Annotated in this window: 54 protein-coding genes and 6 pseudogenes (1 of these 60 running past the window's edge); 29 read left to right on the forward strand and 31 right to left on the reverse strand. The window is 60.2% G+C overall.

The window, feature by feature from the left end; genetic code table 11:
- The first annotated feature begins 176 nt into the window (after positions 1–176).
- Complete coding sequence (locus NKH05_RS13290; RefSeq protein WP_353025522.1) at positions 177–1199, forward strand: IS110 family RNA-guided transposase; 1023 nt, start codon at positions 177–179, stop codon at positions 1197–1199.
- A 384-nt stretch (positions 1200–1583) separates the two neighbouring features.
- A pseudogene (locus tag NKH05_RS13295) lies at positions 1584–2018 on the forward strand (transposase); the annotation flags it as partial.
- 56 nt (positions 2019–2074) lie between these two features.
- Here the strand turns inward: NKH05_RS13295 and NKH05_RS13300 are convergent.
- From NKH05_RS13300 to NKH05_RS13310, 3 genes and pseudogenes are all read right to left on the reverse strand, one after another.
- Positions 2075–2236 (reverse strand): annotated as a pseudogene (locus NKH05_RS13300) (transposase); the annotation flags it as partial.
- A 603-nt stretch (positions 2237–2839) separates the two neighbouring features.
- Complete coding sequence (locus NKH05_RS13305) at positions 2840–3538, reverse strand: thermonuclease family protein (RefSeq protein ID WP_353025524.1); 699 nt, start codon at positions 3536–3538, stop codon at positions 2840–2842.
- A gap of 123 nt (positions 3539–3661) precedes the next feature.
- Positions 3662–3934 carry a hypothetical protein gene (locus tag NKH05_RS13310; protein WP_023680062.1) on the reverse strand — a complete coding sequence of 91 codons (273 nt, stop codon included), beginning with the start codon at positions 3932–3934 and terminating at the stop codon, positions 3662–3664.
- A gap of 558 nt (positions 3935–4492) precedes the next feature.
- Between NKH05_RS13310 and NKH05_RS13315 the strand changes: the two are divergent.
- Positions 4493–4762, forward strand: a pseudogene (locus NKH05_RS13315) (integrase core domain-containing protein); the annotation flags it as partial.
- Between the two features lie 123 nt (positions 4763–4885).
- Here the strand turns inward: NKH05_RS13315 and gmd are convergent.
- Positions 4886–5956: a GDP-mannose 4,6-dehydratase gene (gene gmd / locus NKH05_RS13320; RefSeq protein ID WP_023718702.1), complete on the reverse strand. Its 1071-nt coding sequence runs from the start codon at positions 5954–5956 to the stop codon at positions 4886–4888.
- A gap of 141 nt (positions 5957–6097) precedes the next feature.
- Positions 6098–6398, reverse strand: a pseudogene (locus NKH05_RS13325) (nodulation factor ABC transporter ATP-binding protein NodI); the annotation flags it as partial.
- A gap of 1642 nt (positions 6399–8040) precedes the next feature.
- On the opposite strand from NKH05_RS13325, the gene NKH05_RS13330 reads away from it, so the two are divergent.
- Together NKH05_RS13330 and NKH05_RS13335 are read left to right on the forward strand one after the other, a co-directional pair.
- Positions 8041–9030, forward strand: a complete 990-nt coding sequence (locus tag NKH05_RS13330) for a nodulation protein NodZ (RefSeq protein WP_353025526.1) — start codon at positions 8041–8043, stop codon at positions 9028–9030.
- Between the two features lie 242 nt (positions 9031–9272).
- On the forward strand, positions 9273–10688 hold the full coding sequence (locus NKH05_RS13335; protein WP_353025528.1) for a mannose-1-phosphate guanylyltransferase/mannose-6-phosphate isomerase: 1416 nt from the start codon (positions 9273–9275) through the stop codon (positions 10686–10688).
- A gap of 1134 nt (positions 10689–11822) precedes the next feature.
- On the opposite strand, the gene NKH05_RS13340 is transcribed toward NKH05_RS13335, so the two are convergent.
- On the reverse strand, positions 11823–12593 hold the full coding sequence (locus NKH05_RS13340) for a DUF3800 domain-containing protein (protein WP_353025530.1): 771 nt from the start codon (positions 12591–12593) through the stop codon (positions 11823–11825).
- A 1-nt stretch (position 12594) separates the two neighbouring features.
- Positions 12595–13350: a DUF4145 domain-containing protein gene (locus NKH05_RS13345; RefSeq protein WP_353025531.1), complete on the reverse strand. Its 756-nt coding sequence runs from the start codon at positions 13348–13350 to the stop codon at positions 12595–12597.
- Between the two features lie 139 nt (positions 13351–13489).
- Between NKH05_RS13345 and NKH05_RS13350 the strand changes: the two genes are divergently transcribed.
- Positions 13490–14029 (forward strand): hypothetical protein, encoded by a 540-nt coding sequence (locus NKH05_RS13350; protein WP_353025533.1) that lies wholly within the window; start codon positions 13490–13492, stop codon positions 14027–14029.
- A gap of 259 nt (positions 14030–14288) precedes the next feature.
- Here NKH05_RS13350 and NKH05_RS13355 read toward each other — a convergent pair whose 3' ends face one another.
- The 3 genes from NKH05_RS13355 to NKH05_RS13365 are packed head-to-tail and all read right to left on the reverse strand — an operon-like array spanning position 14289 to position 16222.
- Positions 14289–14777, reverse strand: a complete 489-nt coding sequence (locus tag NKH05_RS13355) for a hypothetical protein (protein WP_353025535.1) — start codon at positions 14775–14777, stop codon at positions 14289–14291.
- Positions 14778–14792: 15 nt separating this feature from the next.
- The gene (locus NKH05_RS13360; protein WP_353025537.1) at positions 14793–15923 is read right to left on the reverse strand and encodes a helix-turn-helix domain-containing protein; all 1131 of its coding nucleotides are present in this window, start codon (positions 15921–15923) and stop codon (positions 14793–14795) included.
- Positions 15920–16222: a hypothetical protein gene (locus NKH05_RS13365; protein WP_353025539.1), complete on the reverse strand. Its 303-nt coding sequence runs from the start codon at positions 16220–16222 to the stop codon at positions 15920–15922. The genes NKH05_RS13360 and NKH05_RS13365 overlap by 4 nt, the downstream gene beginning before the upstream one ends.
- Before the next feature lie 138 nt (positions 16223–16360).
- Between NKH05_RS13365 and NKH05_RS13370 the strand changes: the two genes are divergently transcribed.
- The 3 genes from NKH05_RS13370 to NKH05_RS13380 all read left to right on the forward strand — a co-directional run bounded on the left by NKH05_RS13370 (position 16361) and on the right by NKH05_RS13380 (position 19916).
- Positions 16361–16822, forward strand: a complete 462-nt coding sequence (locus tag NKH05_RS13370; RefSeq protein WP_353025541.1) for a DUF4917 family protein — start codon at positions 16361–16363, stop codon at positions 16820–16822.
- Between the two features lie 430 nt (positions 16823–17252).
- Positions 17253–17711, forward strand: a complete 459-nt coding sequence (locus NKH05_RS13375; protein ID WP_352467057.1) for a (2Fe-2S)-binding protein — start codon at positions 17253–17255, stop codon at positions 17709–17711.
- 3 nt (positions 17712–17714) lie between these two features.
- Positions 17715–19916, forward strand: a complete 2202-nt coding sequence (locus NKH05_RS13380; RefSeq protein WP_353025543.1) for a xanthine dehydrogenase family protein molybdopterin-binding subunit — start codon at positions 17715–17717, stop codon at positions 19914–19916.
- A gap of 739 nt (positions 19917–20655) precedes the next feature.
- On the opposite strand, the gene NKH05_RS13385 is transcribed toward NKH05_RS13380, so the two are convergent.
- The 3 genes from NKH05_RS13385 to NKH05_RS13395 form a co-directional block, all read right to left on the reverse strand.
- Complete coding sequence (locus tag NKH05_RS13385) at positions 20656–21813, reverse strand: tyrosine-type recombinase/integrase (protein WP_353025545.1); 1158 nt, start codon at positions 21811–21813, stop codon at positions 20656–20658.
- Positions 21813–22064 carry a helix-turn-helix domain-containing protein gene (locus NKH05_RS13390; RefSeq protein WP_023718689.1) on the reverse strand — a complete coding sequence of 84 codons (252 nt, stop codon included), beginning with the start codon at positions 22062–22064 and terminating at the stop codon, positions 21813–21815. The genes NKH05_RS13385 and NKH05_RS13390 overlap by 1 nt, the downstream gene beginning before the upstream one ends.
- A 66-nt stretch (positions 22065–22130) precedes the next feature.
- Positions 22131–22382, reverse strand: a complete 252-nt coding sequence (locus tag NKH05_RS13395; RefSeq protein WP_031193920.1) for a hypothetical protein — start codon at positions 22380–22382, stop codon at positions 22131–22133.
- A 541-nt stretch (positions 22383–22923) separates the two neighbouring features.
- Here NKH05_RS13395 and NKH05_RS13400 point away from each other — a divergent pair.
- Entirely contained in the window at positions 22924–23397 is a 474-nt protein-coding gene (locus NKH05_RS13400; RefSeq protein WP_352495920.1) for an SDR family NAD(P)-dependent oxidoreductase, read from the forward strand.
- Positions 23398–24165: 768 nt separating this feature from the next.
- Positions 24166–25367: pseudogene (locus tag NKH05_RS13415) on the forward strand (IS256 family transposase).
- Between the two features lie 87 nt (positions 25368–25454).
- Here NKH05_RS13415 and NKH05_RS13420 read toward each other — a convergent pair.
- From NKH05_RS13420 to NKH05_RS13430, 3 genes are all read right to left on the reverse strand, one after another.
- On the reverse strand, positions 25455–26426 hold the full coding sequence (locus NKH05_RS13420) for an oxygenase MpaB family protein (protein WP_353025548.1): 972 nt from the start codon (positions 26424–26426) through the stop codon (positions 25455–25457).
- Positions 26427–26520: 94 nt separating this feature from the next.
- Complete coding sequence (locus tag NKH05_RS33120; protein ID WP_023718681.1) at positions 26521–26766, reverse strand: hypothetical protein; 246 nt, start codon at positions 26764–26766, stop codon at positions 26521–26523.
- A 29-nt stretch (positions 26767–26795) separates the two neighbouring features.
- Positions 26796–27569, reverse strand: a complete 774-nt coding sequence (locus tag NKH05_RS13430; RefSeq protein WP_023718680.1) for a sulfite exporter TauE/SafE family protein — start codon at positions 27567–27569, stop codon at positions 26796–26798.
- A gap of 845 nt (positions 27570–28414) precedes the next feature.
- On the opposite strand from NKH05_RS13430, the gene NKH05_RS13435 reads away from it, so the two are divergent.
- The 4 genes from NKH05_RS13435 to NKH05_RS13450 all read left to right on the forward strand — a co-directional run bounded on the left by NKH05_RS13435 (position 28415) and on the right by NKH05_RS13450 (position 30877).
- Positions 28415–28864: a thiosulfate oxidation carrier protein SoxY gene (locus NKH05_RS13435; RefSeq protein ID WP_023718679.1), complete on the forward strand. Its 450-nt coding sequence runs from the start codon at positions 28415–28417 to the stop codon at positions 28862–28864.
- Between the two features lie 39 nt (positions 28865–28903).
- Positions 28904–29206 (forward strand): thiosulfate oxidation carrier complex protein SoxZ, encoded by a 303-nt coding sequence (soxZ, locus tag NKH05_RS13440; RefSeq protein ID WP_084642623.1) that lies wholly within the window; start codon positions 28904–28906, stop codon positions 29204–29206.
- Between the two features lie 90 nt (positions 29207–29296).
- Positions 29297–29602: a c-type cytochrome gene (locus NKH05_RS13445; RefSeq protein ID WP_023718677.1), complete on the forward strand. Its 306-nt coding sequence runs from the start codon at positions 29297–29299 to the stop codon at positions 29600–29602.
- 6 nt (positions 29603–29608) lie between these two features.
- Positions 29609–30877 (forward strand): NAD(P)/FAD-dependent oxidoreductase, encoded by a 1269-nt coding sequence (locus NKH05_RS13450; RefSeq protein WP_023718676.1) that lies wholly within the window; start codon positions 29609–29611, stop codon positions 30875–30877.
- An 8-nt stretch (positions 30878–30885) separates the two neighbouring features.
- Here NKH05_RS13450 and NKH05_RS13455 read toward each other — a convergent pair whose 3' ends face one another.
- The 9 genes from NKH05_RS13455 to NKH05_RS13495 all read right to left on the reverse strand — a co-directional run bounded on the left by NKH05_RS13455 (position 30886) and on the right by NKH05_RS13495 (position 40136).
- On the reverse strand, positions 30886–33012 hold the full coding sequence (locus NKH05_RS13455; protein WP_023718675.1) for a heavy metal translocating P-type ATPase: 2127 nt from the start codon (positions 33010–33012) through the stop codon (positions 30886–30888).
- Positions 33013–33068: 56 nt separating this feature from the next.
- Positions 33069–33797: an urease accessory protein UreH domain-containing protein gene (locus NKH05_RS13460; protein WP_031193909.1), complete on the reverse strand. Its 729-nt coding sequence runs from the start codon at positions 33795–33797 to the stop codon at positions 33069–33071.
- 30 nt (positions 33798–33827) lie between these two features.
- Positions 33828–33950 carry a hypothetical protein gene (locus tag NKH05_RS13465; protein WP_352450399.1) on the reverse strand — a complete coding sequence of 41 codons (123 nt, stop codon included), beginning with the start codon at positions 33948–33950 and terminating at the stop codon, positions 33828–33830.
- Between the two features lie 153 nt (positions 33951–34103).
- Entirely contained in the window at positions 34104–34328 is a 225-nt protein-coding gene (locus NKH05_RS13470) for a hypothetical protein (RefSeq protein WP_023718671.1), read from the reverse strand.
- 151 nt (positions 34329–34479) lie between these two features.
- The gene (locus NKH05_RS13475; RefSeq protein ID WP_023718670.1) at positions 34480–36144 is read right to left on the reverse strand and encodes a cbb3-type cytochrome c oxidase subunit II; all 1665 of its coding nucleotides are present in this window, start codon (positions 36142–36144) and stop codon (positions 34480–34482) included.
- A complete protein-coding gene (locus NKH05_RS13480) occupies positions 36141–37583 on the reverse strand; it encodes a cbb3-type cytochrome c oxidase subunit I (RefSeq protein ID WP_023718669.1) in 1443 nt (480 codons plus the stop codon). The genes NKH05_RS13475 and NKH05_RS13480 overlap by 4 nt, the downstream gene beginning before the upstream one ends.
- A gap of 145 nt (positions 37584–37728) precedes the next feature.
- Positions 37729–38190 (reverse strand): c-type cytochrome, encoded by a 462-nt coding sequence (locus NKH05_RS13485; protein WP_023718668.1) that lies wholly within the window; start codon positions 38188–38190, stop codon positions 37729–37731.
- 11 nt (positions 38191–38201) lie between these two features.
- Positions 38202–39347 (reverse strand): metallophosphoesterase family protein, encoded by a 1146-nt coding sequence (locus NKH05_RS13490; protein WP_023718667.1) that lies wholly within the window; start codon positions 39345–39347, stop codon positions 38202–38204.
- A 90-nt stretch (positions 39348–39437) separates the two neighbouring features.
- Positions 39438–40136, reverse strand: a complete 699-nt coding sequence (locus NKH05_RS13495) for a carboxypeptidase regulatory-like domain-containing protein (RefSeq protein ID WP_502897183.1) — start codon at positions 40134–40136, stop codon at positions 39438–39440.
- A gap of 196 nt (positions 40137–40332) precedes the next feature.
- On the opposite strand from NKH05_RS13495, the gene NKH05_RS13500 reads away from it, so the two are divergent.
- The 7 genes from NKH05_RS13500 to NKH05_RS13535 all read left to right on the forward strand — a co-directional run bounded on the left by NKH05_RS13500 (position 40333) and on the right by NKH05_RS13535 (position 47945).
- Entirely contained in the window at positions 40333–40938 is a 606-nt protein-coding gene (locus NKH05_RS13500; protein WP_023718665.1) for an SCO family protein, read from the forward strand.
- 80 nt (positions 40939–41018) lie between these two features.
- Positions 41019–41261, forward strand: a complete 243-nt coding sequence (locus NKH05_RS13505; protein ID WP_023718664.1) for a hypothetical protein — start codon at positions 41019–41021, stop codon at positions 41259–41261.
- A gap of 172 nt (positions 41262–41433) precedes the next feature.
- Entirely contained in the window at positions 41434–42690 is a 1257-nt protein-coding gene (gene hemA, locus NKH05_RS13510) for a 5-aminolevulinate synthase (protein WP_353025617.1), read from the forward strand.
- Between the two features lie 56 nt (positions 42691–42746).
- Positions 42747–44390: a chaperonin GroEL gene (gene groL, locus NKH05_RS13515; protein ID WP_023718662.1), complete on the forward strand. Its 1644-nt coding sequence runs from the start codon at positions 42747–42749 to the stop codon at positions 44388–44390.
- A 605-nt stretch (positions 44391–44995) separates the two neighbouring features.
- Positions 44996–45415, forward strand: coding sequence for an aquaporin (locus tag NKH05_RS13520; protein ID WP_352515656.1), 420 nt, complete (start codon positions 44996–44998; stop codon positions 45413–45415).
- A gap of 812 nt (positions 45416–46227) precedes the next feature.
- A complete protein-coding gene (locus NKH05_RS13530) occupies positions 46228–46746 on the forward strand; it encodes a recombinase family protein (protein WP_023718660.1) in 519 nt (172 codons plus the stop codon).
- Between the two features lie 8 nt (positions 46747–46754).
- Positions 46755–47945: a recombinase family protein gene (locus NKH05_RS13535; RefSeq protein ID WP_353025618.1), complete on the forward strand. Its 1191-nt coding sequence runs from the start codon at positions 46755–46757 to the stop codon at positions 47943–47945.
- Positions 47946–48549: 604 nt separating this feature from the next.
- Here NKH05_RS13535 and NKH05_RS13540 read toward each other — a convergent pair.
- From NKH05_RS13540 to ltnD, 6 genes are all read right to left on the reverse strand, one after another.
- On the reverse strand, positions 48550–48756 hold the full coding sequence (locus tag NKH05_RS13540) for an SDR family oxidoreductase (RefSeq protein ID WP_084642602.1): 207 nt from the start codon (positions 48754–48756) through the stop codon (positions 48550–48552).
- Positions 48681–48929, reverse strand: a complete 249-nt coding sequence (locus NKH05_RS13545; RefSeq protein WP_023718657.1) for an SDR family oxidoreductase — start codon at positions 48927–48929, stop codon at positions 48681–48683. Before NKH05_RS13545 ends, NKH05_RS13540 begins: the two co-directional genes overlap by 76 nt.
- Entirely contained in the window at positions 48919–49752 is an 834-nt protein-coding gene (locus NKH05_RS13550) for an SDR family NAD(P)-dependent oxidoreductase (protein ID WP_352910866.1), read from the reverse strand. The genes NKH05_RS13545 and NKH05_RS13550 overlap by 11 nt, the downstream gene beginning before the upstream one ends.
- Positions 49753–49836: 84 nt before the next feature.
- Complete coding sequence (otnK, locus tag NKH05_RS13555) at positions 49837–51105, reverse strand: 3-oxo-tetronate kinase (RefSeq protein ID WP_023718655.1); 1269 nt, start codon at positions 51103–51105, stop codon at positions 49837–49839.
- Entirely contained in the window at positions 51102–51884 is a 783-nt protein-coding gene (otnI, locus tag NKH05_RS13560) for a 2-oxo-tetronate isomerase (protein ID WP_352910864.1), read from the reverse strand. Before otnI ends, otnK begins: the two co-directional genes overlap by 4 nt.
- A 13-nt stretch (positions 51885–51897) precedes the next feature.
- Complete coding sequence (ltnD, locus tag NKH05_RS13565; protein ID WP_023718653.1) at positions 51898–52827, reverse strand: L-threonate dehydrogenase; 930 nt, start codon at positions 52825–52827, stop codon at positions 51898–51900.
- 154 nt (positions 52828–52981) lie between these two features.
- Here ltnD and otnC point away from each other — a divergent pair, with 154 nt between their 5' ends.
- The 7 genes and pseudogenes from otnC to NKH05_RS13600 form a co-directional block, all read left to right on the forward strand.
- Positions 52982–53647 (forward strand): 3-oxo-tetronate 4-phosphate decarboxylase, encoded by a 666-nt coding sequence (otnC, locus tag NKH05_RS13570; protein WP_023718652.1) that lies wholly within the window; start codon positions 52982–52984, stop codon positions 53645–53647.
- A 95-nt stretch (positions 53648–53742) separates the two neighbouring features.
- Positions 53743–54252 (forward strand): flavin reductase family protein, encoded by a 510-nt coding sequence (locus NKH05_RS13575; protein ID WP_023718651.1) that lies wholly within the window; start codon positions 53743–53745, stop codon positions 54250–54252.
- Between the two features lie 52 nt (positions 54253–54304).
- On the forward strand, positions 54305–55453 hold the full coding sequence (locus tag NKH05_RS13580) for an LLM class flavin-dependent oxidoreductase (protein ID WP_352494529.1): 1149 nt from the start codon (positions 54305–54307) through the stop codon (positions 55451–55453).
- A gap of 1 nt (position 55454) precedes the next feature.
- Positions 55455–56279 (forward strand): ABC transporter substrate-binding protein, encoded by an 825-nt coding sequence (locus NKH05_RS13585; protein WP_031193900.1) that lies wholly within the window; start codon positions 55455–55457, stop codon positions 56277–56279.
- A 56-nt stretch (positions 56280–56335) separates the two neighbouring features.
- Positions 56336–56998: an amino acid ABC transporter permease gene (locus NKH05_RS13590; RefSeq protein ID WP_352494528.1), complete on the forward strand. Its 663-nt coding sequence runs from the start codon at positions 56336–56338 to the stop codon at positions 56996–56998.
- A gap of 2 nt (positions 56999–57000) precedes the next feature.
- Positions 57001–57657 carry an amino acid ABC transporter permease gene (locus NKH05_RS13595; protein ID WP_023718647.1) on the forward strand — a complete coding sequence of 219 codons (657 nt, stop codon included), beginning with the start codon at positions 57001–57003 and terminating at the stop codon, positions 57655–57657.
- Positions 57654–57671: pseudogene (locus NKH05_RS13600) on the forward strand (amino acid ABC transporter ATP-binding protein) (it continues 740 nt past the right edge of the window). The gene NKH05_RS13595 and the pseudogene NKH05_RS13600 overlap by 4 nt, the downstream one beginning before the upstream one ends.

Here is a 57671-nt window from a genome sequence, read left to right on the forward strand (position 1 = left end):
GGCGTCCAGTCGTGAGCCCGTATTTCATCTTATCGGGGAACAGCCACCCTCCAAGGCTATGATCGGTTCCAGGGCGCGTCGCTCCCGCGATTACCCCATGTGGACGCCCCCTCGACGGCATCGATGTGCCAGAATGGTGGTGTTTGACAGCCACCGTAAGAGAGGGAGCGTCCACAATGGAAGTTAACACGATCGGGTTGGACCTAGCGAAGAATGTGTTTCAGGCGCATGGAGCCGATGCGGCGGGCGCCATTGTTTTCCGCAAGCAACTGCGACGCGACAAGGTGCTTGCGTTTCTCGCTGGGCAGCCGGCCTGCTTGGTCGCCATGGAGGCCTGTTCTGGGGCGCATCACTGGGCGCGCGAGATCGGCAAGCTCGGGCACACCGTTCGTCTGATCCCGCCATCCTATGTGAAGCCTTTCGTGAAGCGGCAGAAGAACGACGCCGCCGATGCCGAGGCGATCTGCGAGGCCGCGCAGCGGCCGACCATGCGCTTTGTCGCCGTGAAGAGTGAGGAGGAGCAGGCGAGTGCGGCCGTATTCCGGGCTCGTGATCTGCTGGTGCGGCAGCGCACTCAGACGATCAACGCCTTGCGCGGCCATCTCGCAGAATATGGACTGGTCGTTGCCCAGGGCCCTTCTCACACCGCCAAGCTGATGGAAAAGGTAGAGGATCCTGAGGGCGATCTGCGAGAAGCAGCCCGCCTGGCCCTCACCATGCTGGTCGATACGCTGAGATCGCTGGAGGAAAGGATCAAGCAGCTCGATGCCGAGATTGCACGGCGTGCCCGAGAGGATGAAGACGTGCGGCGGTTGGCAACAATCCCCGGCGTTGGTCCGATAACGGCAACGGCTCTGGTTGCACTGGCGCCTTGCGCCGCAATCTTCCGAAAGGGGCGCGACTTCGCCGCTTGGCTGGGCCTGACGCCGCTGCAACGCTCAACCGGCGGTAAACAGAAGCTCGGTGCAACATCGAAGATGGGCGAGCGTACTTTGCGGCGCCTGCTTATCATCGGAGCGAGCGCTGTCGTGCGGCATGCTCGTCGGCGAGGCATTCGGGAAGGATCGTGGCTTGGGCGCATGCTCGCCCGCAAGCCGCCAATGCTTGTGGTCGTCGCTCTTGCCAACAAGATGGCCCGCATCGTCTGGGCGCTCATGGCAAGAGGTGGGACCTACAGGGCTCCGGCCGTGGCAGCATAGCAGCTCGGTCTGAGGTCGTCGCAGGTGTAGGAAGGTCACACGGAGAGGTATGGCGCGACAGTCGATGAGAGACGGATCGGAAAAACCAGTTCAGCACAGAGCGCTTCGAGCGCGCGGTAGTGATATGGATCCGATCGGCGAACTCCCATACGGGCCGGCGGCAAATGGAAGGCCGCATCAGAGGCCGGACAGATGTCAGCACCCGACTACGCGCCGCTATACTGCCTTTTCGAAGATTCTTCTTGCGCTCACGGGGGCGTCCACAGATGTGCTGAAGGTTCTGCAAAAAGTTTTGGAGAGAGGACGGCGCTTGCTCTGAGGGGCGAGCGGCCATGGCACGGTGGTGACGTTGCGATCACCGATTCCCGTGGAAGGGGAAGTGCCATGACCAATCGAGACGTTAGACTGAGCAGAGGCGAGTTGAAAGCGTTGCTGTTGTCGGATGAGGACGGCTTTCGCCAGGCATTGCAGAGTGTCGTGCAGGAGGTTCTTGAAGCCGAGATGACGGAGGCGATCGGGGCCGAGAAAGGCGAGCGGACGGCGGAGCGGACGAGTTACCGGTCCGGCTATTACGAGCGCAAGCTGGTGACGCGGGTCGGGGTGCTGGAGCTTCGCGTTTCGCAGGATCGGGCTGGCCGGTTCTCGACGGAGTTGTTTGAGCGCTACCAGCGTTCGGAGAAGGCATTGGTGTCGGCGCTGGTCGAGATGTACGTGCAGGGCGTCTCGACCCGCAAGGTGAAGGCGGTGACGGAGGAATTGTGCGGCCACTCTTTCTCGGCCTCGACGGTGAGCGAGGCGACGATGCGGCTGGATGAGGCGACCGCTAACCCCAAGGTTCGTGGAATTTTGCGAGCCACTTTCTTTGACAAGTGGCTCACGCCCAGAACCTGGCGCCGGCCCTCCCAATCCACGCCGATCGCCACCAGCACCGCCTGGCTGGCGATCACGCCCGCCTCGCGAGCCCGTCCATAGCGCGCGTCCAAGATGAGATACGGATAGCTTTCCTCGAGCCGCCGTCTGAAGAACGCCTTGAGCGCAATGCGCCTGCCCTCTCCATCCCCATAAAGACAGTTTCGAAAGTGATGCCTGCAAGAATCAGGAGGAAGACCAAGATTATGGGCTTCCAGAGCCAAGACGCGCTGAAAAGCAGTGTAGCTATCGGTATCTTGGTGAGCTCCGCGATTGCCACCATGAGAAAGGGTGCACTGGCGAGCGTCAAGTCCATTGCAGTGACAGACTCGCTTGCAGAAAACGCTTGTACACCTAATGCTACACCTGTCGTAAGACCAATCGCTGCGGCCGCAATCTCTAGGGCCCAGGCACCACGGTAGGTCCACTGGCCATAGCTTGCCAGCTTTTGACTCATCACAGTCTGCATTTTACTCGCCCCCCGACAGGGCAACATCACGCCTTGATCGCCTGTCAGCATACACTGAAAAATAACTATGTTAACGATTTTGAAAGTCTTAGTTAAGGCGTCTTCTCTCTATTGCCGCAACAACTTTTTCTGCCCTTCAGATATAGAATACCTCGTCAAAAAATGGGTCTAGCAGACCGCGCCGCCCATGCATGGTCTTCGTTGGATCGGTGTAAGCGGAAAGCCGAACAGGCCGTAGCGCGCTTACTCCGTTACATTTTAGCTAGCAGAGTGTTTCGCATGCGATCCCATCCTTGTCGCGATCGAGTTTTCCGCCCCATGAGCAGTTTTGCAGGTACCAGTTGGCTTCGTCGCAGGAACCGATCTGCTTGCACGTTCTCCGCGGCTCGCAAGAATAGCCGCTCTGCGCGACCAGCTTACGGCTGATGATGCCCAGCGGGCGACTCGACGGCGCCGCGGCGTCGGCGTGCGCAGCGCGCCATTCCCAGGGTGCCTGAAACGTCCCGGCCCACAGGCCGATCTTTGAGGCTTGGGCTTGCGCCTGCTGCCCCGCATAGGCGCCCTGGCTGTAGTTAGGCCAATCCAGCGCCTGGCCGTGCTTGACCATCCAGGCGGCCACGCCCGCGCCGTCGGCGCGCCGACAATCGCCGACAAAGCGGTGGTAGCGGTCCCACGTCACGAATGTGCATTCGAGCGGCCTCGACGCGGCCAGGAAAGTGTCCAGCGCTTCGGCCGATCGCCGGCCGCAAGGATACTCGGCGCCATTCGCATCGCGGCACAGCTGCCGGCTCTCTGGCGCGTCGATGCCGTTGAAGCGGACGCGCTGGCCGTGGATTTCGATCGTATCGCCGTCAATGACGGAAGCGACACCGGTAAGCGAGGCGGGCGCCGCCCTTCGTGGGCTGGCCTTTGATGCATCGTCGCTACGTTGCGCGCCCGACGGCGCCAGGAAGGCGGCCACCGCCGCCGCTGCCGTAAGACCGAGCATTGCCGGCACGCTCGCAAGTTGGCGCCGCCACAGCTTGGCACCGGTGGGTCTCTGCCACCGATTGGATCGATATTTGCGGTATGGCCTGCTCATCCGCTACGCCGACCAGCCCGGCCATGCGCTGTCGACCATGGGCAGGCCGGCGCAATAGTAATCGTCAAGGAACCGCCCGGTGGACCGGTCGCGGCAGCGCCAGATAACGCTGTAGTTCTGGCCATAGAATTGGTCCCACGCGACGCCATAGGTTTGTGGTGGCGGTGGCCGGTAATATGTTCCGCCTCCATAGCCGTTGTTGGCAGCGACACCCACAGCTGCGCCGCCGACAGCCGCGATCGCTATGCCTGTCGCGACAGCATTGTCGGTTTGCACAAGCCTGGTGCACCTCTCTGCTGTTGCGCCCCTGCGCACTAGAAGGGCCGCTACCCTGCTACGATACTGTTCGTCCGTGCTGCTGGCGAGAACGTGACATAGCGCAACGGTATTCATTGCCGTGAGATCGCTGTCCGACACGACAGCGCTCGTAGAGCAGCCGCTGACGCACAGGGCTGCACTTGCGATGAGTGCTCCAATTTTCATGTGAATCCCCCAAACAAATATTGGGGCGAGTCCGACCTAGAAGTCCAGAGTTTTGTTTTTCACTTTGCTACGATTCACAGCATGCTGCGGCTAGCTGGCATCCACTGCAACCAACCCTTCCGCCGGTCGTTGACTGATGCTGGGTTGATCTCAGCCACTCCAGAACTTGCCCGCTGGCTCAAACCGGCGGGCTTTTTTTCCGCGACGCCGGAAGGCTCTATCTCGCCGTATGTTGTGGTACATCGGCACGCCGTCATCGGGCCGTGCCGTTGACCGAGGTGGTCCCTCCGCCATGGTCGGCCGGCGCAGCCTTGACCGTCCGCGCGGGCCATCCCAATCAAGCCCGCTGGCTCCGGCCCCCTTCGGGATGAACTCCTCAACGAGACGCGGTTCACGTCCCTGGCCCAGGCCCGCGCGAGGCTCAATGTATGGCGCGCCGATTACAACGGCGCGCGTCCGCACTCGCACATCGGATGGCAGACACCCAACGAATGTGCATCGACCTTCAACCCGCGACGGTCGCTCGCGCTGCGCAACGTGAAACGCTCCGCGCCAGCACCCGTCGCGTCCACCGGCCATCAGGGCAAATCCACCCCCGGAAACGAACTCACGACTGGATAAAATTGGGGGAAACGTCAGGGCGGCCATAACTTTGCAGTCTTCAGACGCGAGGCGGCCTACAACAGCGCTGCCCACCATGCTTGTGGCCCGCGACCCACACGGCTTTTCCCTTCAGATCGTACATTATGCTTCCTTCATGATTACCGATGTCTGCATGACCTTGAGGTCTTCCCGCACCATTTCCGCGGCGAGCTCGCGCACGGATGTCTCATGCACCCAGCCGAGCTTCTCCTTCGCCTTGGTGGCATCGCCCAGGAGAAGATCGACTTCCGTGGGGCGGAAGTAGCGTGGGTCTACCTGGACTAGGCATCTGCCGGTCTCGACATCATAGCCCTTTTCGTCGACTCCCTCACCACGCCATTCGAGCTCGACGCCAACATCTTCGAAAACCCATTCGACGAATTGGCGGACAGGGGTCGTCTTGCCCGTCGCCAGCACGTAATCATCCGGTTGATCCTGCTGCATCATCATCCACATACCACGCACGTACTCACGCGCATGGCCCCAATCGCGTTGAGCATCCAGATTGCCGAGATAAAGCTTGTCCTGCTTGCCGAGGTAGATAGCAGCGGCGGCGCGGGTGATCTTGCGCGTCACAAAAGTTTCGCCGCGCAGTGGGCTTTCATGATTGAAGAGAATGCCGTTGGAAGCATGGATACCATAGGCCTCGCGATAGTTGACCACGATCCAGTAGGCGTAGAGCTTGGCGGCGGCGTAAGGGCTGCGCGGATAAAAGGGCGTTGTTTCGTTCTGCGGTACGGATTGCACGAGGCCGTAGAGCTCTGAAGTCGAGGCCTGATAGAAGCGGGTCTTGTCCTTCAGACCGAGGAGGCGGATCGCCTCAAGAAGTCGCAATGTTCCGATACCGTCGGCGTTTGCTGTGTATTCCGGCGTTTCGAACGACACCTGGACATGGCTCTGAGCGGCCAAGTTGTAAATCTCGTCTGGCTGGGATTCCTGAACTACTCGGATGAGATTAGTCGCATCAGTGAGGTCACCGTAATGCAAAATTAGGCGCGGATCGGGATCGTGCGGGTCTTGGTAGATGTCTTCGATGCGACCCGTGTTGAAGGAAGAGGAACGTCGCTTAATCCCATGAACGACGTAGCCTTTTTCCAGCAGAAGACGGGTAAGATAGGCACCATCCTGTCCCGTTATGCCCGTAACCAGAGCAACTTTCCTGTTCTCGCCCATTTTCTTCCTGCTCTATTATAGTTGAAGTTTCGACTCCGGCTCGCCACACCGCCAGCAAACTGCGGCCCGCCCCATACCCTATGGTAGGATTTCGACAGATGCGGCGCGGAGCTCGTCATTGACAGTGTCAGCCAGCGAGCACACCTGCTCCTGCTTGGAGGCATAGCAAAACAGAGTCTCGCCGCTAACCTGCCTAAGTCGCACATGCGGCCTGAGTGCCGAACTCAGCTCACGGGGTGAGCGACATAGATTTCAGTCACGTCGCACCCGATTTGCTCATCAATCAGCGAGTGAGGACGCACGTCCGTTCTCAAGCACGCAGGTCGGTTGCATAGCCGCTCCGCTTCTTCCACGAAGTGGGTGGCCAGTAGAATCGTCTTGCCCTGCGCCACAGGGCACGTAGCCATTCCCAGATAAAATGGCGGGCATGTGGGTCCAAGCCGACAACTCCACCTTACCGCTCTCTTGCGCTAACCAAGTAATCTTAATCATTGCCGGCTTCAGCGTCTTCTAATGGAAATTGTTTTGATCAGTGAAATCGATTGTTTGGATGAGGTGCATCCATAAAATGGATTGTTTGACAGGGCAGCGCGGCACATCGGCGGCACAAAGTCGTGGGCGCGAGGTTTCGCTCCGCGCGAAGACAAAGTTCGTGGCAGTCGGGGGGCTTTGGGCGAACCGCACATTTGAGACGGCGGCGAAAAGCCGGGTAGGGCATTTCGTATTGACCTCCAAGGAATTTCGGGCGCGCTAGCCCGAAAACGGTAGCTGGGCTTCAACGATGGGGGGACGAGGCGACCATCAAACTGTGTTTCATACTGTAGGCGATCGCAGTGCGGCGAATTTGAACGGCCGCCTTTGCCAGCCCTCGCCATCGCATCCGGCTACAGGTGCCGAAGATCTTCTCGATCCGAGTACAAATTCTGTGGATCGGTTGGTTCCAGGCGTCGAGCTTTCGGCCTCGTCGCGCCCCCACAGCGGTTGCGACGATGCGCGGCCTTCCACCCTTGGCGCGCACCGCGTCGCCGAGATGATTGCCTCGGTAGGCGCTGTCGGCAAACACTTCGCCGGGATTGTCGGGCAGAGCATCAGGAACGGCGTTGCCGTCCTCGGTGTGGGCGCCGTGACGGCGATCTCCTCGACAAGGGCCGTATCGGCGTAGGCACCGACATGGGCTTTGAAGCATTGAAACGCTGGTCGGCCCTTGTGCTTGACCCAATCGCCCTCTTCATCGTCTTCGCTGGCCGAGGCGATGATCGCCGCATCGACAGGCGTGCCGGTCTTCACCTGGATCGCTGAGCTGGCGGGTGATCTCGGCGAACAACAGGGTCATGAACCTCAACGGCCTTGAAAACGGACGAAAGCGGGTTCGCACAGGTGTCGGCTCCGACACCGAGAACCCGCAGAACCGTCGGAACGATCCTCCACATGGCTGCAGACGCCAAAATTCCTCTCTCGGCCGTCGTCGCACAGCATCGCGTGCCAGTCGCTCAGTCCGGCCGGATCGAAAGCTATCCGGTCGACACGAGTTGCGCCATGTTGGCGCACTTGAAAGCGTCAGAGGGCGCCGTCGCATCTTTCGCTGGGACCGGAAGCGTGATGGCCATAAATGACGCGGATGGCCTGCGCCTCACATTCGACGGCTGGCGGGTTCTGCACATCCGTCCTTCAGGAAACGCCCCGCAAATGGCATGTTACGTTGAGGCAGTTAAGAATTGGACTTGAAAAAGGGAGTTTGTGGACTGCCTCGACCGGCTGTTTCGCTTAGCAAAGCGCGGCCCCACGTCAGTAGAGGCTCATGGTCAAGGAACGCCTTAGTATCCATCACATGGATGGGCCACATTCACGCAATCAATTTTACACATGTCGCCTGGCGCATTAGAGAACGCTGAATTTAAACCGGAAGCGAGTGTACCCGGCGTTAAGATTTGCGAGCGTCACAGAGATAAGGATAGGCAGTGCTGAGGGAGCTCTTCTGCCCCACGCGCAGCCTCTACCAAATCGCCCGGCGTAACGGTCGACTAGTATCGATTAAGAGATCCCAAGCCAGATGCAACCTCGTCTCTGAAACGAGATTTCCGAAAATGCAGGTCAGTGGATTGGTAAAGCGCAGGTTCGTCGTCTCTCAGAGGCGTACGGGGTTCGGTGATTGTCTGTGGTCGCTGGCGGCCGCTTGGCGCTACGCTCAGCGGTCGGGACGAACGCTAGCCGTCGACTGGCGCGGGTCCTGCTATCTCGACCAACCCTTCACAAACGCCTTTCCGGTGTTCTTCGAACCGATCAATGACATCGCTGGCGTACCGGCTATTTGCGACGACCGGATAAACGACTTTTCCTTCCCGGGTCCATTCTTCCCGGAGTGGTGGAATAGGCCAGCGATCGACTGCCTTTACCGCCCAGATGAGCAGATTTTCCAAGAGCGCGACGAGTTGGGCGAGCTCTTTCAGGCCGAACAGGATGTCGAAGCGAACACAGTAGTGTGTGACGCTTGCTTGATGTGGCGCTGCGATGAGGATGCCGAGCGGCAGGTCTTCCAGAGTGTCAAGCCTCGGTCTGAAATTCAAACACGCATAGATGCCATTTACCAAGAATGTTTTGAGGGGCACAGCATCATCGGGGTTCATGTTCGACATGGTAACGGTGAAGACATCATGGAGCATGCGCCCTACTGGGCCGATCCGGAGTTCGCCGTTCGACAAGTGTGCACTGCGGTTGATAAGGCTAAAGCGTTGCCGCACCCCAAGCCTGTGCGGCTGTTCTTGTGCACGGACAGCGCGCAAATCCTGGATCACCTGTCGGCCAGGTTTCCCGATCTTCTCACCGTCCCCAAGCATTTCCGATCCGATCAAGACGGCCCCTTACACACTGCAGCACTTGGAATGGACGGCGCAATTTCCGCCCTCGTTGAGATGTATCTTCTCGGGCGCTGCGATACCGTAATTCGGTTTCCTCCGACGAGCGCCTTTACACGATATGCACGCCTTTTCGTACCACGCGTAATTGAGTTCGATCTGAAGGAGCCAAGTCGTTTGATTTTGATAGAAGACAGCCAAAGAATTTCTGGTCTCAGTTAAGACCCGCCACCTGCACAATTCGGCGGATGCAACCAACAGGCATAGTTGAATGTCCATTTCTCATCGAGGCCATGGAAGCGTCGTACGATACCGATAGCGTCGTCATCTGAGGCCGTTCGGCAACGCGCCAGAACTTCGCTGTTACTCGGAGCCCCCAGACGAAGCCAGAGCGACGGCGATCGTGACGCTAACGCTCGAAAGGGCGCGGGCAATCACTCCAGAGACGAAATCGAGGTTGTTATATGAAAGTGGTTCCCGTCATCATCAGCGGCGGAGCCGGATCGCGGCTATGGCCCGCCTCAAGGCAATCGCACCCTAAACCTTTCCTCAAAGTGGCAGACGGGCATTCACTGATGCAGCACACTGTGTTGCGCGTCGGTTCGATAAACGGCGTAGTGGAACTCGTCGCCGTGACATCTGGGGAACACCTCTTCCTTACTAAGGACGAGTTCGACGAACTAGATTCCGTGGTCCTGCCACGCACCTTTCTGCTCGAGCCTGAAGGTCGGGATACGGCCGCAGCCGTTGCGGCAGCCGCCATCCATGCCAAGGCAACGCAAGGCCCTGACGCGATTCTATGCGTCTTCCCAGCCGATCACATGGTTGGCAACCTGCCTGCATTTTTAGACGTCATGTGCCGGGCCATCGAACATGCGAAGCTCGGGCGGATCGCCACATTGGGCATCACCCCAACCAGACCGGACACGGCATTCGGCTATATCGAAGCGGATGGTGAGAAAGTCGTCCGTTTCGTTGAAAAACCGGATCTGGACACAGCCAAAGCCTATGTCGCGTCCAAGCGCTTCTTCTGGAACGCCGGCATTTTCTGCTTTAGCGCACAAACCATGCTCGACGAGATGGCATCGCATTGCCCCGCGGTGATCCAGGCCGTCTCCGACAGCTACGAGAACGGCCGCTTCAGTCAAGGCGAAGGCTTTGCCAAAATCGAACTCGCGCCTGAGCATTTCGGCTCCGCCCCGCGAATCTCCCTCGACCACGCTGTCATGGAGAAGACGAACAAACTTGCCGTGGTTGCCTGCGACATGGATTGGAATGACATCGGATCCTGGAACGCAATGGCCGATTTGATCGCCCCCGACGAAAGCGGGAACAGGATACGCGGCGATGTGCATATGGTCGACACGACCGGCAGCTATGTGAGCTCCGACAAGCGCGTCATCGGCACGGTCGGTGTCAGCGATCTGGTAATCGTCGATTCCCCGGACGCTTTGCTTGTCGCATCCCGCGACCGCGTTCAGGACGTCAAGAAGCTGTTCGAGGGCCTCAAGGCTTCAGGACATGAAGCTCACCTGGTCCACAGCACGGTACACCGGCCGTGGGGTACCTACACGGTTCTTGAGGAAGGCGAGCGCTTCAAGATCAAACGCATCGAGGTGAAGCCCGGTCGGCGGCTGAGCCTGCAGATGCACTATCATCGTTCGGAGCACTGGGTCGTGGTCAGCGGCTCCGCGAAAATCGTCAATGGCGAGCAGGAGTTGTTCCTGGCGACAAACGAATCAGCCTACATCCCCTGCGGCCATAAGCATCGGCTGGAGAACCCAGGCAGAATTGACCTGGTGATCATTGAAGTGCAGAGCGGCGATTATCTCGGCGAGGATGATATCGTTCGCTTCGACGACGTATATGGTCGAACGTAGATTTCACCCGCGCATGACGAGAACGGTCAACGTGTCGCTGACTAATTACCACTAGGAAGGCCGTCTGCCCACTCAGGACCGGATGCTTGTGGAATCGGGAATTGACCAAGGCAGCGGCGAATGACCGCAATCGGCATCAGGGGTGGGACAAATCAACCGGAAAAGACCGGAGAGCATAGTAACGCAACACAGTACCACTGTCGAATAAGCCTTTGATATTTCTGACTTTCCAAGCAAGCTCAGGGCCCACCAAAATATATCAATGGCATATGGCCGACTTCGCTCTGAAGTGGGCCAAATCGACCTCGCTATCCCCGCAGCACTCAGTTTGATTGTTTTCGCATAAAAACGAGCAAGGACAGGGGGAGGGCGATCTTGTGCTGGCTTCTATGTCCAATCTTGCTCCTGTTCGTCGTCAGGTTGTGTGCAGCCACATAGCGCGGCTATCGCGAGGCTGGAAGGCCTTCGATCGATAGGTGCGGCGAACGGCGGCAACGAGGTGCGAATACGATGGCTGAGCGTATGATCGAGAATACCGCAGCTGCGGTCTAGCGCGAAATGCAGCGTCTGTGACTCATCGGTCATTGCAGCGGCGATGAACCGGAAATCATGACCCTAAGCCGCCCTTCATCAGCCCATTTCGCTGCCCGATAGGCGACGTTCACCGCAACCAGCGTTCCTGACCCTAGGCAGACATTCGCAGCCTGATTTTGCTCCCGGATAGCGGACGTTCGCCGGAACCGGTATTCATGACCCGCAGCAGACCTATGTTCCGCGTGTCGCCAATGCTCGCTTTGCGCCTCAATTCCAGCCGTTAGCTCGTCGCTCTCTGACTCCTGTAAGCTGACAGTCTGCTGGCCCGATAAGGAGGTCGGTGCCGAGGTAACATCAAGGACTACGGCAGGCGCTTCGGATGCCGCTTCGGCTACGAAGAAAAGGAGGACTTCATGGTCTCAGCCTCCGAATCGGAGTCGGGTTCGTCACGGTCTGCATCAGTGGCTCGATGGCGAAAGGCCGCGAGCGGATACCGGCAACGAGATTCAGACGATCTTCCCCGCTCCGGACAACGAGCCGCTGCCGCAAAAGAATCAGAGAAAGCTGCAGCGGCGTCCAATGGCTAACGGCCGCCATTTCCTAGCGTGGCCAATACGGCTCGCTAATCGCGGCCAGCTCCGGCAGAGAATCCCGCATCTGGTCGGCGCTGACGAAACCGCCATAGGGCGGAACACGCTTGAGCCTTTGAACCACAGCGCCCGTAAGCACGGACGCCTCCCCGCCCTCTACGACATGCCGAACTGACCAGGCTAGTAGGTCGGCCGCTTGAAGCGGAAGCTGGCGCTTGTCCGAGCCGAACGAAGGCTGCTGAACGAGAAGTTGCACCTGCTCAGGTGCGAGCGCCTGTTTCAGCACTTCCCACCAACTCACCGCATCCTCTCCGAGCAAGCCTTGGTCGTCGAAAATGAACTCGACGGTTGTTCCGCTGATATCCAGGGAGCGCTTACCCAATTCGCGGATGAAGTTGACCGTTAGAACGACTACCTGGTTGTAGAGCAGAAAGTAGGGGCTATCGAGTTCGCGCCACGGCGACGCCCCTTTGATATGAGCGTCGAAGTCCTGCTTGTAGACCATCGCCGATATACGCGCGACCGCGTGCTTTTCGGCAACTTCCGCCAGCTCGAAAACTTTCTGATCGCGCAGCGCAGCCGGCCAACGTTCGAACTGCCCGCGTAGCGATATGGCCTCGCTCATCTTGAAGTAGTCGATGGCAGGCTCTTTCGCGAGCGCCTGTTGCCACTCAGCGCTGAACCGCGCCCAGCTTACATCGGGCGCGAGAAAGCCACCGAGGACGTATAGGCCGTCTCCGCCGTGGCTTCCGCTGTCGTCAAAATAGCCTTGCAGCAACATTCTAGGCCTTGATGCGCTTAGGCTTACCCCGTCTGGCAACCAGGTCCCGGCCTCGCCTTGCGAGGTCTTTCTTGTAGTGACTGCCGTAAAGGTCCTGCAGCGCTAACTGCATCAGCTCAAACGCAGTCAGGACGTCATCCCTGGCAACCTCTCCGGAATGACTCCCATGGTTCCCGACCCAACGCAGGGCATCCAGAACCTCTTTGTGTCCGGCGTTGGTTTGCGAGTATAGCTCGATACGTTTGGCGAACGTCAGAGGAACCCGCTTGCCCGTTCGGTTGTACTGCTTAACCCCTTGATCGTTTAGCGCCCGCTCGGCCGCTACACGCAGTTTGTTGGCTGTGGCCCCCAAGTCGGCCCAGAACAGGCTGAAACTCTGCTGAAGCGCTTCTCTGACCGCTTCTGGGGTATTGTCGGGCACTTCGCAAAGGGAAGGACCCGGATACATGAAGGTCGGCCGGAGTCGCCTTTCTGCAAAAGTACCGTTCGGTTTGTGAACTTCCTCAGCCTGGTAGGTCCCAACCGCCGACACGATTTCACCGCAGGTTCGCACGCCGCACTTCAGCACAAGGGTGAACCGACCCCGGTCCTCGTCGGGCGAGTAACCCCCACCTTCCGGGGCAGCGTAAAGAGGTCTTATCGCGGTCAAGCCGTTTTCGATCATGTTAAGATTGCCGCGACCACACGTTGGGCAGTGAAAGGGAGGGATTTCGTCTTCGAGAAAACTCACGCGCCAAAGATTTCTTATTTCTGCCACCCGAACCTCCTAAAGCCGACGGCATTCATACCGCGACCGTCAGATCTGTGACAACTGCCCTCTCACTCGAAGAGACATGTCCGCGTGACTGCCCGCATTTCGCCTCCCACGCTCGCCTCGCGATGCGACGAAACTCCTCATGGCAGGCGAAGCAGAGCGGGATGACGGTGGTGTGCGGCGCCTTCAACTCCATATCGAGTCCCACGTGCTTACCCTGCGACTGTCTGAGGGCGCCGAGAATGATGTGCAGGTGGTATTCGGGATCGTATCCAAAGCACTGCAGAATATCGAAGACCTGCCCGTAATCCCCCGTGAAATCGAGGACATTCTGACGATCTCGACGGCCGAACGGCACCGCTGGCTGAAAGATGGTCGCTTGCAGAGCGCCGGGACGAAAACGGTGAAACTCCGCGGGCGGGCAAGGAACATCACCTTTCACGTGTTCGACCCGCAGCACGTGGAGGATGTGCGTGATCGCGACCTGGTTACGGTCTGGCGCGAACAGGACGCAGCGACAGCTGCAGACAATAGGCGGCGAGCCGCGGGAAAGGCCGCTATGAAACGTGCTCAAAGAAGCGGTCGCGGAACTGCAGCTTCAGTTGGCCATGGCCCCGATGAGAACTCGCACTCCAGTTTGCGCGGCTGGGAAGATTTTGAGAATGACGGACTCCTGCACTGATAGGCCGGGCGCACAATCAGGTTAGGACGTTTGCCTGCGCCGTGCGAGATGCGCAAGGAGGGTTCAAACGCATCGCGTTCAGGACCCTCCTCGCAGGCACACCGCCCTTGCGCGCCATCTCGACACCCCAATGCATGTGGTCGAGCTCGCGGATCGAATGAGCGTCCGGATTGATGCTGAAGATGCAGCCCTCGTTCGTTCGGGTTCGCGGCCTAGCCATCTCGGGACGGCTGATTGTGGGATTCGCCGGTCAGGCGGCTTACGCAGCCTCTTCGTCTCCAGTATCCTGCAGCACAGCGGCTTCCATCTCAGCAACGTCATCCGTGAAGTCGATGATCATCTGAATGGGCTCTTCGTCCGGATGCTCGTCATTGAAGTGGTCGACGTCCTGCTTGATTTGGAAACAGTCGTCCGCGATCGATTTACGACGCTGACCGAAAGACTTTTCTAAGAAGGAGCGTGGCGCCGTGTCGATATCAGCCCACAGGCTCAGCTGCTGGCCTTCGATCCAGGTACGGATCGAATGTTTGGCGCGATACTTGCGCCCTTTCTCATCGACACGCTTCTCCTGGCGCAGGCTGTCCGCCAAAGCGTCGCGACAGATTTTCACGATGTCGCGCGGGGCGGGCCTGTAAAGCCCGCGCTCGATCGCCCAGGCCGCGACCTCATCCAGCGAAACGGGGTCCGTACTTACTTCCTCGGTATAGCGTCCGAAGATCGCCTGCATCTGTTCGCTGAAGGTCGCCACGTGTAGATCCTATCCCTAAAGCTGTGCTTCGGCCACATTGCCCCAGCCATCGGCGATGGCCTCCTTGAGCAGATGCCTGCGGACCGAAACCTGATACTTGCGCAGATAATCGAAGCGTTTCATTCGCTTCTGGAGCTGGCCAACCACGATCGCGGGGTGGACGGCCATTAGCGCCGCGAAGCCGACAACGTCGCGCTCCGAGAAATAGGGATGCTTGCGGGCATAGAAGGATGACATCTTCGCTGACGGGACGCAGAAGTCGGCGGCCGCAGTGTTGGCAACAGTCTCTTCGTCCGCCGCTCCGTTTGCATCATTGGCGCTCTCGCCCGTCAGGTGATCGAGCATTCCGATCGATTGTTTGCCATGACCCTGCAGCACATGCTCGATCTCATGCCGTAGAACGAACCAGAAGTTGTCGAGCCTATCGTACAGCGTAGACATACCGATCACGGGGGACGCATCGTCAAGCCAGGTACAGACCCCATCAATCTTGGCGTTGGGCAGAACCTCGACGACGACAAAGCGTACTCCGCAGCCCGCCAAAAGGCTTGGCACCGAGGCGACCGCCTCGGGATCGACCATCAAGCTGCGCAATTTGGGCAGAAGTGCACGGAGCTCTTCGGTCGAAAAAGTTTCGACCTCCATCTGTCTGGCAAGCTGGCGTACTCGAAACACCCACGCGAGTTGATGCGGCGGCGCAGCATCATAATGCGTGCGCTTCGCAGCGAATGCGATGTCACCCAGCCTATCGTCATTGGCTGCTTCGAAGAAGCGAGACATTTGGAGCTGGAGCAGGGATGCTTCGCCGTCCTGAATCCAACCGCGCCGGATCATGTCGCGTACGGGGAAATGAGCCTGCAGCCCGGCCCGAGTCTTCACCGCCGGATCCGGCTCCTTGGAATTCTGCAGGTCATAACGTCCCTGAAGGCTCAAGAAGAACTCCGGCGACGTATTGAACGTGTCGCCGAGCAGGCGCGCCATATCGGGGGTGATGCCACGCTTGCCGGACAAGAGCGGATTGAGCTGCTGCTCGGTCTGGCCAAGAATGAAGGCGAGATCGCGCTGCGACCATCCACGCGCTTCCAGTTCCATCTTGATGAACGTGCCCGGTGGCTCGATGGCCACCTGATTGCTGTTCCCCGTCATGCCACCCCGCGCAGATGCTCTGCCATTGCTGTCACGACCACCGTCATGATGCTGTTCTTTTCTATGATTTTGACCACTATCGACCATTGCGGCGAGAGCACCACGAAGTGCTCCGCCGATCCAGCGCGTGGCTTCAATCCAAGACTCTTCCAGTTGTGCAGCGTGCGCGCGTCGGGCGCTGCTCGCATGATGCTAAGGCGTTGACGCGCGGTCTGGATGACGGCGACGGGCAAGCGGGTGTCCGCTGCGGCTTCCGTCTCAATCAGCGCCAGGCGCGGGTCTGCGAAGTCGATGTCCATTGGCCTATTACTTAGCCAATAATTCCGCCTTGTCAACGCGACTTAACGCAAGTAGTTAAGTTACACTCAGCTGGCTACCTGTTTATTGGCGCACGTAGATGGCGGCGCAATGGCGATGAAAACAGGCAGAACCCGCTGATGACATTCGAAGCCGCGATCGCCGACTCCGCGACATGGGCTAGGCGCCATTTGCTTCTGGGCAATGGCTTCAGCATCGCCTGCGCGGATGACGGCTTCGGAAATGATGAGGATGATCCCAACGCGGAATACGTGGTGCGGCAGGGTGAGGTCGGCGCGCATGACGCCCGCTCCACTTCCTCCATGCGCCTTGCACTTTTCGACCCAGGGTCTGAACTCAAGAAATACACTTGGGTGCGAAAGGGCGTCCCTCTTGTGGAGCAGGCGCGCGAGGCGATCAATGGCAACGCCTATCCGCTGTTCGTGGCGGAAGGGACCAGCGCCCAGAAGAAGGCGAAGATCCGTCACAATGCCTACCTGTACCAAGGCTTCAAGCAGTTCACCGCGAATGTGAAGACCGCCAGTCATTGCTTCTTCATTTTCGGCCATTCGCTCGCTACGAATGACGACCACATTCCTTAACCGCGTAGCGCGTGGCAAGTTTCGCAAGCTCTGTGTTGGCATCTATGGTGAACCAGCATCCGCGGATAACCAGCGGATCATGAACCACGCGAACGAGCTAGCGGTGCAGCGCAACGAAAAATCGCCGCTTGATGTCGTCTTTTATGATGCTGCTACAGTTCATCTCTGGGGTTTAGGCTTAGAAGCGGAATGACTGCCAACCAGGTCATCGAGCCGGAAACTGACCGGCCGGTCGGCCCAAAAATGACATTCAGTTGCCTCTAGCCTTTCGACACGAGCCACTTCACGATCTCGCGATTGCGAGCTAGCGGCTTGTTGCTCGAGCTGCGCGATCCTAGTCTGTGGTCGCTATGCCTCAGCAAGAAGAGTCCGGTTTCTAGCCGGGCGGAGGCGCAACGAGATAGCCAGCTCAGGACAAGGAGAGCAAGCCATGGTCGCTTTTACCCTCAATGGCGAGGCGCGAACACTCGACGTCGATCCAGAGATGCCGCTGCTCTGGGCGATCCGTGACGGCATCGGACTCACAGGAACGAAATTCGGTTGCGGCCTTGCCCAGTGCGGCGCTTGCACGGTTCACGTTAACGGCATGCCGACGCGCTCGTGCCAGACCGCAGTCGGCGACATCGAAGGAGCCTCGATCACCACCATTGAGGGCGTGTCGGGCAAGATCGGCGAAACGGTCCAGGCCGTGTGGGCCGAGTTCGACGTACCTCAATGCGGCTATTGCCAGTCTGGCCAGATCATGTCGGCCGTGGCCCTCCTGACAGAGACGCCGAAGCCGACGGACGATGATATTGATTCGGCGATGAGCGGCAATCTCTGCCGCTGCGCCACCTATCATCGCATCCGCGCGGCCATCCACGAGACCGCCAACCGGCTGGAGACTTGAGGCATGTTGCAGTTTCTCCCGAAGCATAATGCCGTGGGGCCCACGCGCCGCCAGTTCCTCCTCGGCACGGCCGTCACCACCGCGGGCCTCGCCGTGGGCTACCGGCTAATGATGGCCGCGCCCGCCAACGCACAAACGACGCCTGCAGCGGTCCAGGCGAACCCCTTCCAGACCTATGTCGAGATCACACCGGAGAACCGAATCGTCATCCACTCGTCGCAGTTCGAGATGGGACAAGGCTCCTATTTCGGCATCGCCACCCTGGTTATGGAAGAGCTCGACGGCGCCTGGGCGCAGGTCCACGTGGTCGGCGGATATGGCAATACCGCGCTCTACGGCAATCTCGCCTGGGGCGGGGCCGCGCAGGGAACCGGTGGCTCCACGTCGATGAGCTCGTCGTGGGAGCGCTATCGCAAGGCCGGTGCTGCCGCACGGGCCATGCTGGTGGCGGCCGCGGCGCAGCGGTGGGACGTGCCAGCCGGCGAGATCACAGTCGCTTCCGGGGTCGTGTCGCACGCCTCAGGGATGCAGGCGCGCTTCGGTGACCTGGCTGAAGCCGCAGCGGGAATGCCGGTTCCCGACGACGTGCCGCTAAAGCCGCGCGACAAGTGGGCCCAGATCGGATCGGACAGCCTCAAGCGCTACGATTCCGCCGGCAAGACCAATGGCGCGCAGACCTACACGATCGACCTCAAGATGGATGGACTCAATACGGCCGTTATGATCCATCCGCCGAAGTTCGGCGCTGAGATCGAGAGCTTCTACGCCTCCAAGGCCAAGGCACTCGACGGCATTGTCGATGTCGTCCAGACGCCGCGCGGCATTGCCGTGGTCGGCAGGGACATGTGGACGGCGCTCAAGGGCCGCGATCTCGTGGAGGTGACCTGGAACGAAGAGAAGGCCGAAAGGCGCGGCACGGCCGAGATCATGGCCGAATACACTAAGGCAGCAGACGATCCCGGCGCGGCCACCGCGCGGGACGACGGTAACACTCCCGCAGCGTTGGCCAGTGCTGAGAAAGTCATCCAAGGGCACTACGAATTCCCCTATCTTGTCCATGCTTCGATCGAGCCACTCAACGCGGCCGCCCGAATCAACGAAGACGGCACCATCGACGTCTGGGGCGGACACCAGATGCCCGACCTTTATCAGGCGGCTGCCGCTCAAGTAGGCGGCACCACGCCGGACAAGGTGAGGCTGCACGTGATGAAGACCGGCGGCAGCTTCGGCCGCCGAGCGGTCTCGGACGCAGATCTCATTATCGAAGCTGTTTCCACAGCGCGTGCACTGGGACCCGGCAAGCCAGTGAAGGTGCAGTGGACCCGCGAGAACGACATGCGGGGTGGGCGGTACCGGCCGGCCTATGTGCACGCAGTCGAGGCGGGGCTCGACAAGGAAGGCAATGTCGTCGCTCTCCATGACCACATCGTGGGCCAATCGATCGCGGGCGGTTCGCCCTTTGCGGCGATGATCGAGAACGGCATCGATCCGACCTCCGTAGAGGGCGCCACCAACCTGCCCTATGCGATCCCGAACCTGAAGGTCGAGCTGACCACCACGGACGTGAACATCCCAGTGCTGTGGTGGCGTTCGGTAGGCTCCACCCACACCGCTTACGCAATGGAAACCCTGATCGATGAGCTCGCCGCCGCTGCGAACCGTGATCCGGTCGACTTCCGCTTGTCGATGCTCGGTCACCATCCACGGCATGCCGGCGTGCTGAAATTGGCTGCTGAGAAGGCAGGCTGGGACAAGCCTCTGCCGGAAGGCCGTTTCCGCGGCGTGGCCCTGCATGAAAGCCTCTCGACTTATGTCGCCGAGGTGGTCGAGATCACCTTCAACGATGGAAATGATTTCAAAGTCGACCGCGTCGTCTGCGCGGTAGATTGCGGCACCGCGATAAATCCTGACCAGATCCGCGCTCAGATGGAGGGCGGTATCGGCTTCGGGCTAGGCGCGATCCTCCAGGAGGAGCTGACCCTAACGGGCGGTGTCGTAGACCAAGAGAACTACGACACCTATATGCCGCTCAGGATCGAGCAGATGCCGCGCGTAGAGGTGCACATTGTGCCGTCCGACGAGCCGCCCACGGGCGTTGGCGAGCCGGGTGTGCCGCCGATCGGCCCGGCCGTCGCCAACGCGCTACGGGCGGCGACGGGCAAGACGATCCGCAAGCTGCCGATCATAAAGAACTTGTCAGCATAGCCGGGAATGACACCATGAAAACGGCCGCGATGAAGATCGCGGTCGTAGGTCGTTTTTGAACGCCTCCTGACATGCGATCACCTCCATTCGATCAATTCCGGCGGCTGCCCGGTCCAATATCCGGTTTAGAGACGGTAACCCATGTTCTGAACGACCGCAGACGGTCGTTGGTGCTGGTAGCACTGAAGAACCGCTTTCGAGACGCAAATGCCGCACGCAAATGTCTCGAAAGGGTCACGCTAGAGACTTTTGTACCACCTAGTTGCATGTCTGCTATCGCTTTCTGGGCGCGAGAAGCGGCCGGTCCTCTGAGGGCCCCATAACAGGACATTGATGTCTTCGCGCTGAGCGTCAGCAGTTGGCTCTACCGCGACCTTTCTCAGGAAGGCTGCACACCGACGCGATCTTCCTTTCGCCTTGCGCAAACCTCCCTTCCGAGTGAGGCGTTCAGTGCGTCGGCTTGGTGGACTGAGGCACTTCTGAGTGGGACAACAACATTGAAAAACATTGGAAAAGATTTGAATGCTCTGAAGTCCCACTGATCTCTTACCAATTGATTTTTATGGCTTTCTGAATACCCTCCGGGCCCACCATAACCATTGATTTTATTGAGGAAAATACGCCTCGGCCCAAAACGTTTTGGGCCTATTATGGGCCCAAAAAAGGGCGGCCGATGTGCCACCCTCCGCTTGGTCGGGTTGATTCACTCATTTGATGACGCGCAGAGGTATCCGTTGCTTCATGGCGTCGCGTTTGGCTTCCCGCTCGTTGATGGGCGGGCGATATCGACAGCCATCCGTTTCTTATTGGCCTCTCGCACATAGTGGTCTGTTACCGTCATTGAAGAATGCCCCATCGCCTCCATGATAGCGCGGGCTTGGATGTTGCATTCGGCGAGATACGTGCCGAAGGTACGGCGCAGCCCGTGCAGGGTGTAGCCCTCCGGGATGCCGGCCTGCTTGTTCCAATGTGCCATCATGCCAGTGAGGCTCTTTTTGGAGAACGGACGCCCATAGGCGTGCTTCAATACCGTCCCACCCTTAGAGCGATCTAATGGCACTAAAGCTTGCGCCAGCTTGTCCACAACAGGGATGAACATCTCGCGCCCGCCATGACGGTTGCGATTTTTCTGCTGTCGGAAGTCGAAGGCTTCGATTGTTTCCAAGGAGCCATCGAACAATTCGATCTCCTCGAGGACCAAATCGTCCCATTCCAGTGAGGCGATATCGCCGCGTCGGTTCCCGAGCCAGAAACCGAGCGCATAGCAGGTGCGCGGCGCTGATCCGATTGGATGGTGCGCCTCGAACTTTTCACGAATGGCGATCGGCCAGGCGGGATTGGCAGTCGATTTTGGAATGCGGACACGGATCGACAGCGAGGGATCGTCCTGCGGCTTGATCCATTTCTCAACTTCGATCGCCACCCATAGGAGCTTCTTGATTGCCACCAGCAGGTGCTTGGCAACCGTCCGGTTGGTGGCAAAGACACTTTCGATAATCGCACGCAAATGGTCGGCATCGAGATGTTCCACCGGCGTGTTGCGCCAAGTCAGCGGATAGGCAGGATCGACCTGCATCCGAAGGAAGCGTTCAATAAGCCGGGCATTCTTCTGCTGCGTCGCTTCGTCGAAGTCCAGCCATTCCATCGTCGCTTCAAGTCGGCGCGCAGCATGACCAAATGTCTTTGGCAACGCCAGACCGGGCAAGTCAATGATGACGGCCTTTTGACCTTGGCCTTGCGTTGCCTGTTCATAGGCGGCTTCGAACTCAGGATCGCCTGGTCTGCCAGGAAGCCGAATTTCGGGCATTCCTTTGCCGCGATAGCGATAGACGAGCTTTCCGTTCTTGATGCGCGACGAAACGCCGGGGTAGCGGACATCTTTGAATGATCTGGCCATTAGATCTCACTTTGAGTTTTCCGCTGCCGTTGCTTCACAGGCGAGGAATCCTCCAGCATTGCCTGAAGCGAAAGGGTCTTGCTTTCTATAGCAACGCGCAGAAGTACCGGGTAAGGGAAGCCACGACCTTGCTCTATACCTTCAAGAGTGCGTTTCGGTATTCCCAAGACGTTGGCTGCACTCTCGGCGGTGAATCCTCCCTTCGCCCGCCAGGCTTTCACTTCTCGCGCGAGCTTTTCATTGTCGTTCACATCATCTCATCCGCTCAGGCGGTGACTGTACTACGCCTGCAGCGTATACGCAATGTGCGTAGTTGCTTATCTCCTTGTCGGCTCTCGTTTGCTCCGCTCCAATAGTTGTTGCAGACCATTGTCTTTGTCTGGCAGGGCGGAGAAAGCGATATCGAGCGCCACACGATCCCAGATCGCGCGACTGTTGACGTGCTTAGGCCTCGGCATGCGGCCGTCAGCAACCATATCGTCGAATAGTGTCGATCCGACACCGACATAGCGCGCTGCTTCCTCACGAGAGAGGCCGCGGGGTGGGTACGAAAGCGTGTCACTCTTCATAGACGCGGCCTCGACAACGTCGGCATCGAAACAGCACAACGATATCAAATCCAGACGGTTGACTGTTTCGACAAGCCTCAGTCCCGATAAACGGGGCCATATTGCAGTCGGCACAACAAATCCACATCCCGCACCATCCGGTAATGAAGAGATCGTGTTGCCCTAGATAAGAGATGTTGCGTGGTGCGGAAGCTGCCTCGCCGGCTCGTTCGGGAAAGGCGAGTAGCGACCTGCAAATCGGACAGGGTAAGATGCGGCAGAATGTTCCGGTGCAGATGTCGGGGGTTCAAGTCGCTAGACCGCTACATCGCGACACCCACTATCGAGGATGCCTTCTTCTACTATTGGCGTCACGCCACTTAGCCGCAAGTCCCGATTCTTGAGGACCAGGAGTTTTGGCCTAAGCCTGGTGCCTTTGAAGCGCTCACCCACGCAGAAAGCATATTGGAAAGTAGAGGTAAGTAATAAAGCTGATAATTTCACAAAAGTGATGCCAGGATTATATATTGTTTGCACTGATTGATAATGCAATGCTGGCATTCTGTCGAACCACAAAATGGCAGATACCTCGATCGAGGAATGGCGAAGGGTCAACATAGTCAACGTAGAAGCCGCATTCCTTCTCGCCCAGATATTTCTTCCAGGGATGCGCTCGAAACGGTGGGGTCGGGTGATCAATATCTCCTCCTATGCCGCCAAAAGCGGAGGCTTGACCGCAGGGACGGCGTATTCAGTTTCGAAGAGCGCGATGATCGGGCTGACCTTTTCAATTGCCCGCGAGACCGCTGGCCAGGGCGTGACCTCGAATGCAATTGCGCCCGCCTACGTAATGTCGCCGATGGTTTCCGAACAGCTCAACGACGAACAGCGCGCGGCCCAGCTTGCTCAAATCCCGGTCGGGAGATTTTGCGAACCTCAAGAAGTCGCCCACACCGTTTCATTCCTCGCGTCTCCTCTAGTCGGTTTCATCACGGGCGAGGTTATCGATATGAACGGTGGTCTCCATTTCGATTGAGCTGCATACAATGGAAAATCGTCTTTCTCACGCCAATTTGGCGCTCGCATCAGCCGGTGTCCAAATTCCTCGGTACGATCGACGGAGTGTGACGCCCGGAATCGTGCATCTCGGTATCGGCAACTGGCACAGGGCCCATCAGGCAATCTATACGGATGATTGCCTGGCCGCGGGACAACTCGATTGGGGCATGATTGCAGCCTGCTCCGGAGTTCGGACACGCGGGACGCGCTTGCTCCCCAAGATGGTTTGTACACAGTTGTCAGTCGTCAAGATGAACAGACGAGCCTTCGGATAGTCGGTTCTATCGGCCATATTCTTGTCGCACCGGCGGGCCCCGCTCAGCTGCTGGAGGCGCTTTTGGACCCGCGGATCAGGATCGTGACTTTGACAGTCACCGAGAAGGGCTACACGGTCATCTCGGGCGGCTCCGGCCACGAGCCGGCCCATGCCGGTTTTGACGGTACGACGGCTTCACTGTTGCCGGCAGCCGCCCGGTAGTTTGTTCGCGTCTGCTTGGCGGGCCTGCGTCACGCCCCGCCGTCCAGTGGGCTATCGAGTTCGTGCCTTCAAGACGCGTTAACTAGAAGCTGAACGTCTGCACGACGCGGGTCGCGTCCCCACAGGTGGTGTAGCTCGGCGGTAGCGAAGCCGCTCGCGGGCGCGCCCTCGATAGCGCTGTAGCGAGCGAGCGGCTTTGCGGTGGTCATCGACAGTTCGCCGGTAAGGTCGGGTTGCTGACACCAACCTGATTCGAAGGAACCATCGATGACCGACGACATGATGAACCTGCGCGCGCTCGTGGAGAAGACTCCGGATTCCGATCTCTTGCGCGAGATGATCGGCTTTGCCGCCGAGCGGCTGATGGAGCTGGAGGTTGGCGCCGCCACCGGCGCCGCCTATGGCGAGAAGAGCCCGTTGCGCACGGCCCAGCGCAACGGCTATCGCGAGCGCGACTGGGACACGCGCGCCGGCACCGTCGAGCTGCGCATCCCCAAGCTCAGGAAGGGCTCCTACTTCCCCGGTTTCCTCGAACCGCGCCGCATGGCCGAGAAGGCGCTGACCGCCGTCATCCAGGAGGCCTACGTCCAGGGGATCTCGACCCGCTCGGTCGACGACCTGGTCAAGGCCATGGGCATGAGCGGCATCTCCAAAAAGCCAGGTCAGCCGGCTGTGCGAAGAGATCGACGGCAAGGTCAAAGCGTTCCTTGAAAGTCCCATCGAGGGCGACTGGCCATATCTGTGGATCGACGCCACCTACCTGAAGGTGCGCCGCGGCGGCCGCATCGTCTCGGTCGTCGTCATCATCGCTGTCGGCGTCAACGCGGACGGCCAGCGCGAGGTGCTGGGCATGGAGGTCGGCACGTCTGAGGCCGAGCCGATCTGGACGGAGTTCCTGCGCAAGCTGACCCGCCGTGGCCTGCGCGGCGTCAAGCTCGTCGTCTCCGATGCCCATGAAGGTATCAAGGCGGCCGTCACCAAGGTGCTGTGCGCGACATGGCAGAGGTGCCGCGTCCACTTCATGAGGAACGTGCTGGCCCATGCCGGCAAGAGCGGGCGCCGCGTCGTCTCCGCTTTCATCGCCACCGCCTTCGCCCAGGAAACGCCCGGGGCCGCAAGCACGCAATGGCGCGCCGTCGCCGACCAGATCCGGCCGAAGGTGCCGAAGCTGGCGACAATCATGGACGACGCCGAGCCCGACGTGCTTGCCTACATGACTTTCCCCAAGGAGCACCGCGCCAAGCTGCACTCGACCAACCCGATCGAGCGCCTCAACGGCGAGATCAAGCGGCGCACCGAGGTCGTCGGCATCTTCCCAAATGATGACGCCATCGTCCGCCTGGTTGGCGCGATCCTGCTCGAACAGAACGACGAATGGGCCGTGCAGCGCGCCAGATACATGACGCTGGAAACCATCAGCCAAATGAGCGATGATCCTTCTGATCAGCCTGCCAGCCGTGGCAGGCTGATCAGCCCGGCCCCATGCCGGAGAGCGCGGCGACCAAGCCGTCAGCTACACCACTCCCTGGGACACGATCACGACGCGTGCCTGACATTTAGTCAAGGAACGAACACTGTCCGGTTCTGTGTAGGTTTTCGGATGCCGTTCGGCGATAGAGATAGCTCTCGGAAAGGCCGAGGCGGCGGCACGACTGGACGGCTGGTGATGAATGAAGCACGGTGCTGTCGCAGATTGCACCCGTCGTCTTCACAACAGCACGCTCCCACGGCTTCAAGGTCCAGCGGTCGCCGAGTTCCAACCGCTTGCGGACCCATTGGGGTACGATCTCGACGGCCGCCTTCAGAAGCGGCCGCTGAAGGGGTCGAGCAACTCCCGGCAAGGCGGGAACTTCTTCCATGATCTCCAGGAACTCCGACACGATCGGCGACGCGACGAGTCTTTGCCTCATCACGTCGAACAGCGCGTAAAGCTCGGCCTGAGACGTGGGCGCGCCGACCGCACCATAGAGAAGCGCCACGGGGCGAGCCTCAGCAAACATCGCGTCCCGTTCGAAAAAATGCAGACGATGCACATAGACGTGATAGGCCTCCATGAAACCAAACTCGGCCGTCGCTTGCACCCAGTCCAGCAGCTCCGGGTCGGTGGCGTGGTATGGCTCGCCTTCGCTGGTTCGACCCGAAACGCGCCCATGCATCCTGACCACATCTTCAATCATGGCCTTAGCCTTGGATCGGGGGCCGTAGACCGTGACCAAAGCAGCGAGGCCCGTACGCTGCAATCGTCGGAGCGCGAGGGAGCGGAAGCTGCTGTGCTGCCAAATGGCGTCGCGAACCCGCGGCTCTGCCAATTCGAGCAGCACCGCCGTTACCCCGCCGATGAACAGCGCAACAGGGTTCTTAAAAATGCGCCAGGACACCGAGTTGGGTGGTAACAGCGCCGGCTCGCCTTCCGGAGTCGAGAAGTCCATCTGAGATCCGAGCCGCTGGCGCATGAACGACTGGGCAAGAGTGTCCACACGACGCTCAAGCGGGCGAGGCAGAGAAATGATGCCCGAGTTGCGAAACATGGTACGCCTCGAACTACTGAGAATAGCAAGCGTTAGACCTGTGGCTAGCGGATGCAATATGCACGAACGTCTTTGGTCTTCCCGTCGTTCCAAATCATCCTCGCGCGAAGCCGATGAACCCTGCTTGATCTGCCCTGTTGCCAATGATGATGGAGCAAGGCTCGGGCGTGGTCATCCATGTCACCTCGATCCAGCGCGAGCTTCCGCCGCAGTCGGGCCTCGTCTGCCGATAGGAGAAGGCAAGATCTTGTGGCTTGACGACACCGGCATCGAGCATGAATCCGGCGATCGCGCCGCCCAGCCAGCCCGCTCCGATGCCGATCCTGGTCGAAGTGCTCATTTCCTTGCCTCCGTTCGACTGTCTCACGGTCAGAGCAATCCAGTTAGTTCGAGTGTCTGGTAGCCGGCCAAAAGCGTGATCAGAAATCCCACAAGCCGCAGGAGCGTCCTCTCCCGCAATGTCTTGACCATCCTTCCCGCCAGCGGCGCCGCTAAAACGCCTCCAACGATCAGTCCGGCAACAGATGTTAGGTCGCGGAATTCGCCGGCTTGCTCCCAATGGCCGGTTACAATCGTGGCGAGGAAGCTCAGCGACACTGAAAGTGCAATCAGGAACTCGCTCGCATTGACCGTGCCGATAACGAATCGCGGTTGTCCACCCGCGCCGAGTAGACCGGTGGTGGCAACAGGACCCCAGCCCCCACCGCCTGCGGCGTCCAGGAATCCGGCGGTTGCGCCCAACGGCGCCACGATTTTCAGCTTCACGGGGTTGGTGGGGATACGATGAAACGACCGATATAGTAACCAGCTCCCAATAACCGCGAGATATGCTGTAACGAATGGCTTGACCTGATCTCCGTCAAACGAAGTGAGTACGAAAGCGCCGAGCATACCGCCGCCGACACCAAAGGGGATCAGTCGCCAAAACAGTTTCCAATCGATGTTGCGATGATAAAGATGAGCCGATCCGGAAGCGGCGGTGGTGAACAATTCCGCAGCATGAACTGAAGCTGATGCTTGTGCCGGTGGCACCCCGAAGGTGAGGAGCACCGTCGAAGAGATCACGCCATAGGCCATCCCTAGAGCACCATCGACCGCCTGGGCCAGAAACCCGACGGCTGCGAACAGTAGGAACTCTTCCATGAGTGGCTCCGCGCATGAGTAGCGTCGCGCATAACGAAGCCTCACATGTGCAGTGGCACACCGAGGCTTTATAGCTCGACCAAGCTGCAGTCGTGATGCTCTTGGCACGCAGGAAACGGACCCATGCGTCGGCTTGTTCCGCGAAACTCAGCCCTTAGCGCGGGCCTAATAGCATAATGGCCGCAAGGCCCATGAATGACGCCAATCCCGCCCGGTTTGGTGGCAATGGCGATGACCTGGCTTCAGGGGCATTCCCGTTCTTGCGACAGGGGATAATAAGCAACCGAGAGTTCGGCATTTCTTGAATTGAAGGTCACTAGCAAGACGCTGACCTGACCTTCAACGTGCAATGTCGGCTTCTGGTGCACGTTGTCCTCCGAAATGTTGTGCGCCTGATCTCTAGTCGGACTAGCCGAGACTGAGACGAGCCAGCGCGTGGGTCCAAATCGCTCGGCGACGCCGCGACATCGTGCGGTGCGACCCATTAGTCCGGAACCGGAATTTATGACCTTAACCGGTCCTTCTTCAGCCTTATCATGAATGTCGCACATGCTTGTAAATCCGACATTGCGCTGGCGCTGTTCAGAGCGCTCCAGTTAGTTTGAGCGTCTGATAGCCGGGCAAGAGCGTGCTTAGAAATCCGACAAACGCAGGAGCGTCCTTTTCCTGCAATGTCTTGACCGTTTTGAGGGCGGCTAAGAGATCTTGGGCACTTCTAAGAGATTTGCTCGCAGCGGTTGGCGGTGCTAAACTTCAAAGCTGCCGCACTGATGTGTCCGATTGCGCCGCCTCCTGCCGCTGTTGATGTGTGTCTTCGGAGTGACGCAAAAAAGGCGGAGACCGGGATGATGAGCTTGACGCGCCGGGATGTGTTGATCGCCGGGAGTGCAGGGTTTGCCGGAGTCGCGCTCTTATCGCCGCAGAGCGCGCGTGCGAACGATGAAGCGCTGGATCTCGTCGAACAGTTCACCGGACGGACAGCCACGGTGTCGGATCGCCTTCACCTGATAATGCCGACATACTTCCCGACCGGCTATACCGTGCCCATGAGTCTTTACATCGACAGCCCCATGACTGAGGCCGACCATGTGAGGCAAATGCGCGTGTTCGCGCCGCGGAACCCGCTTATCGAAGTCGCCAGTTTCCATTTCGTCCCCCAACGCAGCCTGCCCCGCGTGTCGACCCGCATCCGCCTTGCCAAACCGCAGCATGTCATCGCTGTCGCCGAAATGAATGACGGCAATTTGCTGATGACCACGACGTGGGTCCGTGTCGCCACAGATGGCTGTGCCTGAGAACGGAGAGAGACAGTGACTACCGCAACACCACGCGTGATCGTGCCGAGCGCTGCGGCGAAGGGAGAGTTTTTTCAGGTCAAGACCATCATCAGCCATGAGATGGAAACAGGGCTGCGCCATGATGATCAAGGCAATGTAATCCCGCGCAAGATCATCAACAGGTTTGTCTGCCGCTACAACCAATCCGTGGTGTTCAGCGTCGATCTCCACGAGGCGATTTCGGCTAACCCGTTCTTCGAATTTTCCCTGCGCGCGACGGAGAGCGGCCGGCTCGATTTCGTATGGGAGGAGGACGGCGGTGCCGTCTACACGTTGTCGCACCGGCTCACGGTCGGTTGAGGTGGCGACGCAATCGAGCTGCGCGAGTTATGGCGTGACAAGTTGAGTGGGAGCGTGACCGGAAAACTCCGAAACAGACGGGTATTCAGCATGCGTCCCGTCGCGAGATCTGCGATTGCCACGGGCCTCGTGCTTCTCGTCAGCCAATCCGGCGCGGCGGCGGGGGCCGATCAAGGCGCTCAACTCGCCGCGACCTGTGCGTCCTGCCATCGCCTCGATGGCGGCGGCACAGGCATTCCCAGCATCATCCGGCTTGGTGAGGAGAGGCTCACCAACGCCCTGCTTGCCTACCGGGCGAGCGAGAGTCCAAATCACATCATGCACGCTATCGCGCTGTCGCTCAGCGACGAGGAGATCGCGAGCGTCGCGCGCTATGTCGCAGCGCAGGGAAAGTAGCGCGCCATGAAATTCTGGACGCGTCGCGAGTTCGGCCGCCTGACTGGAGCAGCGTTGCTAACGGCGCTCAACCAGCCGAAGGCGCGGGGCCAGGCCAAGGCGCGTGTCGTCGTGATCGGCGGCGGCATCGGCGGCGCAACGGTCGCCAGATATCTCGCCGTCAGCGCCACGGCTATCGAGGTGACCCTGGTCGAACCGCGACAGAGCTACACGACCTGCTTTTTCAGCAATCTCTATCTCGCCGGGCTCCGCCCGTTCAAATCGCTCAGTCATGGTTATGAAGCGCTGGCAAAACAATATGGCATCACCGTCATTCATGAGTCCGCTGAAGCGATTCACCCGGCGGCGAAAACCGTTGCGCTGAACAACGGTTCGAAGCTCAGCTACGACCGTCTCGTTGTTGCGCCAGGCATCGCATTCAGGGATCGGGCGCTTAGGGGCTATGACGAAGCTGCGATGGAGATCATGCCGCACGCCTGGAATGCAGGGCCGCAAACCAGCCTGTTGCGCCAGCAATTGGAAAGCATGGAGGACGGCGGCCTATTCGTCATCGTCGTCCCGCCGAATCCATTTCGCTGTCCGCCCGCCCCCTATGAGCGCGCTTCGCTCATCGCCTCCTATTTCCAGCGCAGCAAACCCAAGGCCAAAATTCTGATCCTCGATTCGAAAGACAGCTTCAACGCGCAGGACCTGTTCCAGGACGCTTGGAACCGCCACTATCCGGGAATGATCGAATGGCTACCGGCCCAGTTCACTGGCGGGGTCACGGCGATCGACGCGAAGACCCGGTCGGTGATCACCGAGGGAGCAACATTCAAGGCCGCGGTGGCCAATGTCATCCCGGCGCAAATGGCCGGGCGCTTGGTGCAGCAGGCAGGGCTCGCCAATCAGTCGGGCTGGTGTCCGGTCGATCCGGTCACCTTCGAATCGGCGCTGCAGCCCGGCGTCCATCTGGTCGGCGACGCGATCATCGGCGGGGATATGCCGAAATCCGCCTTCTGCGCCAACAGCCAGGCCAAAGCCTGCGCCTTTGCCATCGCGGCCGATCTCACCGGATCAGCGCGTTTCCCGGCGCATTTGTTCAACACCTGCTACACCTATCTCGCCCCCGACGATGCGTTCAGCAACGCCATCAGCTTCAAGCCCGTCGACGGAAAGCTCAAGAGCGTCATCAGCTTCGTCAGCAAGGTCGAGGAAAGCTCCGAGGTCCGCCGGCAGGCAGCGCGCGCGGCGGAAGGCTGGTACGACGCCTTCACGCACGACGTGTTTGGCTGAAACGAAACTCAACTCCGCTCGACGGCCGGGCCGGCCATTGCGGAAATGCCGGCACCATTCTGGGCGCGCTCCGCCTCGGCGCCGGATCGTTGCTCCGGGATCAGCGTTGCAACAGGATCGGGCAGCCGCTCCAGCCGCAGCGAATTCACCACCACGAGGATGCTCGAGCCGGCCATGACCGCCGCCGCAAGGATTGGCTGCAGAAGTCCGAATGCTGCGAACGTCAGGGCGACGAGATTGTAACCGAACGCCCACATAAGGTTGGTCAAGATGGTCCTGCGCACCGCGCGGGCCACGTCGACGATCCAGGGCAGCATCCACAATCCGTCCGCAGGCAGCACGAGCGCCGCAGTCTCGCGGGCGAGATCGGTGGCGGAGCCGACGGCAATACCGACATCTGCGGCGGCCAGAACTGGCCCGTCATTCAGTCCATCGCCGACCATTGCCACCGCATCGTGGTCATGGCGGAGCCGATCCAGGGCCAGCCGTTTGGCCTCCGGCGAAAGGCCCGCTTGGACGTCCTTGATCCCGACCAGGGCCGCGATCCGCTCCGCCGCTTGCGCCAAGTCGCCGGTCAACAGCGTGGCGTCGAGCCCGCGCTCACGCAGGGCCGCGATCGCGGCCTGCGCCTCGGGAAGCGGCGAATCATCGAGCGACAGCACGGCGTGAACCCGCTCGCCCCAACCGACATAGACCACCGAATGACCGCTCGCCTCCAGCGACCGCGCACGCTCGGCCAGCGACGGGGGAAGCGGCCAGCCCAGATCATTCATCAATCTGCCGTTCCCTGCCGCCACGGGCCGGCCTTCGGCGCTGCCGCGGATGCCACGGCCGGGAACCATCCGGACCTCGCGGGTGACGAGCGGCGTGATGCCCCGCTGAGCGGCGGCTGCCGCGATGGCCCGCGCCAGACCATGCTCGGAATGGCGCTCCAGACCGGCGGCGCGCGCCAGTACTTCGTCGATGCCGACCTCCTCGCGGTCGACGCCGACGAGACGCGCTTTGCCCGCCGTCAGAGTGCCGGTCTTGTCGAAGGCGAGCAACCGTACACGCGCCAGGGTCTCGAGCACGCCGGGGTCGCGGACGAGGCAGCCGTGCCGCGCCAGCCGGCCGATGCCGAGCGATATCGCCATCGGAGCAGCGAGGCCGACTGCACAAGGACAGGCAACCACCAGCACCGAGAGGCCAATCAGCAACGCCCGATCGAACGGCAATGACTGGGCCCAGTAAACGATCGTCAGCCCGCCGAGGGCGAGGACGAGCGGCACGGACACGCCAACGACGCGATCGGCAAGGCGCTGGGTTGGACTGCGACGGCCCAGCGCTTCGCGCACCGACCGGCAAATCCGTGCCCAGCGGGTTGCGGTTCCGTCACCGCTGCTTTGGATCAGGAGCGGGCCGTCGATATTGATACTGCCGGCAATCACCTTGGAGCCGGCGCGCTTTGTCACTTGCCGGCTTTCTCCGGTAATCACGGCTTCATCGGTGTTCGATTCCCCCTCGACAACCACGCCGTCGACCGGAATGCGCTCGCCTGGCCGGACCCGCACCAGCATGCCGGCCGTCACCTCCCGCACCGGACGGCGGATCTCTGCCGCGCCATCGACCGCGGTCGCGCTCTCGCTTTCTGCGGCCAGAAGAGGTTCGAGGTCGCGCGCCGCCCTGGCGCGGCCAACAGCCTCGAGATAGCGGCCAACTGTGAATAGCATCAGCACCATCACGGCGGTGTCGAAATAGACATGCGTGCTGCCCTCGAACACGGCAAATGCCGAATAGAGGTAAGCGGCAGCGACGCCAAGCACGATGAGTGCCGACGACGTCACTCGTCCCTGAATGCCATTGAGCCACATGTCGCGCAGATAGGGTCCGCCGAGAATCACCACCGCCGGCGTGGCGAAGATCCAGAGCAAAAAGTGAATCCACGGCAGCACGCCCGCATCGACGCCGGTGAACGCGTCCGAATAGAGGAGGAGGCTGAACATCATGATATTCATGGAGAGAAAGCCTCCGACGCCGAGCTGGATCAGAAGCCAGGCGGCTTCCCACTCTTCGTGTCTGCCGCTCTTCACCTGAAAGGCGATACAACAGCCGTAGCAGCAGAACGCGCAAGCCTCACCGTTGAGCCTGCGCTCCATCGGGCGCAGACCGACGGGGAGCGAACAATGGCTACAGAGGATATCGCCATGCGCAGTCATGCGGGATGCCCGCCCGGCCAGGCAAGGCCGATATGCGCGTCGGAAGGCAGGAGACCACGGCCGAGCGTGATGAGACCGAGCAAAAGAATAAAGCCACCAGCCAGCCGCACGCCGCGCCGCCGCCAGGCTGGCCCGAGTATCCGGCCAACGCCGCCCATCATCAACATCGCGGGGAAGGTTCCCAGTCCGAACGATGCCATGACGAGAAACCCGGGAAGCGCTCCGGCGGTGCTCGCCGCCTGAGCGGCGAAGGCATAGACCAAGGGACATGGCAGGAAGCCGTTGAAAACGCCAAAGGCGAGCGGTGCGGCGCTGCTCCGGGCCGTCAACAGACCGCGCAGGGACAATGCAAATGTGCTGCCGCCAAATCCGATCGCAAGGCGATGAAAGACCTGCAGCAAGCCGAAGAACTGCAACGCCATGGCAATCATGAGCAGGCCAGCGACGATCGCGAGAATTCGTTGGGCGATGTCGAGGGAGCCGTTCAAGAGCGGCGCCGCCGTTAGCCCTTGCGTGGTGCAGATGACCTGACCGATCGCGCCCGCGAGCCCGCCCAGAAAGCAATAGGTTGTCAATCGGCCGGTATTATAGAGCAGGTGGCGAAGGACGGTTGCGCCTCCCCCTCGCTGATCGCGGCCCAGCGCGCAGGCAAAGCCGCCGCACATGCCGATGCAATGAAAGCTGCCTGCAAATCCAGCGGCGAAGATCACGAGGTAGTACATCATTGGCGTTTGCGCAGTGGCGCGGACGCGGCGCTATTGCCGCACAAGATACAAAAGAAAGAGGATAAAGCCGACGGTGCAGCCGCCATAGATGAGGAAGCCAAGCATCTGCGGCAAGCCGGCGTCAGCAAGCTTGAAGACGGTATCCTGTAGCATCCGCTGCTCCTATGTCAGCCGAAATAAAGACGAAGCACGTTTATCGCCACCTCGAAGCACAGGAAAAGGAGGTTCAATGCGGCGACCCCAAGGAGAATTTTGGCTATCATCGTCTCCATCACTCCTGTCTTGCTAGCCCTTGCGACCGTCTACTTAGAACAGACGGCCGGGCCCGAGCCCGCCCCAATAAACATACATGTAGTACAGCCCCCAGGCGAACAGCAGCACGTAGACGACGAGAAGCCATAGCGGAATGAATCCCACACGCGCCTGTATCAGGCCGCCGGCATAGTCCTCCAGTTCAGGGTGCGAGCTTTGACGCACATCCAGTTCCGGATGCGTCGGGCTCTCCGGATCGCTGCTCTGCAGATCGCTCATTCTCCATTTCCCTTTCAAAAAACCCGTTGGCGGCTTTATCGGTGCCGCTCAACGCGCCGGATAGGACGCCCCAGATGAACAAGAACAGGGCCGCCAGGCTCATCAGCATGGCGCCCGCATAGGGTCCGGTGACTTCAAAACCGAGCATGCGCTAACCTCCGGTGGGCGCCTGTTCCTCGCCAGGCGGAGCTGGCGGGCCGGACGCCGGCACCGACGGATCGGGCACATAGGCTCGCTCCGGCTTGTCAGCGACCAGTTTCAGATCGTTCAGCGCCGCGCGGGTCTCCTTCTTGATCGACAGCGGCTGCAGCGAGAGCGGGTCTTTATAGGCGGAAAGCGCCACCACGAAATAGGAAAGCGCCCACCGGTCCTCGTCCGGAAAGGCATCCCGATAGGACGGCATCGGCGTGCCGCTGAGGCCGGTAGTTATCGTCCGGAAGATGTCTTCGACGGCCGGGCCAGACTTGAACTGGCCGCTGGTGAGGTCGGCCGGCACGGTGGCGAACCCGATATCATCCTTAAGGCCCGCCGCCTTCTCGCCGTCGCCCTTGCCAGCTTGGCCGTGGCACTCCCAGCACTTCGCCACCTGCCAAACCTCCTTGCCACGGTCCAGCATCGTCTGGGACGGGGTCGGCGGGCGCCCGATATACAACGGTGGGCCAGGCGGTTCCTCGACGAAGAAAGCGTAAGGACTGGCGGGATTGGAACGGTCAACCGCTAGCTCATACTTAATGTACTGGATCACCGCCAGGCGATCGTTGAGCGGCAGTTCGTACCAAGGGGGCATTGCCGTGCCGCGGATGCCGCGAGTAATGGTGCGCAGCATGTCGCCGTCCGTGGGCAGGGGCTCCTTTGTCAATCTGAACTTGAAGACTGCGGACGTGAAATTCCTGGGCCGCTGGTTAAACATAAAGGTGGCGGCCGGCCCGTTGCCGTCGCCTTTGGCACCGTGGCAACCGATGCAGCGGCGCTCATAGACTTCCTTGCCATAAGCAATCCATTCCTCGGAGCGCGGCATCGTCGCATCCATGACCTCCAGGCTTTGCGGCTCGAAAAGATCGCGCCATTTACCCCGGTTCGTGCCGAGCTTCTGGACGTAGGAAACAAGCGCCGCCAGCGATTCCGTCTCCGCCGCGATGCTGACGGTTTCGCCTGTGTATTCGTCGTTCGGCGTCAGGATGATCGGCTTTCTTTCGCGCGCCTTCAGCGGCACGAACAGCAACCCGTACGCATTGGGCGTCAGCTGGATCGCTTGCTTGCTGTCGAAGTCGAACAGGCCTTTGGTGACCTCTGTCCTTTCCAGGGTCCGATTGCCAGCGCCGTCGTCAACGATACGGACGGCTGCATCTGGCTCGTGGAAGAGGCCGCGATACGGCGCCATTATCGAGTCCGGCACCAGCATCCGCGGATTGTAGAAGTGCGCCAGGTGCCATTCGTCGCTGTATTTCAGGCCGACGCGCGTCAGGTCCGGTCCGATCCGGCGTGTGCCTAACAGGTGCGGCACGTCATAGGCGTATTCGCCCGCCTCGCTGACCGGTCCCCAGCGGCGGATCTCGCCGGTCACCGGCCGCACGAATTGCGAATGGCAGTACCAGCAGCCTTCGCGCAGGTAAATGTTGCGGCCGCGACGCTGCTGCTCGGTGTAGTCCGTCGCTTCTGAAACCGTCCATTTCAGCTGGCCGAAATCCGTGCGCACCACCGAGGTCACGCGCGTAGTTCGCGAGGACGGCTCCACGAAGGGCAGCACGCCCTGCGTGATCACCGCAAGGGTGATGCAGAAGACGCCGGCGAACAGCGCGAAGAAGCGAACGTTCACTGCGCGGGCCCTCCCGCCGGGGCCGGGATAGGCGCCTCCACCGGCCCGCGGGCGCGTCGCGCCTCAGCCGCCGGGCTGGTCAGTGCGGTCAGCATCAGATTCACCACCAGCAGCGACATACCGATATCCATGCTGATGCCTGCCAGGGTCCGCGCCAGCCAGTAGGGCTTCACCCAGACGAGCGAGTCGAGCCATTCGACCCCATTCATCCATTGATAACCCTGCTGCAGCCCGCCGGCTGTGAGGACCAGGCCCATGGTCGTGATGCCGACGGTGATCAGCCAGAACGACCAGTTGCCGAGCTTGAAGGACCAGAGTTCGCGCCCGAACAGCCGCGGCCAAGTATAGAGGAGGCCCCCCATCGCCCAGACGACGAAGGTGCCGAACACGGTGAGATGCGAATGCGAGATGACGAAATCGGTGAAATGGGTCGGCTGCTGCAGCTGCCGCAGCGCCTCGGTCGAGCCCTGGAAGCAGCCGACGAGATACATGAGCGAGCCCATGATCAGGAACTTCGCCGGCAAGTTCCTGCCGAACTCATGCCACCTGCCCATCATGGTGCCGAAGAAGTTCACCAGCACCGTCCACACCGGAATGATCAGCAGCATCGACGTGACGACGGCCAAGGTCTCGGCCCAGTCCGCGATCGGGCTGTAGAGGTAATGGTGGATGCCGACGAACGGGTAGAACAGTGCCAGGGACCAGAAGCCTACCAGCGAGAGCTTATGGGCATAGAGCGGATTTCGCGCGCTGACCGGCAGGAAATAGTAGATGATCACGTAGCCCGCGGGCGTTATCCACAGCCCGACGATGTAGTGGAGATAGAGGCCATGGAAGGCGGCGCTGTTGATGCCCGAGATCGTGTATGGCAGGATGAAGCTTCCAAGCACGAAGTTCATCGTCGTCCACACGAAAGTGGCGATCAGGTACCATAGCGCGACATAGATCGCCGGCTCCAGCCTTCGACTGATCGTGATCAGGAACTGCGCGGTAGCAACAGCCACCACGATGAAGAATGCGACCTTCGCGTAGAGCGGAAGCTCTCCGGCTTCCAAACCGTCACTGTCGCCGAGCAGCAAGCCGACCAAACCGGCAAGCGTTGCGACGTTCCAGACCCATGCGAGAAGAACCGACCACTCCGACCATATCACCCGCACCCCCGACAGACGCGGCACGAGATAGTAGCAAAGGCCGATGAAAAGCGTCGAGAAGGCGCCGAAGATGACACCGTTGACGTGGACCGGGCGCAGCCGGCCGAAGGTGAGCTCGAGGTTCCCCGATCCGAGATAGTCGGGGTAGTTGAAGGTGCCCGAGATCATGACGCCGACGGATGGCGTCACCATCAGCCAGAACATGCCGAAATAAAGCCAGGTCCGCACGACCCGTTTGTCGACCAGCGCATCCAGGTCCACATTCGCGAACTTGCCGCGCAGCTCCATCGCAGTCTCTGCCAACGCATGGCCCTCCCCGCGCGGTTCAAGGGCCGCACGACTGCTTTAAGCCCACCGTTCCCCATCGAGGTGTCACTCCGATGGCGGACTCGCTTCGCGCTCCCTGAAGCCGGTGCCCCGGCTATCGACGAGACTAGTATTTGCCTGGCACCAACACCGAGCCGCTGTTCGACCAGGTGATGTACGCCTCGAGCGCCTTCATCGCCTCCGATTCGGGATCGATCTTCTCGCCCTGGCTCGGTTTCTCGATGCACCAGTTGATCATGTCGCGCAGTGTCGCGAACTTGGCCATCGACGCCTGGAACTTCGGGAACGCCTGCGGGTGGGTATCGGAGGCCATCGGATGGCACATGGCGCAGGCCCACCCGGTGGTCGACAGCTTGACGCCCAACTGCTCCTTCATCGCCGCATCACCATGGAACAGGAGGTCTCCTTTCCTGACCTCCTCCATGAACGCTTCTTGATAGAGTTTCAGCTGCTTTGGCGTTACCGGATCCTTGTTGGCACTGGCCGGCCCGACGACGGCAGCTGCGACGACTGCTCCGGCGACGATGGAACGCCTCAGAATGCAGAGGAATGTCGATGTGTTTATCATAGCCACCACCGTTATGGATTTGCCCATGGGTACTGTTTGTCGGCGATGCGTGACCGTATGACCTCCGCAATGCTCTTGTCGTGGTCCTCCGGCGACTGGACGAACACCTCCTTGCGGCCCCACATGATGTACTCGACATCGACCTTATCGTCGGCGTTGACGTTCACGGTTTCCCAACCGACCCCGTCGAAGGGATCGCCCGGATCGACACGGATCATCGGCTTGGTAAGCTTGGGCAAGCCTTCCGGCGCATACGGCCACGGCCAGGAGGTCGCCAGCATGCCGATCGAGCGCATGCTGCCGATCTCGTTGTAGAGCACCTGGTGCACGTGACCGTGGATGTTGGTGACCTTGGTATAAGGCTTCAGCACGTCATTCACTTCGCGCCAGTCGCGCACCCAGAAGTTCCAGGGCGGGTAGTACTCGTACAGCGGATTATGGCTGAAGATGACGATCGGTTTGGACTTATCCCAGTCGGCGAGTGTCTTCTGCATCCAGTCGAGCTGGTCGCGGCCGACGCCGGCCCACGCGCCGGCAACCGTGCCGTCGAGGGTAGCCATATGGCCCATGCGCTCCTCTGGCGTCATCTTCTTCGCTGTCCAGTAGTCCGGTCCCCGGCTGACCGTATCGAGCCCAATGAAGCGCACGCCCTTGTGATCGAAGGTCCAGTTGGGTTGGCCGAACAACTCGCCCCACTTCTGGCCCATATCCAGATACCAGTCATGCTCGCCCGGGATGTAGTATTTCTTGATCGTCAGATCCTTGAGGAGCTCAACGCCAAGCTCAAGTTCCTCGATCTTTCCGAGCTGGGCCAGGTCGCCGCCGAAGATCAGGAAGTCGGCCGGCGGATCCATGGCCTGGACCTCTTGCACGGCGCGCACCACCTTGTCGACGAAGCGCGTGTTGAGCGATCTCTCGTAGAGATGGGTGTCCGAAATCCAGGCAAACTTGAAGGGCGCTTCGGCGGCGTGAGCGACGTCGATGGTGTTGAGCAGCGGCCACCACGCGAAGGTCTGGCCGACGGAAGCAGCGCCGAACAGCAGCGATCTGTGAATGAAGGTGCGGCGGGTGATTTGGAGCGAGTCGTCGGGGCGTACGCCAGGCTGCTGCAGCACCGCATGCATTTCGCGCCGAATGCGGTCAAGCTCGTCAGACATCAGGGTTCCTCCTCAGTGCAGACCGTTTCTTAAAGCGTCGGTCTTCTCGCAGGAACGCGACCCTGTTGAATCAGTGGGTCGCCCATTTTGTTATTTTTTCAGTTCAATCGTCAGACTGGTGGCCTTATTCTCCTCTACCGTGACGGGCTGCTCGATGGGCCCGGTGAAGGGATGGATCGCCACGAGCTTGTAGTCCCCCGGCGGAACATCGGTTATGCTGAATTTGCCATCGGCGCCGGTGACCGCGTAGTAGGGATTGTCCACCACATAGACCCAGCCCTCCATCCAGCCATGCGCGTCGCAATCGATGCGGACAGTGCCGGCACGCTTCAGTTCGACCGGTATGCGCTGGCCCTTATTGGGCAGCGCCAGGTTGAAGGCGGTGCGCTTGCCATAATAGCCGTGGGTGTTGTGGAGCACTGGGTCGCTGTTGACCACCTCCAACGAACCGGCCGGTATCATCTGCACCGCGGGCTCAAAGCGACATTTGAGGTTGTTAAGTTCAGGCAGCTTTCCGGGCTGCGGCCAGGCCTTTCCCTGTGCCACGTCGACCAGCTGCACCGCCGCGTTCAGCACGGCCTGATCGCTGCCGACTTCGATCAGCGGCTCCTCGCGGGGGTCGCCGCACACCTCGATATTCTTGGTGGGGATGATCTTTGTTGTCGGCACGTCGCCGCGGTAGACGATCGTACCCTCGATCGTTCCGCCTCCCGTGACCGGACCCACTTCGTAGGCTTGCGCAGACGCGGACATTATCGCAACGAAAGAGATCGCCGCTAGTCCGCTCATCAATTCGCGAATCATCATAAAAGCCACCTCCTTCAAGAGAGATGAGGGGCAACTCTCAAAAATAGAGCCAAACCAGTGCCATGTCTAGCCATCCAGCAACAAAATATGATAAAGTGGGTTGGTTTAGGCGAGTTTGTTAATCACAAACACACGCGGGGGTTTTGGCGCGTCATTCTCGAAGTGCCGGAGGTCCTTGATGAAGCGACGGCATCGACTCCTCCGCCCCTGGGCCTACGGTCCGCATCCCCTCTTCTGCATCATATTCGCAGCGGCCCTGTCGATCTGCCAACCGCTCGTGCGAGCTGACACGGCGCCTGTGACGGTCGGTGGCCCATTCACGCTCACGGCGCCGGACGGAACGACGGTCACCGATGAGACTTATCGCGGCAAATGGCTGCTGGTTTTCTTCGGCTATACGTCTTGTCCCGACATCTGTCCGACGACTCTGTCCGAAATCGCCGCGGCGATTGAGGAACTCGGCCCCGACGCCGCAAAACTGCAACCGCTCTTCATCACCGTCGATCCCGAACGCGACACGCCTGAGGTGATGGGAAGCTTTACCGCGGCGTTCGATCCGCGCATCGTAGGGCTGACCGGCAGCGCACAACAAATCGCTGCGGTTTCGGAGGCATATGGCGCCTACGGCGTGGCGCGCCAGGGCGAAGCGGGCGGTGACGACTACCTAATGGATCACGGCACCTACATCTACATCATGAACCCACAGGGGCAATTCGTGGAGGGGCTAGACTCTGACACACCAAGCAGCGGCATTGCCGCTAGGTTGGGTGAACTGGTGCGATGACACGATCCCTGGGATGACGCAGATCACGATTATGCAGTTGATCGATCCATAGAAAGTTGTCTTCCGGAAGGAGAGCGGCCATGCAAAGACATACAAAGGAAGCTTCGGAGCTTAAGGCATTGATCCTCGCGGATCTTCATAAGGAGCCGGGATGCGGGGACGTCACCGATTTTGTGATTCAGCGGCTCGAAACCAAGGAGAACGGGGCAAACTGGACTGTCAAATATCTGGATCCTAATCAAGATAAGGTCTGCGAGACGATTCTGATAAACATAGCGCGAATGTTGCAGCTCAACTTCGACCTTCCTGAACGCGGGTCGTGAGGAACGATGCGAGCGGGATCGGCGTGGATCGCGCTTCGACATAATTCGTATGCAAGCAGGGGAATCGGCGATGGCGGAACCCACAGCGTTGCACACCGGCAAATCTGGCGGCGTAAAGAACGTCATTGCGCCGCGACGATTTGGACCTCCGATGACCGGAGATGCGGGCGATATGGCCGATGGGCAAGGCGGTATCTTGGAGCCAGGCATTACGAGTTATGACGGTTTCTTTGCGGATGCGATCGCGCGTCTGCAGGGGGAATGGCGCTACCGTGTGTTCGCGGACCTGGAGCGCATCGCCGGACGCTTTCCCAATGCCGTGTGGCATTCCCCGCGTGGACCGAAGGACGTCGTGATCTGGTGCTCCAACGACTATCTCGGGATGGGGCAACACCCAAAGGTGGTCGCCGCCATGGTGGAGACTGCTACCCGCCTGGGAACGGGGGCCGGCGGGACGCGCAATATCTCCGGCACCAGCCATCCGCGCGTAGAGCTCGAGGGCGAGCTTGCCGATCTCCACGGCAAGGAGGCGGCACTGGTCCTCACGTCCGGCTATGTTTCGAACCAGACTGGCATCTCGACCATCGCCAAGCTGATCCCCGGTTGTCTGATCCTGTCCGATGCGCTCAACCACAATTCGATGATCGAGGGCATCCGCCAGTCCGGTAAGGAGAAGAGCATCTTCCGCCATAACGACGTCGATCATCTCGAGGAATTGTTGAAGGCGGCGGGTCCGGATCGGCCAAAACTCATCGTCTTCGAAAGTCTCTATTCGATGGGCGGCGACGTCGCGCCAATCAATCGCATTTGCGACATCGCCGATCGTTACGGCGCAATGACCTATCTCGACGAGGTCCATGCTGTGGGCATTTACGGCCCCCGCGGCGCCGGCATCGCTGCGCGCGACGGCGCCATGAACCGGATCGATGTGATCGAAGGCACGCTCGCCAAGGCTTTCGGCTGCCTCGGCGGCTATATCACGGGAAGTGCTGTGCTGATCGATGCGATTCGTTCCTATGCTCCGGGTTTCATCTTCACCGCCGCGTTGCCGCCGGCGATCTGCGCCGCGGCCACAGCGGCGATCAGGCATCTGAAAGCCTCGCAGTGGGAGCGCAAGCGCCAGCAGGACCGCGTCCGGCGGGTCAAGGCGGCGCTAGGGGCCGCTGCGCTGCCGGTCATCCTGGGCGACACCCATATCGTTCCGGTGGCTGTCGGCGATCCGGCGCATTGCAAAGCGGCGAGCGACCTGCTCCTGAGCGAGCACGGCATCTATATCCAGCCGATCAATTATCCGACCGTGGCGAAGGGAACTGAGCGGCTGCGCATCATGCCGACACCCTGTCATGAGGACATCATGATTGATCGGCTCGCGGCAGCTCTGTTCGATGTCTGGAATCGGCTCGGGCTGCCACGCGACAATCTCGCCTGAGCGGCGAATGAAGCTTCGCCGTTGCCCGGACGTTCCGGGTCTTAAGGTTCAAGGAAATGGCTGCCAAGGAAATCATGTTCTCGTTCGAGGCTCGCGACAGAATGCTGCGCGGCATTGACACCCTGGCGAATGCGGTGAGCGTCACGCTTGGCCCGCTAGGGCGCAACGTCGCGATCGGTAGGGAGCACGGCGCGCCGCGGGTCACGAAGGACGGCGTGACCGTCGCCAGAGAAATCGAACTCGACAACAAGTTCGAGAACATGGGCGCCCAGATGGTGCGCGAGATCGCAACAAGAACTTCCTATCAGGCCGGCGACGGCACGACCACCGCCGTCGTGATCGCGCATGCGATCGTCCGGGAGGGCGCCAAGGCGGTGGCCGCCGGCATGAATCCCATGGACCTGAAGCGCGGCATCGATCTCGCGGTCGAAGCCGTCGTCGCGGAACTCAAGAACAACGCCACGAAGGTCACCTCGAACGTCGAAATTGCGCAAGTCGGCACCATCTCGGCCAACGGCGATAGGGAGATTGGCCGCTGCCTAGCCGACGCCATGAAGAGGGTCGGCAATGACGGCCTGATCACTGTCGAGGACGGGACGTCGCTCGAAACCGAACTCGAATTCGTCGAGGGCATGCAGTTCGACCGCGGCTACATCTCGCCCCATTTCATCACCAATCGCGCAAAGATGCGGGTCGAGATGCAGGATGCCTATGTCCTCATCAGTGAGAAGAAACTGTCCAGCCTGAACGAAATACTGCCGCTGCTGGAGAAGGTGGTGCAGGCCGGCAAGCCGCTGCTCATCATCGCCGAGGATGTCGAGCGTGAGGTGATTGCGGCGCTGGTGGTCAACAAGTTGCGCGGCGCTCTCAAGGTTGCAGCAGTCAAGGCGCCGGCCTACGGAAACCGCCGCAAGGCGATGCTGCAGGATCTCGCGCTGATGGCCGGCGGAACGGTGATCTCGGAGGATTTGGGCATCAAGCTCGAGCATGCTTCCCTCGATATGCTCGGGCGCACCAAGAAGGTGATGATCGACAAGGCAAACACCACGATCGTCGGCGGCGCCGGCAAGCGGGCAAGCATCGAGGCCCGCATCGCTGAGATCAAGCTCGAGCTTGCGGAAACCACCTCCGATTACGACCGCGAGGAGCTCCAGGAGCGGCTGGCCAGGCTCGCCGGTGGCGTCGCCGTGATCCGGGTCGGCGGTGCCACCGAAGTCGAGGTCAGGGAAAAGAAGGATCGCATCGATGACGCGATGAACGCGACAAGAGCCGCGGTCGCAGAGGGCATTCTCCCGGGCGGCGGGGTCGCCTTGCTGCGCGCCGGCAGGGCGCTTAAGAAGCTCAAGGGCGGCAACGAGGACCAGCAGGTCGGCATCGCGATCGTCAGGAAGGCGATCACCTGGCCGGCTCGGCAGATCGCGATCAATGCCGGCCTGGAAGGCTCGGTCGTCATCGCCGGGATCCTCGAAAACGACGACAACGCCTATGGCTACGATGCCCAATCGGGCGTGTACGGGGATCTGGTGTCAAAGGGCATCATCGACCCGGCCAAGGTGGTGCGAACGGCGCTCCAGGGCGCGGCCTCGGTTGCGGGTCTTCTCCTTACAACGGAAGTCATGGTGGCCGAAGTGCCTGGCCCGCCGCCGCCGGAGCTTCCCGGTCACGAGCATCATCATCACGACATGGATATGGATTTCTGAGCGCATTGCGGGCGGCGGAAGCACCGAAGTGTCCGGACTGGATCGGCGCTGGCGACTGCTAGAGAAAGCCCACTCGTCCGAACCGCGGCCAACACAGCAGTATTCGGGATCAACTCCTGGAGGCACTCCCGGCTGAGCCATGATCATCGGTCGGCGATTCCGACGTGACGGTGACAGGCGGGGTGGTTCAATTTTGGGGTGCCTATCGTCCAAAGAGGACCGGGCTGCATCGCGCGTTCTGGCCGAGACTATCGCGGGCCTGCGCGAAGTTCAGGATCATCGGGTCTCGATCGAAAAAATCCCCCCAACCGCGTCTGACGCCACCCGGCAAGCGCGTCGCTTGGTATCCTATCCGTCCGTGTGCGGTAGAGATCTAGCTGCACACAGCCGCATCTTCCGCTTACTGTCGTGGCGGACGGTTGTCCGCGCGCGCAGTGGCTACCCGCTGCGCTGCGGCAAACAAATCCGGTCCATGGCCGCAGCGGCGCACTGCATTCGGCTCCAAGTCGTGAAGAGTGAGGCCTCACAATTCCAAGGGGATATGCTCATGAAAGCGTCGCCGCCGAGCTTTTCGGCACCTTCTTGTCTTCGGCTGCGCGTCAGTGGTGACAGGCGGTTTTGGCGGGCTGCTGCCGGCTCGGTCGCTTGGCATCGGCCTCAGCTTCGGCATCGCTGTAACCGCCCTGGCTTACGCGATTGGGCCACTCTCGGGCGCGCACCTCAATCCGGCCGTCACGCCGTGGACGCCTCCCACAAGGGCCACTTTGTATCCTGTTTCCCACATCGCCGCAGTCCTCAACGAAGGTCTACAGATGGCGCATTTGGTCCTTATCGGCTGCCGCAGAGCCAATCGCTCTCGAGTGCAGGCACTCCAGTGGAGTCCAGACGTTGGATTGGACCTCGACCTCTACAAAAGCACACTGAGCTTCCGGTCGGGCTACGACGGCATTCCGAAGCGATCGCTTCGGCGAGAAGTCGTCGTTCTCAATCGGGCGACCGGGGATACATCGGCGAAGACGGCATAAGGGAGGATGGGCCAGACCGAGCCGACGGAAAGGTCGTAGCCAAGGCCTTGGGGCGCATAGCGCCTGGCCGGGAGGCCGCCGCCAGTCAGACTGACGCGACGCGTCGTTGAGCGAGGTGGAGACCCGAGCGGGCTCGACGAGGGTCCACGGCGGTCACAATGTTGTGGTGATGATCGCAGTAGACGCGATCCGGCGAAGTTGGCCCAGCACAAAAACGATAACCGCCGGGTACTGACGGGTCTTCGCTCACCGGGAAGCGGCACTGATAGAGGCCTAGCTGAATGAGGGGGACGTCTCTCGAAGTTAGTCTGATATTTTCAGGCATGATGGTTTCCTAGTTCATAGCAATTGCCGGCTGACGGCCGCAGTGCGACCCGTCGGGGCGAGCTAGGACAACGGTCGAAGCCAGTCCGTGATTTGAACCTATGGCTTCGGATCGACAATCAGCGGGTTGGCCGCATCCAGGTGGCAAGTGTCCAACAAACTCAGCAGATGATCTTGCTGGCGGCTGTCCTTTTCACACGTCGTCGCATCCGATCTGTACGACCATGCGCCTGGCCCTCTTCCTTAGCACCGCACGGCCTCACATCCTTCACTCCGATGAAACAGTCGGAGAACAAACGGAATGCTGCGGGGCCAAGTGCTTGCATGCGTCAGGCGTTGGAACATGCGCTCGATCCCACGTTAGTTCAGTTCGTGGAAGCTCTTGCGATTGCCGACGCTAGGCGCGATCATCTCGCTGTGAGGCTATCTGCTTCGACACCTAACTTGGATGTCGTCGAAGCAATTGGCTGCAACGGCGAGGTTCGTGAATGATACGCGCAGCCATTTACGCCCGGTTCTCGACCGAGCTGCAGAACGAGAAATCCACCGATGACCAGATCGTCCTTTGTCGCGCGTATGCAGCACGGCATCAGCTTGATGTGGTTGCGGCTTACGAGGACAAAGCTCGCTCGGGAGCTTCGATGTTTGGCCGTGCCGGCCTCATGAGATTGATGGATGCGGCGCGCGAACGAAAGTTTGATGTCGTCATTGTTGAGGCACTCGATCGCCTTTCGCGCGACATGGAGGATCTCGCTGGACTGCACAAACGACTGTCATTCCTAGGGATCGAGATCCAAGCTGTTCACGACGGCACAGCTGACGCAATCTTGATCGGAATACGAGGTTTGGTGGGCCAGATGCAGCGCGAGGATGGCGCAAAAAAGGTACGTCGAGGAATGGCCGGAGTGGTTCGCGACGGGCGCCACGCCGGCGGTCGCGCATTCGGGTATCGGGCAGTTCTTGGGCGTCCCGGTGACTGGAGATCGTTGAAGAGGAGGCTGAGGTAGTTCGCCGGATCTTTGCGGCCTACACCTCTGGCCGGCCACCACGCGAAATCGCACAAGATCTCAATCGCGAGGGGGTTTGTCCGCCTCGCGGCACTCGTTGGAACGCCTCTACCATCAACGGAAACGCACAACGCGGCGCGGGGCTGATTTTGAACGAGCTCTATTTTGGGCGCATCGTCTGGAACAAGGTTCGGATGGTTAAGGACCCAGATACCGGCAGGCGTCTGTCCCGTCCGAATAGCCGCGACCAGTGGCAGACGATTGATGTCCCACACCTGCGTATCGTTGACGAAGAGATATGGCGACGCGCGCAGGACTTGAAGACAGAAAGATCTCGTCTGAAATTGAACGTGAAACGTCGGCCACCGCATCTCCTCTCGGGCCTGTTGCGATGTGGCTGCTGCGGTTCGGGCATGTCGGTGCACGATCGCGACAAGACTGGCAAAACACGAATCCGCTGCTCGACAGTTCGTGAGAGCGGCAGCTGTCCCAATCGTCGCATAGTTTACCTGCGGAGCGTGGAGAATGCTGTATTGGATGGAATGCGTGACGAGCTGAAGGACCCGCGTCTCATTGAGATCTACGTCCGGAATTATAATGAAGAGCGTCAACGGCTAGCAGCCCGTGCGTCCAACGTTCGGGTCACCCTTGAGACAAAGATCGCACGGATTGAAGCCGAGCGACAACGCAGCATTGACCTGGTGGTCAAGGGAATTATTGGTGATGACGACGCCCGAGAGCGTATCGCCGAGTTGAAAGATCGACGCATCGAGGCGGAGGCAGAACTTGCCAGTCTTGAAGAGGCGCCATCGACCCTTACTCTGCATCGGGCAGCGATAGAGAAGTATGTCAAAACGGTCGATGAGCTCGCTTCGGTCTTAGCTCATCACGCCGAGGCGGATGACGATCGGGGCGTGCTGGTCAAGAGCTTCCGCGCGCTCGTTCATTGTGTGACGGTTCATCCCAAAGGGCCGCGACAGGATATTGAGATCGAGGTCAAAGGCAAGCTTGCCGCCCTCATCGGCGGCAACACATTCCCCCAAGCGCGGTATGCTGGAGAACGCGCGGTGGCCGAGGAGCGCCACAGGCAAGATCCCACTATTACGTACGATAGTGGGTTTAGGGTGGTAGCGGGAGAGCGCTACCGCCTTTCCCCCCACTCATCGAACCACCAGTTCCGGCTTCGTTGCTGCGGCTGAGCGAGATAAGTCGAGCGGCGACAATGCCTTTGGTCGCCGAAGGCAGACCGTCGTCGCCGATCAGCCGCCGGACTTGTCGAGAACTGGAACTGTGCGCGATTTCGCCCGGTCGGCTTCCATCGTGACGCAAAAAATGCGGACCGCCGCGGACGGGTACAGTCGGTCCCGCGTCTCGGTCTGCGGCCGGCGCTATGCTGACGCTCCTACGGCTGTCCCGTTCACCGCCCGCGGCGGGGGCGAATTTCCTCCGTCCCGCGCGCGACAACTGTCCACTGTTGCGGACGCGCGCAGGACTGCGGGTTATACGCCATCTTTCTTAGAGCGCCGACGACCGCCGGCGCGAAGATCAACGCGGTGCGTCGTTTGGAAAGACGAATGAGGACGGCGTCATCGCTACTATTCGCTCCCGTCGATTCTCTCCTCGATGGGACGCACCGGGAGATAGGCGTTCGTCTCCAGCCATTCGCGCAATAGAGAGCCCATCCAACTACAAATTTGGGAGGCAGGGCTTGCTCTCCGAATTCTTGCATCCAAGGTCAGCGATGGGAGTGTCGTGCGCACCCGATGGTGAGGTTCACTATCGGCCGTTCCCGCTCGCATCGGGTCAACTCCCCAGGCCACCATCCACCACGTGCACCTGGCCGGTAACGTAGCTGCTCATTGAGGATGCCAGATAGAGGGCGACGCTGGCCACCTCGTCAGGGTCGGAGTGGCGCTGCAACGGAACGGCCTTGTTCACCGCCTCCGTGACATTGACGCCGCTGATCGCGCTGATGCGGTTCTCGATTTCGTGCTGGAACGTGTTGTGGATCGGACCTGGATTGAGGCATTGACGCGGATGCCGCGCGGCGCGAGCGCCCGGGCCGCCGCGCAGACCACGCCGACCTGCGCATGCTTGGCGACGGTGTAGCTGATGTTCTGCCCCGCACCTTCGCCACCACGCAGGCCGGCGAGGCTTGAGATGACAATGATGCTACCGGGCACTGTAGCCGCCGTCGGCCATCAAGATATGCCCTGTCACGAATGACGCGTTCGGACCAGCAAGATAGACAAGGGCATCGGCGATTTCACTAGGTTCGGCCCAGCGGCCAATGGGATGGGCGCTCTTGATGGCCGCCTCGCCTGCGGCTGGGTCGTCCAGGCCTTCGAGGTAGCGCGTCAGGAACGGCGTATTGATTGATCCTGCTCCAACAGCGTTCACACGGATGCCTCGGGAAGCATAATCTACGGCCATCTGTCGTACCAGTTGAAGCAGGGCGCCTTTGGCCGCGCAATAGGCTGCCTGTTCCGGCAAGCCGACGACGCTTGAAATGGATCCCGTCGCGACGATCGAACCGTGGCCACGCGCGAGCATCGAAGGCAGCGCGCGCCTCGACATCAGGAAGAAGGATTTGGCGTTCGCATTCATGACAGCGTCCCACTCATCCTCGCTGGTTTCGTGAGCGGACTTCGAAATGATGAAGCCGGCGTTGCTGACGAGCACGTCGACCGGACCGAACCGCTGTTCTGCCGTCGTGAATATTTTCTCGACGTCAGCGACCTTGGTGACATCAGCGGCAACCGCGACGACATGATCGGGCGAGTCTCGTTCCAGTTCGTCGACGGCCGGGTTGAGATCTGTTGCGCATACCTTGGCACCGTTTTCGATGAAAAGTGAAACTGCAGCCCGGCCGACACCTCCCGCCGCTCCTGACACGACGACGGTTTTGCCCTCAAAGCTACTGGTCATGATGGTTCTCCGATCGTTGATGTTGGTACTAAATTGTAAGCGGCTGGCTCGGGGGTCGCTCACAGAGAGAGAAAGCAACCCTGTCTATCAGGCGGCCAGAGCCGAAACCGACGGATCAGCCCGACCCACGTTCCTTTCGGCCGTCGTATCCTCTCTTCGTTTTCAATCGAGCCTCGCAAGCGCTTCCGCAAAGAAGTTTACGTCGCCGAAATTGCCGGATTTGAGTGCCATCATCAGTTCGCCTCCCGGGTATCCGATGGTGCGCAGCATCGGGACGCCGGGGGCAAGTTCATCGCCGACCTCGAACGAGCCGATCGCCAGCTTGTCCACCACGGCGCCCGAGGTCTCGCCTCCCGCCACCACGAGCCGCCGAACGCCGGCGTCGACGAGCCCGATGGCGATTTCCGCCAAGGCGTTCTCGATCGTCTGCCCGGCCTCGTGCTTGCCGTGCTGCCGCTGGAGGGCTGCAACCGCATCGGGGCTGCCGGAGGACGCGATGAGCACTGGCCCAGCCGCGAGCTGCCGTCGAGCGAATTCAAGGGCCTCTTCGACGGCGCCGCCGCCGCCGGAGACAATGCGCTGCGGATCAAGGCGTAGCACCGGCATATGTCTTTCGGCGGCATCGATCTGCTCCAGTGTCCGGGCGGAACAGCTGCCGGCAATGACCGCCGATCGGCCACCGACAGCAGCAAGGTTAGCCATTGATCCCCGGGCTGGGCGTGCGGCCAGAGCGGCCCTTGCGAGTCCGTAGCCAAGTCCGGACGCACCCGTCGAAACGGCGCCGCCGGACGCCAATTGGCCGAGGACATCGAGATCGCTGTCCCGGATGGCGTCGGCGATGATCGATTTCCGCCGGCCAGGCATTGCGGCGATCTTCGCTCTGCAGCTTTCCAGGCCAAGTGCGACCGTCTGGCAGTCGAGACTGTGAACAGCGTGCTTGGATTGCCTCGCAAGAACACGCGTAAGATTGGCGTCATGCATCGGGTTCAAAGGATGGTGCCGCAAGGCGCTTTCGTTGAGTGGGACATCGTTGACGAACAGGTGCCCCTTGTAGACGGTGCGTCCGGTTTCCGGAAACGCCGGCGTAACCACGGTCCAGTCCTGTCCAGCCCGCTCCATGAACGCATCGGTAACCGGACCGATATTGCCCGCATCGGTCGAATCGAAGGTCGAGCAAATCTTGTACATGACGTGGCGGGCGCCGATCCGCCGGAGCAATTCCTCGGCGGCGAGCGCACTTGCGACCGCATCGACAGCCGGCACGGAACGGATCTTCAGCGAGACCACAAGCGCATCAATCGTTTCGAACAGACGGCTATCGACCGGGACTCCTATGGTCTGGACGGTTCGAAGGCCGCATTTGCGCCAGGTGTTCGCAAGATCTGAGGCCCCGGTGTAGTCGTCGGCTATGGCTGCGAGAATGACCGTCACTGCCTGCGCCCCCTATACGGCGCAAACCAGCCAAGGCCAGCTTTCGTCTCGCCAGCGGGCTGATACTCGCAGCCGACGAAACCGGAATAATTGCTCGTCTCAAGCTGTTCGAAGAAGTGCCGATAGTTGACCTCGCCGGTATCCGGCTCGTGCCGTGCAGGCACCCCAGCTATCTGGACGTGCCCGATGAGCGGCTGCAGATGCCGGAAGCTCTCGGTGATGTCACCATGCATGATCTGTCGATGGAACACGTCGAACTGAAGCCTGACGTTCGGGTGATCGAGTTCCTCAATAAATGCTGCGGCACGCGCAAAGTCGTTCAGAAAATAACCGGGCATGCTGCGGCCGTTGATCGGTTCCAACAGAAGGTTCAGGCCTTGGGCGGCCAGCTTCGATCCGGCGAAGTCCACGGCACGCCTGTAGCTTCTCAACGCTTCTGCGTCTGACGGGTCCGCAAGGCCGGCCATCATGTGGAGGGAGCGCACGCCAGTCGCCTGGGCGTAGTCCAGCGCCTTGTCGACGCCTGACTGGAACTCTTCGAAGCGATGCGGCAGGGCAGCGATGCCGCGTTCGCCCGCAGCCCAGTCTCCGGGAGGAAGATTAAACAACGCCAGTTCGAGTTCGCATGCCCTCAGTCGGCTGCCTACGGTTTCGGGTGCGAATTCATAGGGGAACAGGAATTCCACGGCTCCGAAGCCGGCTTCCGCGGCAGCCTCGAAGCGGTCAAGGAACGACCATTCCGTGAACATCATGGTGAGGTTGGCGGCGAAGCGTATCATGCGGCGAGATCGATCATGATGCCGCCTTGGCTGTTGGCAGCGATGCGCCGGACAACTTGGCATAGGTGCGTGCAACCGACGCGTCGTCGTCATGTCCCATGCCTGCGCCCGAGGTCGCGAGATACATCTGGAGGGCCGCCGCTGCGAGCGGCACGGGATATCGTTCGGCCCGAGCCATGTCCTGGAGAATGCCCAGATCCTTGACGAATATTTCAACCGAACTCAGCGGCCTGTAGTCGCCATCGAGGATATGCGGGACACGGTTCTCGAACATCCAGGAGTTTCCCGCGGACGCGGTTATGACCTCGTAGACAGTGGAGAGGTCCAAGCCGAGCTTGGATGCGAGCACCATGGCCTCGCATGCGGCCGCGATATGGATTCCTGCCAGATGCTGGTTGATCATTTTCACCGAAGCGCCGATGCCGGGTTCGTCGCCCAGGCGATAGACCTTCGCCGCGACCGCATCCAGGACATGCCGCGCCCGTGCGAAGGCATTCGGGCTGCCCGACGCCATGATCGTCAGGGCGCCGTTCGCGGCTTTCGCTGCGCCGCCCGAGATCGGGGCGTCGAGATAGAGGATTTCGCGCTCCGCGAGGCGCGAGGACAGGCGTTTTGCCTCCGACGGCGCCATGGTCGCTGACGAAATGAATACCGAGCCCGGTGGCATCACCGGGAACACGCCGCCGTCGCCGAAAAGCACCGCGTCGGTCTGCGCGCTGTTCACGACGACGCAGAGGACGACGCTCGCATTGGCAACAGCTTCGCTCGGTGATTCCGCTATCCGCGCGCCGCTTGCAACCAGCCTTTCCGCAGCGGTCGCGGAGGGATCGTAGCCGACGACCGCGTGTCCGCGTCGCACAAGCGAACTCGCCATGCCAAACCCCATCGAGCCCAACCCGATGACGGCGACGTTTGATTTTTCCGCGCTTTTGCCAGCAGACATGCGTATCCAACCTCTTGCTTTCAATCCAATCATAATGCAGATTATCTACAATCTGCAACGGGCTGTCGCCGCACTTTTGAGATTTTCAGGTTGGCGTCCGTGGGTAAGCTCAGTGCGTTTGGCTTCGTGCCATGCGCCTAGAATCTCGGGTGATATGGATCAGACGAAACTCTGTGAACAGATTGTCCGCTTCGGCAGGTCGCTGTTCGATCGCGGACTCACCCCCGGTTCCTCGGGAAACATCTCTGTTCAGCTCGACGAAGGCGGCTGGCTTGTGACCCCGACAAACGCGTCGCTCGGATTTCTGGATCCAGCGTCCATTTCCCGCCTTGACGCAAAGGGCAATCTTGTCTCGGGCGACAAGCCGACGAAGGAGATCCCCCTGCATTCCGCGCTCTACGACACAGTCAAAGGATCTCGGGCTGTGGTGCATCTGCATTCGACGCATTCGGTCGCCGTCACGATGCTTCCCGAGATCGATCCGAAGTCGGTGCTGCCGCCGATGACGCCGTACTATCTCATGCGCGCTGGCCGAACGGCGCTGGTGCCGTATTTCAGGCCGGGCGATCCGGCGGTCGCCGGGGCCATCAAGGGATTGGCCGGCAAATATACGTCGGTCCTGCTGGCCAACCATGGGCCGGTCGTGACCGGCAAGGACCTTGAGGGCGCCGTCTTTGCGATCGAGGAACTCGAGGAAACAGCAAAGCTGTACCTTCTGCTGCGCGGTCTCAACCCGCGATATCTATCTGCGGAGCAAGTCGAGGATCTGGCCAGGCAATTCCCGCTCCCGGGCCCTGACGGAGCGCACGACCACCATTAAACAAGGCAGTTTCGTCTGGAGCGGGGTGGTCCAAAAACACATTGACAGATTGTAGACAATCTGCAATTTTGAAGATGGGAACAAGGAAGCAAATAATGCTCTCGCAGGACCTGAGTACCGAGCATTTCCGGCAATCGATGCGGCGCGTGGCGTCGACGGTCTGCGTGATCTCGTGCAGGCACGACGGGCGCCGATATGGCATTACCGTCACGTCGGTCACGCCGCTCAGCTTCGCTCCCATTTCGATCCTTGCGTGCGTCAACCGCAACTCGTCGATCAATGTGCCGCTCAAGGAAGAGGGGCAATACTGCATCAACGTGCTTCGGGCCTCGCAGGCTGACATATCCAACTCTTTCAGTGGCGGACGGCCGTCCGAGAGGCGTTTCGACATTGGCGAGTGGACCGAAAAGGACGGCATCCCCTACCTGGCAAGCGCGCAGGCGAACCTGTTCTGCGAGATGGATCAGGCGATCTCCTATGCCACGCACGACATCATCATCGGGCGGGTCGCAGGGGTCGCATTTGCCTCCGATGTCGACCCGCTGATCTACCATAACGGCGCCTACGCGCTGACTTCACCCATGGTCCTGCAGAAGGCTGGATAGGACTGTTTACCAACGTCGACAGCCGTCGCCGAGGGATCTTAGGAGCAAATGAATGCAGCTTGGCCTTTTTAACCTGATGACGCTTCGCGATCATCCCGACGGTGCCCAGGGCGTGATGCGCGATACCCGCAAAATGGTGGAGACCGCCGATGAGCTCGGCTTCGATGTCGCGTGGTTCGCCGAACACCATTTCGCCAACTATTCGAGTTCGCCGTCGCCGCTGATGATGTGTTCCTACGCGGCCGGATGGACCAAGCGGATCAAGCTAGGCCCGGGCGTTATCGTGCTGCCGCTCTACAATCCGCTTCGTGTCGCCCAGGAGATCGCGGTCGCCGACACACAGACCGAGGGCCGCCTCGTCATCGGCCTGGGTACCGGCTATCAGCGCTATGAGTTTGATCGCTACAACATCGTGCTGGACGACAGGGTCGACGTTTTCCTTGAGTATTGGGACGTCATCGAAAGAGCGCTCGTCGATGGCGAGGTCGAGTACAAGGGAAAGTACATTTCCCTCCCCAAGACCAGCTTCGCGATCAGCACCCAGCAGAAGCCTCTTCCCCCGATTTTTGTGACCTCCTCCCACCCGAAGCTTCTCGATCGCTTCAAGAAGTGGAAGGCGGTCCCGTTCCTTGCAGCCAGCACGCTCGGATCGCCCGTGCTCTACAAGATGGTCGACGGGCTCAACGACGCCTGGACATCCATCGGCGAGCAGCCTTCGACCAAGCCCTTGGCGATCATGCAGTACCTGGCCATAACCGACAGCCGCAGCGAGGCATTGGTCGTGGCGGAGCGGGCCCGGTACGTGGGGCGTATGGCGCATTATCTGCGCCAAGCCTCGCCGCCGCTGGACGACAACAGCTACATCAGCAACCAGACGTTCGAAGGCGAGTACACGCTCGACCAATATGCGGACAACATGGTGGTAGGCGATCCGCACGCCGTTGCCGAGAAGATGGTCGCGGACATCAAACGTCTCAATCCAAGCAACTACACCTGCAACTTCTCCTTCGGCTGCATGCCAATCGAGTTGGCGCATCGCTCGCTCGTTCGATTCAAGAACGAAGTCGTGCCCCTGATCGAGAAGGAAGTGGGACCTATCGAAGCTCGGCGTGACACCCAGGCTGGCGAGAAAGGCGAGTTGAGCGGTCTCAATTGCTCAGCCAACAAACTACTTGGTCTGCAACAAAGAAAAGGGGAATGAAATGAAAATGGTTATGAGGGCTCTGCTGGCTACGGCGGTCGCCACATTCACGCTGGCTGGTCAGGCGCATGCCGACTCCGCGCTCGACACGATCATCAAGAACAAAAAGCTGCGTTGTGGCATCATGCTGGACAGTCCGCCTGCCGGCTTCCGCGACTCGAACAACGAGCCCGACGGGTATGACGTGACGTACTGCAAGGACATGGCAAAGGCGCTTGGCGCAGAGCCGGAAATCATCGAGACGCCTTCGCCGGATCGTATCCCGGCGCTGGTTTCGAATCGCATCGACGTCCTTATCGCCTCGACTACGCCGACCCCGGCACGTGCGCTGACCGTGGCGTTCACCCAGCCATACACCAACAACGTCATGGCAGTCGTGACCCGCAAGGACACCGGCATCGCCAAATACTCTGACCTGGCATCCAAGAAGCTTGGTGGTGTCGTTGGCACCACGCCTGAGCAACTCTTCAAGGATGAGCTGGGCAAGGGCTGGGAGGGTACGGGTGCGACCTACACCGGCTTTGCGAGCGATGCGGAAACCTTCCTGGCTCTGCAGCAGGGCAAGATCGACGCCATCGTGATCAATGTCGCCGTCTTCAACTCGCTATCGCAAAGTGGTCAGTTCCCAGAGTTCGTGATGGCCGGACTTGCCCCTCTCGCCGACTTCGGATCGATTGCCGTCAAACGTGACGACCAACAATTCCTGAACTGGGCGCGGGTTTTCGTGTTCACTCAGGTTTCGAACGGGCGTTGGGCCGAGGTGTACCACAAGTACTACGGCAATGGTCCGCTGCCGCCGCTGACAGCTGAAGGCATTAACTTCTAAGCATAGAGCTTATGCCGGCAGGAAAACCCTGCCGGCATGAGCATGGGATGATTGGCATGAACGGCTATCAGTTCTACTGGTCCATAGTCTGGGATTCACTGCCCCTGCTGCTGGCCGGAGCCTGGGTGACGATCCAGATCACCATTCTCGCCTTCATTATCGGCACGCTCATTGCGATGCCCATGGCTGTCGCGCGCCAGCAGGGCGAGGGATGGGCCTACCGGTTTTCGACCTGGTGGGTGGAGCTGTCGCGCAACACGCCTGCTGTCTTTCAGCTCTATCTATTTTATTTCGGGCTGGGCGCCTTCCACATCAACATCCCCAGCTACGCCGCCGTCCTCATCTCCGTTTCCTTCAACAACGCCGGATACATGACAGAAATCTTCAGGGGTGGTCTCAACGCCATCCCGCGACAGCAGCTGTCGGCTTCGCGCTCACTCGGCATGACCAGCCCGCAGAGCTTCATCCATGTGATCTTTCCACAGATGTTCAAGGTGATCTTCCTCGCCTATGTCACTCAAGGCATCTGGGGAATGCTGAACACCTCGCTTGGCATGCTGGTCGGACTGCAGGAGCTCTCGGGCGCCACGCAGTACGCGCAGTCCGCATCCTTCCGGACATTCGAGTTCTTTCTGGTCACGGCGCTGATCTATTACCTCATCGCCAAAGGGCTGCAGTTCTCGTCCCACCTGGCCTTCCGCCTCATATACAGGAGCTAGGCGTGCAGTTTCAGTTCGCAAACCAAGGCCTCGCCTGGTCGGATGCTTATTTCCTGGCTCAGGGGCTGCTCAACACCGTCAGGCTGGCCGCCGCAGCAACCCTTGTCGGCACCCTTGCCGGGATCGTCCTTGGCTGGTTGCGCACCGTGTCAATGACCGTGAGGATCGCCACGGCCCCCTTCATCGACATCCTGCGCAGCGTGCCGATGATCATCCAGCTGATACTCGCCAACAGCCTTCTATCGATCCTGGGCTTCGGCACTTCACCCTTTTGGTTCGGTACCGTCGCACTTGGTGCCTGGATGTCGGCAGTAACTGCCGAGGTGGTCCGGGCGAGCCTGCTCTCAGTCCCGGTTCAATACCGCAAGAGCGCTCGCTCGCTCGGCATGAACGGCTACCAGGAGCTCTTGTACATATCCATGCCCCTGGCATTCAGGACGGGTCTGGCTCCGTGGATCGGGCTCGTCCTCAGCCTGATCAAGGACAGCGCTCTCGCAGGCGTGGTCGGCTACATCGAATATATGCGTTCCACCCAGATACTCATCACCAGGACACATGAGACCTGGCTGCTGCTGATGGGTGCGGGGCTTTTCTATTTCCTTATCTGCTATCCTGTTTCCCGGTACAGCCGGCACCTCGAAAGAAAGGTCCGCGTATGATCCGCATCAGCAAC

This window comes from Mesorhizobium sp. M1399, assembly GCF_040317735.1.
Taxonomy (GTDB): Bacteria; Pseudomonadota; Alphaproteobacteria; order Rhizobiales; family Rhizobiaceae; genus Mesorhizobium.

Bases quoted from the DNA above. Each gene is read 5' to 3' on its own strand.
- gmd (WP_023718702.1), bottom strand. From the start codon at position 5,956: ATGGGCGAGAACAGGAAAGTTGCTCTGGTTACGGGCATAACGGGACAG.
- NKH05_RS13490 (WP_023718667.1), bottom strand. From the start codon at position 39,347: ATGTCTGACGAGCTTGACCGCATTCGGCGCGAAATGCATGCGGTGCTG.
- NKH05_RS13430 (WP_023718680.1), bottom strand. From the start codon at position 27,569: ATGGAAGAGTTCCTACTGTTCGCAGCCGTCGGGTTTCTGGCCCAGGCG.
- hemA (WP_353025617.1), top strand. From the start codon at position 41,434: ATGGCCGATGGGCAAGGCGGTATCTTGGAGCCAGGCATTACGAGTTAT.
- NKH05_RS13445 (WP_023718677.1), top strand. From the start codon at position 29,297: ATGCGTCCCGTCGCGAGATCTGCGATTGCCACGGGCCTCGTGCTTCTC.
- NKH05_RS33120 (WP_023718681.1), bottom strand. From the start codon at position 26,766: ATGAGCACTTCGACCAGGATCGGCATCGGAGCGGGCTGGCTGGGCGGC.
- otnC (WP_023718652.1), top strand. From the start codon at position 52,982: ATGGATCAGACGAAACTCTGTGAACAGATTGTCCGCTTCGGCAGGTCG.
- NKH05_RS13435 (WP_023718679.1), top strand. From the start codon at position 28,415: ATGATGAGCTTGACGCGCCGGGATGTGTTGATCGCCGGGAGTGCAGGG.
- NKH05_RS13365 (WP_353025539.1), bottom strand. From the start codon at position 16,222: ATGGACATCGACTTCGCAGACCCGCGCCTGGCGCTGATTGAGACGGAA.
- NKH05_RS13290 (WP_353025522.1), top strand. From the start codon at position 177: ATGGAAGTTAACACGATCGGGTTGGACCTAGCGAAGAATGTGTTTCAG.
- NKH05_RS13335 (WP_353025528.1), top strand. From the start codon at position 9,273: ATGAAAGTGGTTCCCGTCATCATCAGCGGCGGAGCCGGATCGCGGCTA.
- NKH05_RS13505 (WP_023718664.1), top strand. From the start codon at position 41,019: ATGCAAAGACATACAAAGGAAGCTTCGGAGCTTAAGGCATTGATCCTC.
- NKH05_RS13470 (WP_023718671.1), bottom strand. From the start codon at position 34,328: ATGAGCGATCTGCAGAGCAGCGATCCGGAGAGCCCGACGCATCCGGAA.
- NKH05_RS13350 (WP_353025533.1), top strand. From the start codon at position 13,490: ATGGCAGGCGAAGCAGAGCGGGATGACGGTGGTGTGCGGCGCCTTCAA.
- NKH05_RS13330 (WP_353025526.1), top strand. From the start codon at position 8,041: ATGCAGGTCAGTGGATTGGTAAAGCGCAGGTTCGTCGTCTCTCAGAGG.
- otnI (WP_352910864.1), bottom strand. From the start codon at position 51,884: ATGATACGCTTCGCCGCCAACCTCACCATGATGTTCACGGAATGGTCG.
- NKH05_RS13500 (WP_023718665.1), top strand. From the start codon at position 40,333: ATGAAGCGACGGCATCGACTCCTCCGCCCCTGGGCCTACGGTCCGCAT.
- ltnD (WP_023718653.1), bottom strand. From the start codon at position 52,827: ATGTCTGCTGGCAAAAGCGCGGAAAAATCAAACGTCGCCGTCATCGGG.
- NKH05_RS13530 (WP_023718660.1), top strand. From the start codon at position 46,228: ATGATACGCGCAGCCATTTACGCCCGGTTCTCGACCGAGCTGCAGAAC.
- NKH05_RS13340 (WP_353025530.1), bottom strand. From the start codon at position 12,593: ATGTTGCTGCAAGGCTATTTTGACGACAGCGGAAGCCACGGCGGAGAC.
- NKH05_RS13450 (WP_023718676.1), top strand. From the start codon at position 29,609: ATGAAATTCTGGACGCGTCGCGAGTTCGGCCGCCTGACTGGAGCAGCG.
- NKH05_RS13575 (WP_023718651.1), top strand. From the start codon at position 53,743: ATGCTCTCGCAGGACCTGAGTACCGAGCATTTCCGGCAATCGATGCGG.
- NKH05_RS13495 (WP_502897183.1), bottom strand. From the start codon at position 40,136: ATGAGCGGACTAGCGGCGATCTCTTTCGTTGCGATAATGTCCGCGTCT.
- NKH05_RS13380 (WP_353025543.1), top strand. From the start codon at position 17,715: ATGTTGCAGTTTCTCCCGAAGCATAATGCCGTGGGGCCCACGCGCCGC.
- NKH05_RS13360 (WP_353025537.1), bottom strand. From the start codon at position 15,923: ATGACGGGGAACAGCAATCAGGTGGCCATCGAGCCACCGGGCACGTTC.
- NKH05_RS13580 (WP_352494529.1), top strand. From the start codon at position 54,305: ATGCAGCTTGGCCTTTTTAACCTGATGACGCTTCGCGATCATCCCGAC.
- NKH05_RS13485 (WP_023718668.1), bottom strand. From the start codon at position 38,190: ATGATAAACACATCGACATTCCTCTGCATTCTGAGGCGTTCCATCGTC.
- NKH05_RS13465 (WP_352450399.1), bottom strand. From the start codon at position 33,950: ATGCTACAGGATACCGTCTTCAAGCTTGCTGACGCCGGCTTGCCGCAG.
- NKH05_RS13395 (WP_031193920.1), bottom strand. From the start codon at position 22,382: ATGAAGAGTGACACGCTTTCGTACCCACCCCGCGGCCTCTCTCGTGAG.
- NKH05_RS13455 (WP_023718675.1), bottom strand. From the start codon at position 33,012: ATGGAGCGCAGGCTCAACGGTGAGGCTTGCGCGTTCTGCTGCTACGGC.
- NKH05_RS13590 (WP_352494528.1), top strand. From the start codon at position 56,336: ATGAACGGCTATCAGTTCTACTGGTCCATAGTCTGGGATTCACTGCCC.
- NKH05_RS13370 (WP_353025541.1), top strand. From the start codon at position 16,361: ATGACATTCGAAGCCGCGATCGCCGACTCCGCGACATGGGCTAGGCGC.
- NKH05_RS13460 (WP_031193909.1), bottom strand. From the start codon at position 33,797: ATGATGTACTACCTCGTGATCTTCGCCGCTGGATTTGCAGGCAGCTTT.
- NKH05_RS13420 (WP_353025548.1), bottom strand. From the start codon at position 26,426: ATGTTTCGCAACTCGGGCATCATTTCTCTGCCTCGCCCGCTTGAGCGT.
- groL (WP_023718662.1), top strand. From the start codon at position 42,747: ATGGCTGCCAAGGAAATCATGTTCTCGTTCGAGGCTCGCGACAGAATG.
- NKH05_RS13480 (WP_023718669.1), bottom strand. From the start codon at position 37,583: ATGGAGCTGCGCGGCAAGTTCGCGAATGTGGACCTGGATGCGCTGGTC.
- NKH05_RS13375 (WP_352467057.1), top strand. From the start codon at position 17,253: ATGGTCGCTTTTACCCTCAATGGCGAGGCGCGAACACTCGACGTCGAT.
- NKH05_RS13585 (WP_031193900.1), top strand. From the start codon at position 55,455: ATGAAAATGGTTATGAGGGCTCTGCTGGCTACGGCGGTCGCCACATTC.
- NKH05_RS13385 (WP_353025545.1), bottom strand. From the start codon at position 21,813: ATGGCCAGATCATTCAAAGATGTCCGCTACCCCGGCGTTTCGTCGCGC.